Genomic DNA, 56,485 nt, shown 5'->3' with positions numbered 1-56,485 from the left:
AGGAGCAGGCGGGAACGAGTTCGGCCGGCTTGAAGACGATGGTGTTGCCGTAGCAGAGCGCAGGGGCGATCTTCCAGGCGGGGATGGCGATCGGGAAGTTCCAGGGGGTGATGATGCCGATGACACCGAGCGGGTCACGGGTGATTTCGACGCCGATATTCGGGCGCACCGACGGCATCGTCTCACCGGCAAGACGGAGCGCTTCGCCTGCGAAGAATTCGAAGATCTGCGAGGCGCGGATGGTTTCGCCGATGGCTTCCGGAAGCGTCTTGCCTTCTTCGCGGGCAAGCAGAGCGCCGAGCTCGTCCTTGCGGGCCATGATCTCGTCGCCGGCCTTCTTCAGGATGACGTGACGTTCCCAGATGCCGGAGCGCGACCAGGCCGGGAAGGCGGCCTTGGCGGCAGCGATGGCGTTCTTGGTGTCTTCAGCCGAACCGTCGGCATAAAGGCCGACGACTTCGTTGGTATCCGACGGATTGATGTTCTTCGTCGCATTGGTGCCGACCCACTCGCCGGCGATCAGGTTCTGATAAATGGTCATGGGCCTGGAAGCCTCCTCTACCTTTTACGAATTTTTTGCTCCGGCCGTCTGGCGGCCGGATGAAGTGAAATTAGAGCTGCTTGACGACGATTTCTTCTTCGGCGTCGATCTTCAGCGGATTGCGCAGCGCCAGGCCGAAGTCAGCGACTTCGATTTCGAAGACGTCGCCTTCCTCGGTCTTGATGCCATCGGCGAAGGATAGTGTCGCGGTGCCGAACATGTGGACATGGACGTCGCCGGGCACGCGGAACAGGCCGTACTTGAAGTGGTGGTATTCGAGGTTGGCGAAGGTGTGCGACATGTTCGCTTCACCGGACAGGAAGGGCTTTTCGAAGATCACTTTGCCACCGCGCTTGATGCGCGAGGTGCCGCGGATGTCCTCGGGGGCTGCGCCGATGCGGATTTCCGGGCCGAAGCTTGCGGGGCGCAGCTTGGAATGGGCGAGGTAGAGATAGTTGATCCGCTCGGTGACGTGATCGGAGAATTCGTTCGACAGCGCAAAGCCGATGCGGAACGGCGAACCGTCTTCGGCGATGACATAGATGCCGGCCATCTCGGGTTCTTCACCGCCGTCGAGCGCGAAGGAGGGGGAGACGAGGGGAGCGCCGGGAGCTGCCGCACCGTAGCCGTTGCCCTTGTAGAACCACTCGGGCTGGACGCCCTTTTCGCCGGCCTTTGGCTTGCCGTTCTCAAGACCCATCTTGAACATCTTCATCGAGTCCGTGAGGGTTTCCTCGGCGGCTTCGGTGGTCTTCTTGTGCATGCTGTCGCGGGTGGCGGCAGAGCCGAGATGGGTGAGGCCGGTGCCGGTCAGATGCAGGTGGGCTGCATCGGGATGGGTGATCGGCGGCAGGAAGCTGCCGTCCGCATATGCCTTTTCGAGATCGACGGCGTCGCCGTAGCCGTGCGCCTCGATGACCGAGACGAGGGACTTGCCCTTGTTTGCTGCTTCCATGGCGAGCGCATAGACGCTGCCTGCATTCTTCACGGCCTTCGCTGCACCGCCCGGCTCGCGCACGGCGACGATGATCTCTCCGTTCGAACCCTTGATCTGCGAAATAAGCACGGTCTTCATCCTCTTTGGGTAGCTGCGGATAATGCTCCGCCTCTCCGGCTCCAGAGGGAGCCGGAATTATTCGTTTTCATGACTGCGAATGCGAATGCATGGAGCTGGCGCCGAAGCGCTCAGCCCTTGTTCTTGTTATAGACGTCGAAGAAGACGGCGGCCAAAAGGACTGCGCCCTTGACCATCTGCTGGTAGTCGATGCCGAGGCCGATGATCGACATGCCGTTGTTCATGACGCCCATGATGAAGGCGCCGATGACCGCGCCGGTGATCTTGCCGACGCCGCCGGAAGCCGATGCACCGCCGATGAAGCAGGCGGCGATAACGTCCAGTTCGAAGCCGACACCGGCCTTCGGGGTTGCCGAGTTGAGGCGAAGCGCGACGATGATGCCGGCGAGACCTGCAAGCGCACCCATGTTGACGAAGGTGTAGAAGCTCAGGCGTTCGGTGTTGATGCCGGAGAGCTTCGTGGCCTTCTCGTTGCCGCCCATGGCGTAAACGCGGCGGCCGATGGTCGTGCGGCGGGTGACGAAGGTGTAGATCGCGATCAGCACCAGCATGACGACGAGCACGTTCGGCAGACCGCGATAGGTCGACAGCTGCCAGCCGAGCGCGAGGATCGCGAGCGTGATGATGGCGTTCTGGGCGATGAAGAAGCCGAAGGGCTCGACATCGATGCCGTGGCTTTCATTGACCTTGCGGCGGCGCCAGGCGAGGTAGAAGAGAACGGCCGGGATGATCAGCGTCAGGACGAGCGAGGTCGACTGGACCGGGATGCCGGCGATGTCGATCATGTCGCCCGGCAGGAAGCCGGTGCTGATGACCTGGAATTCCTTCGGGAAGGGGCCGATGTTCTTGCCGCCCAGAACCGTCAGCGTCAGGCCGCGGAAGACGAGCATGCCCGCAAGCGTCACGATGAAGGACGGGATGCGGTGATAGGCGATGAAGTAGCCCTGTGCCGCGCCGATCAGCGCGCCGACGAGGATACAGATCACGCCGGCCAGCCAGAAGTTCACCCCGAGCGACACTGTCAGGATCGCCGCTATCGCGCCGACAAGGGCGACGATCGAGCCGACCGAGAGGTCGATGTGGCCCGCCACGATGACCAGCAGCATGCCGAGGGCCATAATGACGATGAACGAGTTCTGGAGAACGAGGTTGGTCAGATTGACCGGGCGGAACAGGATGCCGCCGGTGTAGATCTGAAAGAACAGCATGATGGCGACGAGCGCGATCAGCATGCCGTATTCGCGGATGTTGCTACGGATGTAGTCAACAACGGAAACGACGTTGCTTTCCTCGGTTGTTGGGTTGACCGGAGTCATTGTTTCTTCTCCCCTGAGCGCATGATAGCGCGCATGATGGTTTCCTGGCTCGCTTCTCCCTTCGGCAGTTCCGCGACGATCCGTCCTTCGTTCATGACGTAGATGCGGTCGCACGTACCGAGAAGCTCGGGCATTTCCGATGAGATCATCAGAACGCCTTTGCCGTCGGCGGCAAGCTGGTTGATGATAGTATAGATTTCATATTTCGCACCCACGTCGATACCGCGGGTCGGCTCGTCCAGGATCAAAACATCGGGATCGGAGAACAGCCACTTGGAGAGGACAACCTTCTGCTGGTTGCCGCCCGAGAGATTGACCGTTTCCTGGAAGATGCCCGACGAGCGGATGCGCAGCTTCGACCGGTAATCGGTCGCGACCTTGCTCTCCTTGATGTCGTCGATGATCGTGTTGTTGGAGATGCCTGCGAGATTGGCAAGCGAGGTGTTGTGCAGGATGCTGTCGTTCAGCACCAGGCCGAGATGCTTGCGGTCCTCGGTAACGTAGGCGAGGCCGGCATCGATCGCCTTGCGGACGGTGCTGACATCGACAGATTTGCCGTGCATCAGCACGTCGCCGGTGATCTTGTGGCCGTAGGCCTTGCCGAAGACGCTCATGGCGAACTCGGTACGGCCGGCACCCATCAGGCCGGCGATGCCGACGACTTCGCCCTTGCGGACGGTGACGTTGATGTCGTGCAGCACCTGGCGGTCGCGGTGATGCTGGTGATAGGCGTTCCAGTTCTTCACTTCGAGAATGGTTTCGCCGATCGGCACCGAGCGCGGCGGATAGCGGTCTTCGAGATCGCGGCCCACCATGTTGCGGATGATGATGTCTTCGCTGATCTCGTCCGCGTGACAGTCGAGCGTCTTGACGGTCATGCCGTCGCGCAGGACCGTGATCTGGTCGGCGACCTTGCGGATTTCGTTCAGCTTGTGCGAAATGATGATCGAGGTGATGCCCTGATTGCGGAACTCGATCAGCAGATTGAGAAGCGCGTCGGAGTCGCTTTCGTTCAGCGATGCGGTCGGCTCATCGAGGATGAGCAGCTTGACGCTCTTCGACAGCGCCTTGGCGATTTCGACGAGCTGCTGCTTGCCGACGCCAATGTCGGTGACCAGCGTATCAGGGGATTCGCGCAGGCCCACCTTGGCGAGCAGCTGGCGCGTACGATTGAAGGTTTCCTGCCAGCTGATGACGCCGTTCTTGGCGTTCTCGTTGCCGAGGAAGATGTTTTCGCCGATCGAGAGCAGCGGCACCAGGGCCAGCTCCTGATGGATGATGACGATGCCGATCTCTTCGGAGTCCTTCAGGACCTTGAAGTTGCGGACGTCGCCTTCGTAGACGATCTCGCCATCGTAGCTTCCGGCCGGGTAAACGCCGGAGAGAACTTTCATGAGGGTCGACTTGCCGGCCCCGTTTTCGCCCACCAATGCGTGGATCTCACCCTGGCGAACCTTGAGGTTCACATTCTCGAGCGCTTTGACACCCGGGAACGTCTTGGTGATGTTCCGCATTTCGAGGATTGTATTGTCCATAGTCAAAAATCCAGCGCCGTGACCTGAAAACCGTCAGGCGATCATAGAATCGAAGACCGGAACCCGCAACAAAGCGGGTTCCGGCCGACTTCTGAAATTACTTCAGCTGGTCTTCTTTGTAGTAACCGCTGTCGATCAGGACGGTCTTGTAGTTGTCCTTGGTGACAGCTACCGGCTTCAGCAGGTAGGACGGAACGACCTTGACGCCGTTGTCGTAGGTCTTGGTGTCGTTAACTTCCGGCTCCTTGCCGGACATGACGGCATCAACCATGGCAACGGTGACCTTAGCGAGTTCGCGGGTATCCTTGAAGATCGAGGAATACTGCTCGCCAGCGATGATCGACTTGATCGACGGAACTTCCGAGTCCTGGCCGGAAACGACCGGGAGCGGCTGGTCCGGGGTGCCGTAGCCAACGCCCTTCAGCGACGAAATGATGCCGATGGAGAGACCGTCGTAAGGCGACAGAACAGCGTCGACCTTGGCGTCGGTGTAGTTAGCCGAGAGCAGGTTGTCCATGCGAGCCTGGGCCGTTGCCGGGTCCCAACGCAGCGTGCCGACCTTGTCCATGCCGGTCTGGCCGGACTTTACGACGAGCTTGCCAGAGTCGATGTAAGGCTGAAGAACCGACATTGCGCCGTCATAGAAGAAGAAGGCGTTGTTGTCGTCCGGCGAACCGCCGAAGAGTTCGATGTTGAACGGGCCCTTGCCGTCCTTGAGGCCGAGCTTGTCGACGATCGTGCCAGCCTGGAGAACGCCAACCTGGAAGTTGTCGAACGTTGCGTAGTAGTCAACGTTGCCGGAGTCGCGGATCAGGCGGTCATAAGCGATGACCTTGATGCCGGCGTCGTGAGCCTTCTGGAGAACGTCCGAGAGGGTCGTGCCGTCGATCGAAGCGATAACGAGAACCTTGGCACCCTTGGTGACCATGTTTTCGATCTGCGAAAGCTGGTTCGGAATGTCGTCGTCAGCGTACTGGAGGTCGGTCTGGTAGCCGGCGTCCGTGAGCTGCTTGACGATGTTGTTGCCGTCGTCGATCCAGCGAGCCGAGGACTTGGTCGGCATTGCGATGCCAACGAGACCCTTGTCGGCGGCCATTGCCGGTACAACGAACGAAGCGACGCCGAAGGCAGCCGCAGCCATCAATGAGATAATGGATTTCATTTCTCTCTCCCTTGTTAATAGATCGGCGGACGAAAAATCGCCCACCACGAAACTGTGGCAGGTTCCGTAGATTGGATAGTTACTTCAGATGGTGAGAAACGAAGTAGGTCTCCTCCACGATCTCACACGTGTTGAGTGCCAACCAGCACACGGCGGCAAACTCGTACGGAATCCTATAACTGTCAAATAGAATAAGTGGTAAAGTGCATAACAAATTTGGTATATCGTTAAAAAGTATTACTTTTGATGGAAGGCGGAGGGGAGGCCGCAACCATGACGATCATCTCCGAGCCTATTTCGATGGATTACGTCGATATCCACAGCGACAATTTTGCCGATGATGCCTTTCTTCGTGCGGGTTTGAAGCTGAATCACCTGCGCATGATTGTCGCAATCGAAGATAGCGGCCAGATTTCGGCCGCTGCCGAGACGCTCGCCATCTCGCAGCCCGCCGCATCGCGAATGCTGTCCGAAATGGAATCAATCGTGAAGACGCCGCTATACGAGCGCGTGGCACGCGGCGTGGTGCTGACGACCTTCGGGGAAGCACTCGCCAAACGTGCGCGAAAGATCCTTCTGGAGCTGCGCGAAGCCGGCCGCGAGATCGCCGAATTGAAGAGCGGGAAGGGCGGTTCGGTGTTCATCGGCGCGGTGACGGCGCCGGCCATGAGCCTCGTCGTTCCGGCGATCGACAAGGTGCGCAAGAGCTTCCCCGGCATCGAGGTCAACATCCAGGTAGAGACCAGCAACGTGCTGGCGCGCGAGCTGCTGGCCGCCCGGCACGACTTCATCATCAGCCGCATCCCCGACGATCTCAATCCGCGGCTTTTCGAAGTGCGGGAGATCGGCGTCGAGAAGGCCTGTCTCATCGTGCGCAGCGGCCACCCGCTACTCAAGGGCGGGCCGAGCAGCCTTTCCGATCTGCGCGACTACGACTGGGTGTTCCAGCCGCCGGGTACGCTGCTGCGCCGCACTGTCGAGGATATCTTCCTCGGCGCCGGTGTTCCGGTGCCCGGCAATATCGTCAACACCTCGTCGCTGCTTTTGACCTGCGCCATCATCTGCAAGACGGATGCGATCGCGCCTGTTGCCGTCGATGTGGCGCAATTCCTATCGAGCCAGAGCTCGGAGGCGTCGGATGTCCGCATGCTGCCGACCGAGTTTGAGATCAACGTCAAGCCCTACAGCCTGATCACCGCCCGAGAGCGGGCGATGCCGCCGAGCGCGCGGCTGCTCTACGATCTGATCTTGGAGGAGGCGCTCGCAGTTTCGACTTAGCCGCAAGCCCGGCGCCATCTTGGCGTTGGAGACTGCGCGCCTTCGAAACAGGAAGGCAGCATGCTGTTCGGACAATCGGTGTTCCAGTCGGTTCTGGAACGGCTGAAGGCGGAAGAGGGCGGGGATGACGACGAGGCGGGCGATCAGCCCGTGGTTCATCGCGTCCATGGTTTCTCGACCGGCCTTGCCTTCGACGTGATGGAAGGGGTGTCGGCCGCCGGGCAGAAGCCGGGGCAGGCCTATTTCGACAATCTGGAATTCGAGGCGCCGCCACCGGTGCCTGAAGCAGTTGCCGTCGAGCCTGAGCCAGAACCTGTACCGGAGCCAGAGCCGGAACCTGTCATGCCCGAACATCTGTCGCGGACGGCGCCGGCCGACATTGCGGCGGAGCTGGCGATCTCGGCGGCGGATACGGTGCAGTCGCTCGGCGAAAAGCGCCGCGCCTTTGCCAAGCTCAATCATCCCGACCGCGTAGCGCCGCAATTCCGCGACAACGCGACGCGGCGCATGACTTTGGCGAATCTATTGATTGATGAAGCGGTGCGGCGTCTCAGCCGCTGATCACTCCGGATCCTTGTCTTCTTCGGCAGGCTCAGTGACGGCCGGCTTTTCTTCGGCAGGTTGCTGCGGCTTGAAGGTCCAGAACAGCATATAGAAGGCGTAGACGCCTGCGGCACCCGACAGCACGCCCCAGAAGGGATCGCCGCCGAAAAATTCGAGCACTGCCCAGCCAAGGCAAACGGCAACGATAAGTGCGCGTACCCAGGCATTGCGGTAGGCGGGGTGGCTCGGGTCGATCAGCTGCATAAGTGCTCCGGTCATATTTCCATCACTTGTCTTTAGGATGGATTTCACAAATGTGAAAGAGTGGCGGGCTTGACGGCTCGCGCAGAAAATGGAATGAAAATTCCAGAAATATTGCAATTCGGTCCATTTGTTCCGAATCCTAGGGAGGTTCTCATGACTGTCAGATTTGGTCTTCTCGGCGCCGGCCGTATCGGCAAGGTTCACGCCAAGGCGGTGACCGGCGATGCCAACGCCAAGCTCGTTGCCGTTGCCGATGCATTCCCGCAGGCGGCCGATGCGATCGCGTCCGCCTATGGCTGCGAAGTGCGCACGATCGAGGCGATCGAGGCTGCCAAGGATATCGACGCCGTCGTCATCTGCACGCCGACCGACACCCATGCCGACCTGATCGAGCGCTTTGCGCGCGCCGGCAAGGCGATCTTCTGCGAGAAGCCCGTCGATCTCGATGTCGACCGCGTCCGCGCCTGCATCAAGGTCGTCAACGAAACCAATGCCAAGCTGATGGTCGGCTTCAACCGCCGCTTCGACCCGCATTTCATGGCCGTGCGCAAGGCGATCGACGACGGCCGCATCGGCGATGTCGAGATGGTGACGATCACCTCGCGCGATCCGGGCGCTCCGCCTGTCGATTACATCAAGCGTTCCGGCGGCATCTTCCGCGACATGACGATCCACGACTTCGACATGGCGCGCTTCCTGCTCGGCGAAGAGCCGGTCTCGGTCTTCGCAACGGCTGCCGTTCTCGTCGACAAGGCGATCGGCGAGGCCGGCGACTATGACAGCGTTTCGGTTCTGCTGCAGACCAAGTCCGGCAAGCAGGCGATGATCTCCAACTCGCGCCGCGCCACCTACGGCTACGACCAGCGCATCGAGGTGCATGGCTCGAAGGGGCTCGTCTCGGCTGAGAACCAGCGCCCGGTTTCGATCGAAGTCGCAAATGGCGACGGCTATACCCGCCCGCCGCTGCACGACTTCTTCATGACCCGCTACACGGAAGCCTATGCCAACGAGATCGCCAGCTTCATCGCTGCGATCGAGAAGGGCGTCAAGATCACCCCGTCGGGCGCCGATGGCCTCGCGGCGCTGGCGCTCGCCGACGCTGCCGTGCAGTCCGTCAAGGAAGGCAAGCTCATCAAGATCGGCTGACGGCCTTCTCCCGACCGAACGCTGACCATGAGATGGCCGGGCAATCGCCCGGCCATTTCGGTTTCGGGCATCAGCGAAACTTGAATTTAGCTTCAACGTTTCGCCTTTGACGCGGCCGGGCGGGGAGGCTATCAGCCAACGATATTTTCGCTCTTGCCCCGAGCCGCATCATGACCCTCGACCGCTTCGCTCCCGCCATCTTTGTGCTTCTCTGGTCGACCGGCTGGGTCGTGGCGAAATATGCGGCAATGCATTCAGAGCCGTTCACGTTTCTCGCCATCCGCTACACGTTCTCGGCGCTGGCCTTCCTGGCGCTCTGTCTGGCGCTGAAGGCGAAATGGCCAGACCGGGCGACGGTCTGGCGAGCTGTTTATTCCGGGTTCTTCCTGCACGGCTTCTATCTCGCCGCCATCTGGTGGGCGATTGCCAATGGCGTGCCTGCCGGTATCTCGGGCGTCATCGCCGCGATGCAGCCGCTGCTGACGGCGATGGCAGCGCCCCTGCTGATCGGCGAGCGGCTGCAGCCGGCACAGAAGCTCGGGCTGGCGCTGGGCTTCCTCGGGATCATCATTGCGGTGTCGCCGAAGCTTATCGAGCCGGCGACGGCCGATCTGATGCATGCGGCGGTGCCGCTGACGATCAACCTGATCGGCATGGCATCGGTGACCTACGGCACGATCTATCAGAAGAAGCACCTGCACAGCGGCGACCTGAAGACGATCGCGACGCTGCAATATCTCGGCGCGCTCGCCATCACTGTGCCGCTGGCGCTTGCCTTCGAAAGCCTGCATTTCGACGGCACCGTCGAGGCCTTCGCCGCACTCGCCTGGTCGGTGATCGGCCTGTCGATGGGCGGTATCGGGCTGCTGCTCTATTTGATCCGCCGCGGCCAGGTATCGCGGGCGGCATCACTGATCTATCTGATGCCGCCGACGGTGGCGGTCGAGGCCTTCATCGCCTTCGGCGAACCGCTGACGCTGCCGCTCATCCTCGGCGCCGTTGTTGTCGTGACGGGCGTCTATCTGACGAATCGCAAGAGTGTTCAGGCGATCGAGGCCTGATCACTCGGCTGCGGGCGCTGTGTGCGTCAGCTTGGCGATCTTGCGGACGTGGTTGACGGCCGCGGTGCCGCCTGCGGTCTTGGTGAAGAGATCGAGCTTTTCTTCGTCGTCTTCTCCAACAGGGGTCAGCGCCTGATCCATGTAAGTCTTCGAGGCCGGATCCCGGGCGATCTTGAAGGCGGCATAGCTCATCTTCACGATGACGCTTGCGAGCTTCATGTGCTTGCTGAAGGTTTCCCAGGCAAAGCGCGGCCAGAAGAGCAAGGGGTGAACCGGCTTCAGCCCCGGGCGCAGTTCCGACGGGTGCTTGAGCCGGAGCAGGCCGCTCTGCAGCGGATGGACGTTTTCGAGCGGCACGGTCGTCGCGAAGGAGACGAGAACCTTGACGAGGCTGGCGAGCGGAACGCCGGTCGCGACAGCGCGGCGCAGCAGCGTCTTCACATGCTCGGGCGAATAATAGAGCGACCAGGCCTCGCGATAGACACCTTCCCACTCCTCGCGGCTCATCTTCTCATGCGCGGTGCAGACATGCTCGACGTCGTAGACGTTGAGGTCCTTCTCCATCTCGACGCCCTTGCGCCAGAGGGTCTGGTGATCCTCGGAGCCCGGCAGCGGGGTGAGCACGAAGAACTCGATGACATCGAGCGGCAGCTCGTGCTGGATGATCTGGATGTCGCGGCGGATGCTCTCGGGCGTATCGGCGGGGAAGCCGAGGATGTAGCCGGCGAGCGTCATGATGCCCTGCGCCTTCCAGGCGAGCAGCATCTTGCGGTATTCGGTGATCTTGTTCTGGTTCTTCTTGGCGGCCGTCAGATTGTCCGGATTGACGTTTTCGAGGCCGATGAAGACACGGGTGACGCCGGCACGCTTCGATTTCTCGATGAAGTTCGGAATCTTGTGGCAGAGCGTATCGACCTGGATCATCAGGCCGAGCGGAATGCCGTCCTTTTCCCTGAGTTCGATCAGCCGGTCGAAGATCGCTTCCCAGTCGCGGTTACGGGCGAAGTTGTCGTCGGTGATGAAGAACTTGTGGATGCCCTGCGCCCAGTTCATCCGCAGCAGCTTCTCGATGTCATCGGCAGAACGGAAGCGCGACTTGCGGCCCTGGACGTTGATGATGGTGCAGAAGGAACACTGGTAGGGGCAGCCGCGGCCGGCATCGAAGCTGCTGGAGAGGCCGAGCGTATGCTGGATGTTTTCCTTGCGCAGGAAGGGTACCGGCGTGCCGCCGATGCCCGGCAGGTCGTTCATGAAATTGTACACGGGCTCGAGCTTGCCGTAGGCGGCGTCCTGCAGCACCTTGTCCAGCCGTCCCTCGGCTTCGCCGGCGAACATCGAGATGCCCATCTCGCGGCAGGCATCGAGCTCAACGGCCTTACCGTCGAGCATCGACAGGCAGCCCGACACATGGAAACCGCCCATCGACACCGGAATGTCTGCGGCGCGGAAGGGGCGGGCGATATCCAGCGCACGGGGATACTGGTTCGACTGGACGCCGATCAGGCCGACCATGCCGAAATTGCCGTGCCGGGCAAGCTGCGCCAGAAGCTCGGGAATGTTGACGCGGGTGTTGGTCTCGTCGATCACCTTGATGTCGATACCGACACCAGGGCCGAGCACTTCGCGTTCGGCGCAGTCGGCGGCGATACCATAGAGTGCTGCCAGCGAATTGGACGGGATCATCGCCCGCCACCAGCGGATCACGTAGCCATCGTCGTCGTAATGCGACGGCTTGATCAGAATCAGCTGGAAGCGCTTGGCGCTGGAATTTTGAGGCAATGGCACGGGCAGTCTCTCTTGATCAATGGGAGCTTGAAATGGAATGCACGTAATCGTCTCCAGCCGCCTCTCAGACGCTGGCTTTCAAACAAATCTGCTCTGATCGACGATAGACCCCGGCGTCTCGCAATGCAGATTGCAATTTCGTTCGCATATGGCTGCCGGGCCGCGGCTGTTCAAGGCCGCCGGTCCGGAAGTATTCCGTCTCCGTGGTTCTAAAACAAAAAGAGGCCGGATGATACCGGCCTCTTTCTGAATTCAGTGTTCAGACCCGTTTCAGGCCTGTTCGCGGCGCTGGCCGCCACCATTGCGGGGACCCTTGCGGCGCATGCCGCCGGAGCCGTCCTTGCGCTCGCCATGGGCCTGCTGGCCCTCGCCATGCTTGCGGCCGGGACGGCCGTTGCCGTTGCGGGCAGCGCCGGGGTGATGGCGATTGTGGTTTTCGCCACCGGCATGGTTCGGGCGCTGCGGCTTCTTGGCCGTGCGGAAATCCGAGGTCGATGCGAGATCGTTGTCGGGGCCTGCATCCGGGGTCGCTTCGCCACGGCGCTGGCCGCGGAAGTCCTCGTTGCGCTGCTTCTGGCGCTCGGGACGGGGACGGCGCTCGCGGCGCTCCTCGCCACCGGCGCGGACTTCGCCGCCTTCACCTTCGCGGCGCGGACGCTGCGGACGGTTGCCGCGGCCTTCGCCGCCGTTACGGTTTTCGCTGCGGCCTTCGCCGGAACGGCCCTCACCACCACCACGGCGCTCGCCGCCGCGATTGCGGTTGTTGCCATTGCCGTTGCCGTTTCCACGGCGCGGGGCAGCGCGCATGTCGGCCGGAGCTTCGCCGCTGGCAACTGCGATGCTGATGTTCATCAGCTTCTCGATGTCGCGGAGCAGGCGGGCTTCATCCGGCGCGCAGAAAGCGATCGCGATGCCGTCACGGCCGGCGCGGGCCGTGCGGCCGATGCGGTGGACATAGGCTTCGGCAACTTCCGGCAGGTCGTAGTTATAGACGTGGCTGACAGCCGGGATGTCGATGCCGCGGGCGGCAACGTCGGTGGCGATCAGCGTCTTGGTATCGCCGTCCTTGAAGGCCTTGAGGGCGCGCTCGCGCTGGCCCTGGCTCTTGTTGCCATGGATCGAGGCGACCGAGTAGCCGACGGAATCGAGATGCTTCATCAGCTTCTCGGCGCCGTGCTTGGTGCGCAGGAAGACGATGGCGCGGCCATCGGGGTTCTGCGTCAGCGACTTCTTCAGGAGATCGGTCTTGTCGTTCTTGCCGTTGACGAAGTGGACATACTGCTCGACCTTGTCGGCAGCCTTGCCCGGAGGCGTGACTTCGACGGTGACGGGATCGGTCAGGTAGTCGGCAGCGAGATCGGCGATCGACTTCGGCATGGTGGCCGAAAACAGCATGGTCTGGCGCTTCTTCGGCACCATCTTGGCGATCTTGCGCAGATCGTGGACGAAGCCGAGGTCGAGCATCTGGTCGGCTTCATCGAGCACCAGGTAGCGCACGGCGGTGAGGCCGATGGCGCGGCGGGCGACGAGGTCGAGCAGGCGGCCGGGCGTGGCAACGAGGATATCGGTGCCCTTTTCGAGCTGCAGCTGCTGCTTGTTGATCGATACGCCGCCGACGACGACGTTGATGCGCAGATGCGACTTGCGCAGGAAGTTCTTCAGGTTGACGGCGATCTGGTTCACCAGTTCGCGGGTCGGCGCCAGGATCAGCGTGCGGGTGGTGCGGTTATCCGGGCGGCGTTCTTCATGGATCAGCTTTTCGATGAGCGGCAGGCCGAAAGCGGCCGTCTTGCCGGTGCCGGTCTGCGCGAGGCCGATCAGGTCGCGGCCCTGGATGAGAAGCGGAATTGCCTTTTCCTGGATGGGGGTCGGCGTTTCGATGCCGAGCTGGAAAAGAGTGGCGACAACCGGCTTGGAGACACCAAGCGATTCAAAAGTGGTCAAGTCATAACCTTTTCAGGGCGCGCCAAAAGCAAACCACCGGAGCGCCCTATGCGGTCCGGTGTCGTTCTGGCGTCAAGAACCCCGCGTGAAGTGGGAACTTGTCTTGTTGGAAAAAGCTTTCCAGCGCTTCTGCCGCGTCTTGGGTGCGGTCTCTTCGAAATGCGCTTTGCCCCTTCTTCCTGCTCCTATTTGCTGGCAGGGGCACGCTCACGCGGCGGCCGGAAGGTGAAAGCTGGGCTGCATTTGGTCTAGTTCGCGCCGAAAGTCAAGGGGATGGGCCGCATGGCTGCCTTGCGCTTTGCCGGGAGCGACGGAGCAGGCGGCGATGTCAGCCGATTTTCGGGTCCCGCGACGGTGATCCGCGGAGCGTCGCCGGCTTCAATCAATTGGTGTGCTCCATGCCGTCCGGTCCTTGCCGCGTGTGGGGGCGGCGGCGCCTTCCGGCGTTCGGATGCGACATGTGGTTTTTCTAATATAGTTCGGAAGATTACCAATGTCTTAACGCATTGATTTACAAAAGTTTCATAGTCGAAAATTCTGTTGCTGCGCCGCAACATCGTGTCGCTTTCTGAAAAATGTTTGTCGCTTTACAACCTAATGGTTGCTTGCCGGATCGGTCGAACGCGGGCAGGGGGAGCGTATTCAAGACGTGTAATTGTTCATATTAGAATCAACTTTATGGAGATATTCGTGAGCGCCACCCCCGGCATCAGGTTTTTCGAAAAGCAGACTCTTCTCGCAGGCGTAAGCTTGGCCGCATTGCTGCTCGGCAGCTGTCTGGCATCCCCGGCTCTCGGGGCTGAGTATCTGGTCAGCAACGACACCGAACTGCGCAATGCGATCAACACGGCCAATGCCGATGGCGATGCGACGGCAACGATCAAGCTGACGGCGGGATTCTCATCGAGCGGTGCAGTGATGCCAGTGCCGCTCAAGCCGATCACCATCGATACTCAAGGGTTCGCTCTTGCCAATGTGCAATTCAACAATACCGGCGGGCAAAGCGTGACGATCGAAGGCTCGCTTGCGGGGGCGACCGCTCAGCGTGGTATCGTCATCAGCAGCGCCAGCACTTCGTCTCTGATAAACAATGGTTCGATAACGGGCGGACCTGACGGAGGGGCCACGTCGAGCACAGGCGCAAGTTTGAGCGCGACGACGTTTGTCAACAACGATACTGTGACCGGCGGATCCAATTCAGGCGCTGGAAGCGGAGGCTTCGGTGTTCAGGCACAGCGCGGCACCAACATAACCAACAACGGCGTAATCCAGGGGGGAAGCAGCGCTACGGGCAACGGCGCACTCGGCGTGTTCCTCGGAGGCCCCGCCGGTGCCCTTAGTACGCTCACCAACAACGGGTTGATCCGCGGCGGCGACGGCGTAAATGGAACCGTTTTCAGCGGGGAAGGCGTGCAGATCCGCACCAACGGGACGATCATCAACAACACCGGCGCGACGATCGAAGGCGGCAGCAATGCCTACGCCATCTCCGTGCAGATGGCCGATGCCACCATCGTCAACAGCGGGACGATCAGCGCCGGTAGTGGCATGGCGGATGCAATCGTCACGACGAACGCGACATCGAATTTCACGCTGGAGCTCCAAAAGGGGTTCGAGATCAATGGCAATGTCATCGGCAACGCGACTCTCAACGATACGCTGCGCCTCGGCGGCACAGGCAACGAGACCTTTCATATCGACGAGATCGGCGCCGCCGCGCAGTATCAGAATTTCGATACGTTCGAGAAAACCGGCACCAGCACGTGGCTGCTCGATGGCGTCGGCACGGCCACGACGGATTGGACCGTCTCCGACGGCACGCTGCTGATCGGCGACGACGCGACCGACAGCGTCACCGGCGACATCACCAACCTTGCGACGCTTGGCGGCAGCGGCACGATCTTCGGCAATGTGACGAATTCGGGGACCATCGTGGCCGGCAGCGGTTCCACGGGCGCGCTGACGATCTCGGGCGACTATACCGGCAATAACGGCGTGCTCGATATCCAGTCGGTGCTCGGCGGCGATACGTCGGCGACCAGCCAGCTCGTCGTCACAGGCAATACGGCGGGGACGACCACCGTGCGGGTGACGAATGCCGGAGGTGCTGGGGCGCAGACAGTCGAAGGCATCAAGATCATCGATGTCGGCGGCACGTCGGCCGGCACTTTCTCGCTGCAGGGCGACTATGTCTATAACGGCGATCAGGCCGTCGTCGGCGGCGCCTATGCCTACCGGCTCTATCAGAACGGCATCGCCACACCTGCCGATGGCGACTGGTATCTGCGCTCGGTGCTGATTGCGACATCGACGGCGCCGCTCTATCAGGCGGGCGTGCCGATCTACGAGGTCTATCCGCAGATGCTGCAGCAGCTGAACGCGATCGGCACGCTGCAGCAGCGCGTCGGCGACCGATACTGGGAGACCGGCGGCGATCCGGTGGCGGCAAGCGGCCCGGATGGCGTGTGGATGCGCACCGAGGGCATGTATGGCCGCGTCGATCCCGCTTCCAGCACCAGCGGCGCCACCTATGATTACGATCTCTGGAAGGCTGAAGGCGGCGTCGACGGCGAACTCTATCAGAGCGGCAAGGGCCTGCTGATCGGCGGGCTGACGGCGCATTTCGGCTCGGTCACCGGCGATGTCAGCTCGATCTACGGTGACGGCAAGATCGAGACGATGGGCCAGGGCGTCGGCGCGACGCTCACCTGGTATGGCGCGGATGGCTTCTATGCCGATGCGCAGGGGCAGTTCACCCTCTACGACACGACGCTGAAATCCGATCTCACCAATGCCGACCTGAAGGGCGGCAATAGTGGCTTCGGATCGACGCTCAGCATCGAGGCCGGGCGCCGCTTTGCCTCGGCCGGTTCGTGGTCGATCACGCCGCAGGCGCAGCTCATCTATTCGTCGGTCGATTTCGACGATTTCCATGATGCCTTCGGCGCTCCGGTTTCGCTCGATCGCGGCGACAGTCTGAACGGCCGTGCCGGTATTGCCTTCGATCGCGACGAGAGCTGGGAGAAAGCCGACGGCAAGACCGTTCATGCCAAGCTCTACGGCTCTGCAAACCTCTACTATGAATTCCTGCAAGGAACGGCGGTCGATGTCGCGGGCCTGCGCTTCAAGACGGAAAACGACCGGCTCTCGGCCGGTGTGACGCTCGGCGGTTCCTATAGCTGGAACGACGAGCGCACCGCCGTCTACGGCGAAGCGACCGCACGGTCCTCGCTCGAGAATGTCGGCAGCAGCTATGCGCTGAGCGGCACTGCCGGTATCCGCGTGAAGTGGTAAGCGATCAGAACGCCCGGTCCGCGCCGCGGGCCGGGCGCTTTGGCTAACCGTCTTCATCGTGACGGTAGGCAAGGCTGCCGTTTTGCCATATCGCAGGGTTCGAAGCGCACGGCGCTTCGGTTGCCCCTATGCGGATGGAGATGCCCGTGACCTTGCCTGTCAAAATTGCCGTCAGCGGCGCCCGGGGTCATATGGGCCGCGCCATTCTTTCCGCGCTTGCAGATGATCCTGCCTTCACCCACGTCTGCAGCATCGGCCGGACCGGCGGCGACGGGCTTGTCGATCGCTCCGTGGCCATCGAGACGGCGGACGTGATCCTCGATTTCTCTACGGCATCCGCGGCGGCCGAACTGGCCGAACTTTGCGCGGAGAGAAACGGACCGGCGCTGGTGATCGGTGCAACGGGCTTCGAGGCGGATGAGCTTGAACGGATCAACAGGGCGGCCAGCAAGGTCGCGATCGTCCGCTCCGGCAATTTCTCGATCGGCGTCAACATGCTGGTCGGCCTCGTCGCGCAGGTCGCGGGCACATTGCCCGCTGAAACCTGGGACATCGAAATCCTCGAGGCTCATCACCGCCGCAAGGTCGATGCGCCATCCGGCACGGCGCTGATGCTCGGCGAAGCCGCCGCCGATGGCCGCGGTGTGGCGCTCTCATCCGTCGAGCGGCGCAGCCGCGACGGCATGACCGGCGAGCGCCCGGCCGGTGAAATCGGCTTTTCGGTGATCCGCGGCGGCGGCATTGTCGGCGAGCACAGCGTCATGTTTGCGGCTGGAGAGGAAGTGCTGACGCTGTCGCATTCGGCGCTCGACCGCGGCATGTTTGCCCGCGGCGCACTGGCTGCCGCCCGCTGGGTCATGGGGCGGGCGCCGGGCGAATACGACATGCAGGATGTCCTGGGTTTGACGCGGAAATGAGGGGTCGAAGCACCGGAGGCTTGTGCTCCGGTGCTTCGGGTTCATGCCACCAGGCCCTTGGTGAGCTCCAGCGCCTGCCGCTCGAACAGCCGGCGGTAGATGCCGTTGTTGAGGCGGACGAGCGACGGGTGGTCGCCTTCCTCGACGATCCTGCCCTTGTCGAAGACCAGCAGGCGGTCGAGTGCCCTGACGGTTGACAGGCGATGCGCGATCACCAGTGTCGTGCGTCCCTCCATCAGGCGTTCCATCGCCTGCTGGATCTGCACTTCGCTCTCGCTGTCGAGGCTGGACGTCGCCTCGTCGAGGATCAGCACGGGCGCATCTGCAAGGAAGGCGCGGGCGATGGCGACGCGCTGGCGCTCGCCGCCCGACAGCTTGACGCCGCGCTCGCCCACCATCGTCTCATAGCCCTTGGGAAGGCTCATGATGAAGTGATGGGCGCTTGCCTGTCTCGCGGCGTCCTCGATCTCGCGTCTCGATGCCTCCGGCCGGCCATAGGCGATGTTCTCGGCCAGCGTCCGGTGGAACAGGATCGGTTCCTGCTGGACGATGGCGATCTGGCCGCGCAGGCTTGACTGCGTCACCTTGGCGATATCCTGCCCGTCGATCCGGATCGAACCGGAATTGACGTCATAGAGACGCTGGATCAGCTTGACGAAGGTCGTCTTGCCCGAGCCTGAATGACCGACCAGACCGACGCGTTCGCCGGGCTTGATGGCGACGGAAAAGTCGTCATAGAGCGGCGTCGGATGGGCGCCATACTGGAAGGTGACGCGATCGAAGATGATCTCGCCCTTGCCGATGGCGATCGCCTTGGCGCCCGGCCTGTCTTCGATGCCGAGCGGCGTCTTGTCGAGCAGCACCAGCTCTTCCATGTCGTTGACGGCGCGCTGCAGGTTGCGGATATCCTGCCCGACCGAGCGCAGATATCCCTGCAGCACGAAGAACATCGCCAGCACGAAGGTGATGTCGCCCGGCGTCGCCAGGCCCTTCTGCCACATGATGAGGCCGGTGCCGAGGATGCCTGCCTGCATCGAAACCATCATGAAGCCCTGGATCGTGCCGTTCAGCGTGCCGCGCCGCCAGGTCCGCCGCGTGCGGCTGTCCCATTTGGCGAGAACGTGGCTCAGGCGCTCTTCCTCGCGGTCTTCGGCGCCGAAGGCCTTGACCACCGAGTTGCAGCTGATCGCATCCGCAAGCGCGCCACCGAGCTTGGTATCCCAGGCATTGGCGAGCTTGGCCGCAGGCGAGACATAGCCCATCGAAAGCACGACGGTGACGCCGATATAGATCAGCGATCCCGCCGCCACGATGAGCCCCATGACCGGCCAGTAGCTGCCGAGCACGATGCTGGCGCCGGCAAGCATGACGACCGACGGCAGGAGCGCGACCAGCAACAGGTCGTTCAGCGCGTCGAGCGCCCACATGCCGCGGGTGATCTTGCGCACTGTCGAGCCGGCAAAGCTGTTGGCATGCCAGTCGGTGGAGAAGCGCTGGACCTTGTGGAAGCCGCTATTGGCGACATCGGCCATGATGCGCAGCGTCAGGCGGATGATGCCGTTGAAGATGAACCAGCGCAGCACGACGCTGGTGAGGCCGAGCGCCGCGACGACGACGAAGGCGCGGATTGCACCATCGGCCGCATTGCCGCCGGCGATCGCATCGACGATCCGGCCGGAGAAGACCGGGACCAGAACTTCGGCGAGCGTGCTGGCGATGACCAGCAGAATAATGCTGCCGACGAGGGCAGGGCGATGCGTCCATTGACGAAAAACAAAGCCGAGCACGTTGCGATAAGCATCGGCACGGAAGTCGAGCTTCTTGCGAGTCATTTTAACCAGTCCGGCGCCATATCGAGGGCAGCCGGCCCCAAAATCGAGAGTTAATAGACACAGCCGGAACGGGAGACGAAATAACCCCGGCAGATCGGTGGCGCTGTGAAAGACGTTAAAACCGCTTGCCGCGTGCCCTGGGCGAGCCGCGAATTGGAATGACCTAGTGTCGGATCATTCCGGACGGGAGGGTTTCGATGAATACTGATGTCATGCAACGCCTCCTCTGTTTGATCTGCAGCGATGGAGATTTTGTACCGGACAAATCCGGTCTTGCCAACCGGATCTTTTCTACTTTGCAGAGAATGATGCAGGGACGACACACCATCGATGCGCGAGTGCCGTGCTTTTGCTGTATGCGTCAGCCGCCGAGCGCGACTGCGATCAGCACGAGCACGAGGCCTAGACCGGTCATCGTCAGCCCGGCATAGAGCGGTCTGCCGCCGGAAAAACTTGCCCATGCATAGCCGGTGATGAAGAGCAGGGCGATCAGCACGAGGTTGCTGACGCGCAGCGCCAGTTCGGCGTCGGCGATCAGGAAGAAGGGGACCACGGCGGGGATGGCGGTTGCGAAAACCAGGATGCCGATCCCGGTGGCGGCGAGGATATCGTTTCTCGTCAGCAATGCCTTTCGCGGCTCGGCGCGGGCAGTCAGCGCCAGGAGCGAGCGGTAGAGGGCTTCGGCATCGGCGGTCTTTCCCGAGAACGGGGTGTCCTCGATCGGAAATTCCTCGGCAAGCACGGCAAGCGCCGTCGCCTCGCTGCGGGCGGCCTTGATATGCCGGAAGAGACGCAGGCGACGGCTCTTGTAGAAACTGGTGCCGAGCACGAACAGGACGGCATCGATGATCGCCCAGGCGGCGTTGCAGCCGAGCGTCGCGACGACGAGATCGCGCACCTCGATGCCTTCCTCATGCATGACGAGCCGGGAGCCGACGGTCCAGGTCAGTGCCATGATCAGTCCGAAGAGCACCTCGCCGAGCGCGTCGCCGGAATCGAGCGCGTCGAATATGGAGCGGATCGGCGACGTCATCGAATGGCCCTCCCATGCGGCAAGGCCGCAAGAGACGACTATGATCGAGGCGGGCCGCGGGCTCATTGAGCCGGATCAAGGCTGATTGCGGTTGCCGGTCCATTCCGGCAGGATGGAGCATCGACTGCGAAGGAGGAGATCACGTGATGATGATCGGCTCATGTCATTGCGGCAAGGCGCACTGGACGCTGGAAGGCGATCCGGGATCGATCACGGCCTGCAACTGCACGCTCTGCCGCCGGTACGGCACGCTTTGGGCCTATGATTATGAAGGCGAGCGGGTGGCGGTCAGCGGGCCGACGGCGTCCTATACGCGCTCGGGAAGGGACAAGTCGCCGCTGGAAATCCTGTTCTGCCCTGCCTGCGCCTGCGTTCTCGCCTGGCGCGGTCTGGTGCTGGAACCGGATGGGCGGCGGCGGATGGCCGTCAATGTCAGGCTTGCGCCGCCGGAGGCCGTGGAAGATCTGGCGATCGATCATTTCGACGGGCTGGTGACCTTCACCGATCTGCCGTCGACGGGGCGCTGCGTGCGCGATCTCTGGTTCTAGGGAAAAGACGGCGCCGCCGGGAGGAAGCGGCGCCGCAAGTCACTCAGCGTCTGCAGACTTCGGCGCGGAAGGGCTGGCCCCAGCGGTCATAGCGCCATTCCGTGTGGCAATAGCGGGGCGCGTAGTAGGCCGGATAGGCCGGGTAGGCCCGCGGCGGGTAGTAGGCATAGGGGCCGGGATAATAGGGGCGCGAGGCAATTGCGCCGCCGACCACGCCGCCAACGACGCCTCCGGCAACACCGCCCCAGAAGGCGTCGCCGCCGCGGGCATTGGCTGTTCCGGTGGTGGCGAAGGTGGCGCCGGCAAAGGTCAGCGCAATCAGGCCCGCCGCCATGGTCTTATGAAGAACGGACATGTCGAATTCCTTTCATGGACAAGGCTTGTCTTGAAGCCATGGCCAGAATCCGCCCCGATCGCGGCGCGTTGATGGTCGCACAAGCGCTTGCGGAATTAAATTTTCGTCATGATTGCCGGGGTTTCGCCGCATTCTTGCAAGGGCGAAAGGGCAAATGAACGCAAGGGGATGAGACCCGCCGCTGCCGTTCTGATTCAACTTTAACGCCGCTTTTGGCGCCTGCCGCTCGCGCTCTAAGATTTTATGGTTAAAAGCTTGTTAAGCGACTTGGCATTATGGTTGCAGACGTGAATATTTCATTCACAGCGGGAGTGGACGCTTTTTGACATCGGCAGGCAACCTTCTGGAACTGGCATGCAGCCGGATCGCGGATCTGGATACGCCAGCCTATGTGAAGAACAGCGAGCTTCGCTATGTCGCTGTGAACGCCGCCTATGCGCATTTTTTCGGTCTCGATATTTCCGATTTCATCGGCCGCCGCAGCCGCGAGGTTCTCGACCGGCCGGAAGAGGACGAACGCGAGGACAAGGAGCGCCGGGCGCTGGTCTTCGGCACCGAGGAAAGCGCAATCTGCTTCGACCGGGCGGCCACATGTCACGAGCGGGTGCAGATCGAAAGCTTCATGCCATCGGAAGAGCGGGCCTATGTGCTCGGCGTTTTCGAGAAGCGGGCGCAGCCGCGCCGTCCTGTCGCCTCCGGTCCCGATCAGGCGCTGCTAGCCGATTTCGAGCGGGTGCGTTCGGCGATCGAAAAGCTCGACCATCCCGTGGGCATCTTCGCCGATGACGGGCGGCCGCTCGCCGTCAATGCGGCCTACCGCGGCGGCTCCAGGCATGTCGCTGAGACCGGCTGGCACAAGAGCGTTGCCGAGCTCGATCTGCTGCGCACGATCATGGAAGATCTGCCGGTTGCTGCCTTCGCCCGCGACGAGCAGCACCGCCTCGTCTATGCCAACCAATATTACGAGACCTTCACCGGTCACGACCGCGCCAAGGTGCTGGGGCTGACCGAGCACGAAATGTTCGGCGAAGACGGCGGCGGCGCCATCTACGAAGAAAACTGCCTGGCGCTGAAGAACGGCTCGCTGACTGAGGTCGAGGGCAAGCTGCCGAGCACCGACGGCAAGTCCTATCCGATCCTGTCGCGCGTCAACCGCGTGCAGACGCCCGACGGCAAGCTCTATGTCGTCGGGTCCTTCTCCGATATTTCGCCGCTGAAAGAGCGCGAGGCGGAGCTCATCCAATCGCAGCAGCATGCCGAAGTGCTGCACCGGGATATCGAGAGCATTCTGCGCTCGCTGCCGGTCGGCGTGCTGATCCTCGATAACAAGCTCGATATTCTCTACGTCAACGACGAGTTCTACCTGATCAGCGATCTGCCGATCGAGGACCGTTTCGACGGGCGGCCGTTCATGGACGTGATCCGCCGCAATCACGCGCTCGGGCGCTACGGCTACACTCAGACGCCGGAAGAAATCCTGGAATCGCGGCGTCATCACTTCTCGACCGCCGACGATCCGGAGCCGGTGGAACTCAACTGGTCGGGCGGCAAGTCGATCATTTTCGACAGCCGCCGCATTTCCGACGACCGCATCCTGCTGACCTATTCCGATATCAGCGCCATCCGCCAGCGCGAGCAGGAAGTCCATGACGCCAAAGCGGCGATCGAGACGCTCGGCGAACTGATGCGCGATGCGACGCGGGCGATGCCGCAGGGGCTGGCGATCGTTCAGGACGGCATCATCCAGCTTTCCAACGATGCGCTCTCCGGCGTCTTGCAGATCCCGCCGGAATATCTGGCCGCCGGGCGCGGCTGGATCGATCTCTTCAATTTCTGCGCCGAGCGCGGCGACTTCAACGGTGCCGCGGCCGATACGCTGCATTACTGGCGCAGCAGCATCGCCACGCGCCAGCCGATCACCACCGTCTTTCATATTTCCGGCGAGCGCTGGGTCAATATGGACGCGACGATCAGCGAGCGCGGCCACTGGATCGCTCTCTTCACCGATGTCACCGAAATGAAGCAACGCGAGGGCGAGCTGGAACGGCTGCTGTCGCGCGCCGAGGCTGCCGACCGCGCTAAGTCCGAATTCCTCGCCAATATGAGCCACGAGATCCGCACGCCGATGAACGGCGTTCTCGGCATGGCCGAACTGATGGCGAAGACCGATCTCGATGCGCGCCAGAAGACCTTCATCGACATCATCGTCAAATCCGGCAATGCGCTGCTGACGATCATCAACGACATCCTTGATTTCTCGAAGATCGATGCCGGGCAGATGAAGCTGCGCAAGGCGGCCTTCGACATGGTCGAGGCGGTCGAGGACGTCGCGACGCTCTTGTCGTCGCCGGCAGCCGAGAAGGACCTGGAGCTGCTGGTGCGCGCCGATCCGAACCTGCCTGCGGCCGTGATCGGCGATGCGGGGCGTTTCCGGCAGATCGTCACCAATCTCGTCGGCAATGCCGTCAAGTTCACCGAGAAGGGCCATGTCTTCGTCGATATCGGGTTCCGCCAGGGATCGGATGGCGAGATCATGGTCGAGCTTCGGATCGAGGATACCGGCATCGGCATCCCGACCGACAAGCTGCAATCGGTGTTCGACAAGTTCTCGCAGGTCGATTCCTCCTCGACGCGGCGTCACGAGGGAACGGGCCTTGGACTGGCGATCACCGCCGGTCTCGTCGATCTCTTCGGCGGCTATATCCATGCGGAGAGTGAACCGGGGCGCGGAACCGTCTTCACCGTCAACCTGCCGTTCGCGGTGGCGGCGGCCAAGCTCGATCCGAAGCCGCTGCCGGTCAATGTGCGCGGCGCGCGCATCCTCGTCATCGACGATAACGAGGTGAACCGCAGCATTCTCAGCGAACAGCTGACGCTCTGGGGCTTCGACGGCGTGGCGGCCGAAAGCGGTGCGACCGGGATCGCCATTCTCGAAGCGGCGCATCAGGTGGGCGTCGAGGTCGATGCGCTGGTGCTCGACTATCACATGCCGCAGATGAACGGCGCCGAAGTGGCGCGCAAGCTGCGCGCCGACCGGCGTTTCGAAAACCTGCCGATCATCTTCCTGACCTCAATGGACATATCTGGCTCGGAGAAGGAATTTGCGGCGCTGAACGGCCAGGCGCATCTGATGAAGCCGGCGCGCGCCAACCTGCTGCGCGGCACGATCGTCGAGGTCGTCAGGGCCAAGCGCGTCAAGCAGGCGTCCGAAGCCGAGCTTGCGCGGCTGCAGGCCGAACTCGCCGCCAAGGCGCCGGAGCCGGAAGAGCCCGAGCCCGAAATCGAGACGCCGCGCCGCAAGGCCGATTTCATCGACGTGCTGGTGGCCGAGGATAACGAGGTCAACCAGATCGTCTTCACGCAGATCCTGCAGGGCACGGGCCTGAGCTTCCTCGTCGTCAACAACGGTCAGGAAGCGGTCAATGCCTGGGAAGCGCATTCGCCGCGGATCATCATGATGGATGTGTCGATGCCCGTGATGAACGGTCACGATGCGACACGGGCGATCCGCTCGCGCGAACGCGGGCAGGGGCATCGCGTGCCGATCATCGGCGTCACCGCGCATGCGCTGGAAAGCGACCGAGAGCTCTGCCTCGATGCAGGCATGGACGACTATATGTCGAAGCCGATCAGCCCCGAGCTGCTGGAAGAGAAGATCCAGCTGTGGCTCGGCAAGAGCGAGCCGCTGCCGGGCCGCTCCGGCCTATAATGAAAGGTCGTTCAGAAGGGTGCAGTTTTGCAGTCCCGCTGGAGTTTCAATGACGATTGTTGCAATTCAGAAGCAGATCTTTAGTGGGTTAAGCGAGGACGACTTCCCGGTCCTGAAAATCGTAGCCGATTCCCGACTTTCGAACGGTAAAGGTGAGGGGTTCCTTACGGATATTGCACCCAAGATTTTCTCGATCGAGATGCGCAGTGTAAATGCGGCGGGACATATCACCCATTTTGCACCCTATGGGTTTGCTTTTGCGGGCTCAACGTTGGCGGCTGCTCTCACTCACTCAACCGCACAGTTTTTGCTTAACAGCTTGTTCAGTAATGAAAATTACCTTCCGCCTTCTGTTGAGGATGTGTCTGCAGTATATCTGGATGTTGCTAAGAAGCACATCGAGCAGCTTAGCGCGCCATTCTCGGCTATGATTTACGGATACGACGTCGGAAGCAATGTTTTTCGTGCGTATGCGTTAAATTCGGCGACTAAGCCGAGTTTCGAGCTTCGGAAAACTGAGATTGATCTCGATGCGGCGTTTTTTCGAATAGGATCAGGATCCGAATACTTTGACACTATCTTCGCCGAGATGGGAGGCGGTGATGTCGATTGCAGTTCAGTCATCGAGCAGATGATTCGACGAAAGGTCCACAGATCAGTTGGTGGGTTCATTCAGATGGCAATAGTTGACAGAAGTGGTTTCCATCATGTTCCAGTTATCGAAAGTATCGATGATAGCGCGCTGAGTGCAGTCAAGTTTATGGGGGCCGATGTGGACACGATCTTTAGGCCGCGCGGTTTCAAGTTTGGTACAATGGCTATGACGCTGGGCGTGAAAGCTCTAGATAATGAGCGTTTGATACATACCAACCAATGACAATGGTCTGAAAATAAACTTTGCTTAAGCGCCAGGCTTGGTGCCGCAGAGCATTTCGCGCTTTCCCGCAAAGCCCTTGCGCCGCTCGACGGCAAAGCCTGCCGCAACGAGATTGCGCCGGACGAAGCCGGCGGCCGCATAGGTGGCGAAGCTGCCGCCGGGAACGGTCTTGTCGCAGACGAGACGCATCAGCTCTTCCGACCACATGTCGCCGTTGCGCGACGGGGCGAAGCCATCGAGATACCAGGCATCGAAGCGCGGCTCGGCGGCCCTGACGCCGTCGAGCGCCGCACCACAGACGACGCTGAGGCGGGTCTGCGGATCGAGATCGAGACTGACGATGCCTTGCGGGCTATCGGGCCAGGCGGCGATCAGGCCGTCGCGCTCGGCGTCGATCTCCGGCCAGTGCGAGAGGGCGCGGGCAATCTCGTCGCGCTGCATCGGATAGAGCTCGAAGGAGATGAAGTGCAGGTGCTGGCCATCCCTGCGGTGAAGCTTCCACTGGCGCCAAGTCTCGGCGAAGTTCAGGCCGGTGCCGAAGCCGAGCTCGCCGATCTGGAAGCTCTGCTTTTCCGCCCAGCGCTCCGGTAGGCCGTTGCCGGAAAGGAAGACGTGGCCGCATTCGAGGCGGCCGTCGGTCTGGCAATAAAAATGATCGCCAAAGGCCTGCGAATAGGGCATATCGCCGTCTCGCCATTCGAGCGGCTGGCTGTTGCTGCCAATCTGATCGGGATCGATATCTGTCATGCCACAAGCCGATAGTCCGGCTCTTCTCTCCGGTCAATCCGCCGATCTTCTGATCGTCGGCGGCGGCATCATGGGCCTGTGGGCGGCTGTATATGCCGAGCGGCTGGGCATCGATACGCTGCTGATCGATGCCGGACGGATCGGCGGGGGCGCCAGCGGCGGCCTGCTGGGCGCGCTGATGCCGCATATGCCGGACAAGTGGAATGCCAAGAAGCAGTTCCAGTTCGACGCGCTGCTCAGCCTCGAAACCGAGATCGCGGCACTGGAAGCCGCCACCGGCCTTTCCGCAGGCTACCGCCGCTCCGGCCGGATCATTCCGCTGCCGAAGCCGCATCTGAAGACGATCGCGCTCCGGCATTCGGCCGATGCCGAGGTCAACTGGAACCAGCAGGGCCGCGCGTTTCACTGGCACGTTTCCGATCAGCCCGCCGTCAGCGGCTGGATCGATCCGGCTGCAGGCGGCAGCGGCTTCGTGCATGACACGCTGGCGGCGCGTGTTGCGCCGCGAGCGCTGGTCGCGGCGCTCAAGGCATTTCTCGATCAGGCGCGGCATGTGCGGATTGCCGAGATGGCGGCGCTTGGCTCGTTGGACGCGGAGGCAGGTACTGCCGAGATCGACGGCACCCGAATGAGCGTCGGCCACTGCATCATCGCGGCCGGGCATGCATCCTTCCCGATCCTGCAGCGCTTCAATCCCAGTCTGCCGCAACCACTGGGACAGCCGGTGAAGGGGCAGGCGGCGCTGCTGAAAGCCGATATCGATCCGGCCTTTCCAGTGATCTTCCGCGACGGTCTCTATATCGTGGCGCATGAAGGCGGCCATGTCGCGATCGGCAGCACCAGCGAGAACAGCTTCGCCGATCCCTATGGTACCGATGACCAGCTGGACCCGTTGATTGCGGCGGCGCGCGAAATGGCGCCGGCGTTGGCCGATGCGCCCGTCGTCGAACGCTGGGCAGGGTTGCGGCCGAAGGCGATCGACCGCGATCCGATGGTAGGGTGCCATCCCGATCATCCCCGGCTCCATGCGCTGACGGGTGGTTTCAAGGTGAGTTTCGGGCTGGCGCACAGGCTGGCGGAGGCCGTCATTCGCGATATCGCCGGTCAGCCCGCAGGGTTTGACCTGCCGGATAGTTTCGCGCTTTCCAGCCATATCACGGCCGCTTCACGCTAAACGTGAATTAGTCCAGAGCTTATTTCGTTATTCTGTCATGCAAATCACCTATCTGCTAGCGCATCGACGGTGCCGGATTCGGCCGTGCACTGCACTCTCAGATGGAGGAAATCGCATGCGTTATGCCATTTGCTTCACGCCTTCGCCGAGCGATCCGCTCAGCCATGTGGCGGCCAATTGGCTTGGCCGTAACGTCTTTTCGGGCGAGATGCTGGAGCCGCCGGCCGTTCGCGGGCTTGGCATTCACGAGATCGCCTTCCACACGGCCGTGCCGCGCCGCTATGGATTTCATGGCGTGCTGAAGGCACCGTTCCACCTTTCCGCGGATGTTTCGGAAGCACAACTCTTGCGGGAGCTGATGCGGTTCTCCGGCACGATCCAGCCTTTCAGTGTGCCGCGTATCGAAGTGGCCCGGCTCGGCAATTATTACAGCCTGGTGCCGACGCTGCCCTGCGAGAACGTCCGCTATCTGGCGTCGTCGATCGTCCAGCATTTCGATCGCTTTCGCGCGCCTCTGTCGGAAGCCGATATCGAACGCAGCGATCCCGATGGTCTCTCGGCGGCGCAATTCGCCAATCTGCACCGCTGGGGCAACCCTTACGTGATGGACGAATTCCGGTTCCACATGCCGGTCACCGGTCCCGTCAATTGCGTCGACATGCCCCGCATCGAGCAGGCGCTGCGGTCGATCTTCGAGCCTGTGCTGAACGAGCCGATCCAGATTTCCAACATCGCGCTGATGATGGAAGAGGGGATGGGCGGGCCGTTCCGCGTGCACTCGCTGCACCCGATGGGCAAGGTCAGCGCCCGCAAGATCGCTTGATCACTTTTGTTCAAGAAGCCGGCGCGGATTGGTGCTATATCCGCGCGATGCAGAATATCTCGCAGGAACAGGCAACCGATGTCATGCCGCTTGCCGGCGCGGAGACGACGCGCTTCTGGCGCGACCGCCGTTTCGGCGGCATGGAATGCCTGAGCGCAACCTTCCTGACCCACGAATTCGCGCCGCATGCGCATGATACGTTCAGTATCGGCGCCATCGAGAGCGGCAGCCAGATCGCCACGATCCGCGGCACGCGCGAGGCATCCGGCCCCGGCGACCTCTATCTGATCAATCCCGGCGAGACGCATGACGGGGCGCCGACCGAGGGCGGATACCGCTACCGGATGATCTATCCTGACATGGCGCTGTTCCGGGAAGTCCTCGAAGATGTGACCGGCAAGAGCTTTCAGGGTACGCCCGCCTTCGGCAAGCAGATCCTGCACGACCCGAAGCTCGCCGCCGCCTTTCAGCAGGCGCATGAGATTCTCGAAATCGGCAGCGGGGCGCTGGAGAGCAGCCAGGCGATGTTCCAGGTGCTCGACGCGATGTTCCGCCAGCATGGCAGTTCGATCATCGTGCCCGTCGATACCAAGGAGCGGTCGGCGGTGCGCCAGGCCCGCGACTACCTGATGGAGAACTACGCGACCGATATAGGGCTCGAGGAACTGGCAGGCGTTGCCGGGCTCAGCCGCGCGCATCTGATCCGCGCCTTCCGCAAGGAATTTCACATCACGCCGCATGCGTTCCTGACCGATATCCGCGTGCGGATCGCGCGGCGCAAGCTGCAGGCGGGCGAGCAGCCGGCGGAGATCGCGCTCGAGTGCGGCTTTGCCGATCAGGCGCATTTCACCCGCCATTTCAAGGCGCGCACCGGGATAACGCCCGGCCAGTACCGCGCCCGATAATCACTTTCGTTCAAGACGCCGCTTCGGCGCGGCTCTATGACCTCCGCAGCAAGCGGAGTTTTTGAACGTGAACAAGAATGAATTCTGGGCGGAATTTTCCGGCGGCATGCGGGCGATCGCGCCGCTGATCGCCGCCGTGATCCCGATCGGGCTGGTCTTCGGCGCCGTTGCCGCCACCAAGGGGCTTTCGCCCGTCGAGACCGGGCTGATGAGCGCGCTGGTCTTTGCCGGCGGATCGCAATTCGTGGCGATGGATATCTGGACGCATCCGGCCTCCTGGGCGGGGCTGGGCTTCGCGGCATTGCTCGTTAATATCCGCCATGTGCTGATGGGCGCCTCGATCGGCACCAAGATGCAGGCCTTTCCGCCGCGCGCCCGCTATCTCTCCGTGCTGCTCCTTGCCGACGAGATCTGGGCGATGGCGGAGTTCCGGGCCGGTGTGGCGCGGCTGACGCCGGCCTGGTTTGCCGGGCTCGCGACGCCGTTCTATCTCGCCTGGGTGATCTCGGGACTGGCAGGCGCCACGCTTGGTGCGTTCCTTGGCGATCCCGTGACGCTCGGCCTCGACTTTGCCTTTCCCGCCGTCTTCATCGTGCTGGTCATGGGCTTCTGGAAGGGGCCGGAGACGGGTGCGGTGCTGCTCGCCAGCGGCGCGGCCGCCGTGCTCACCCAGCATTTCATTCCCGGTGTCTGGTATATCGCTGCGGGTGCTCTCGCCGGTTTGGTCACCGCTCTCTTCAGCGGCAAGCGCCGCATCGAGGTAACGCCATGACGCTCGATCTTTCCACACTGCTCGCGATCCTGGCGATGGCGGCGGCGACCATCCTGACGCGGGTCAGCGGTCTCATCCTCATTCGCCATGTCTCGCTCGAAGGCAGCAGGCGCAAGGCGATCGAATCCATTCCGCCGGCGGTTCTGATGGCGGTGGTGGCGCCGACCGCCTTTGCGACCGGCATTGCCGAGACCATCGCCTGCGCGGTGACGGCGCTCGCGGCGCTTCGGCTGCCGATGCTGGCGGCGGTGGCATCGGGCGTCGTCAGCGTCGCGATCCTCAGGGCGATCGGCCTCAGCTGAGCGATTTCGTGAGAGACTTTCGCGATTTCCATGAAAGTCTCTTGCACATTTCCGGCTCGACTTTCGCTCTCCGGGTGCTACCGTTTCGCCTGTCTTCGAGAAGGTGATTTGATGGCATTCGATACATATCCGCGCGATCTCGTCGGCTACGGCCGCAGCACACCCGATCCGAAATGGCCCGGCGGCGCCCATGTCGCCGTGCAATTCGTCATCAATTACGAAGAGGGCGGCGAGAGCTCGATCCTCGATGGCGACCCGGCCTCGGAGAACCTGCTTTCGGAGATCGTCGGCGCTGCCGCGTGGCCCGGCCAGCGCAATCTCAACATGGAATCGATCTACGAATATGGCTCGCGCGCCGGCTTCTGGCGGTTGTGGCGGCTGTTCACCGATCTGAAGATGCAGGCGACAGTCTATGGCGTGACGCTTGCCATGGCCCGCAATCCGGAAGCCGTTGCGGCGATGAAGGAGGCCGGCTGGGAAATCGCCAGCCACGGCTATCGCTGGCTGGAATACAAGGATTTCCCCGAGGATCTGGAGCGCAAGCACATTCTCGAAGCCGTGCGCCTGCATACCGAACTGACGGGCGAGCGGCCCTATGGCATGTACCAGGGCAAGCCATCCGACAACACGCTGCGGCTGGTGCAGGAAGAGGGCGGTTTCCTTTATTCGTCGGACTCTTACGCCGATGATCTGCCCTATTGGGTGAAGGGCGCGGACGGCAAGCCGTTCCTGATCATCCCCTATACGCTCGAAACCAACGACATGCGCTTTGCCACACCGCAGGGCTTCAATTCCGGCGACCAGTTCTTCGCCTATCTGAAGGACGCCTTCGACACGCTCTACGATGAAGGCAAGGAAGGCAGCCCGAAGATGATGTCCGTCGGCCTTCATTGCCGCCTCGTGGGCCGTCCCGGCCGTGCCGCGGCGCTGAAGCGTTTCATGGAATATGTGCTGGGTCACGAGAAGGTCTGGGTGCCGCAGCGTATCGAGATCGCCAGGCACTGGCATGAGCATCGCAAGCCGGAGACAATCTGATGAGCGGGCGGGAGGAATTTGTCACCCGCTTCGGCGGCGTCTTCGAGCATTCGCCGTTCATCGCCGAGCGCGCCTATGACGACGGCTTCATCCATGGCGAGCTGACGGCCGATCGCGTTCATACGCCGATGGTGGCGGTCTTTCGTGCCGCGAGCGAGGCGGAGCGTCTTGGCGTGCTGCGCGCTCACCCCGATCTGGCGGGACGTCTGGCGATATCAGGCGAACTCACCGAAGACAGCAAGCAGGAGCAGGCGGGGGCCGGGCTCGACCGGCTGAGCGCCGAAGAGCACAAGCGCTTCACTGAGCTCAACGACCGCTACACCGAAAAATTCGGCTTTCCCTTCATCATCGCGGTCAAGGGCTTGAACAAGGACGATATCCTCGCAGCCTTCGAGAAGCGGATCGGCAACAGCCGAGAGGAGGAATTTGCCACAGCCGCCGGTCAGGTCGAGAAGATCGCGCTTCTGCGGCTCACTGCCATGCTTCCGGCGCGCTGAGTGATGCGGAATTCTTTCCTCATCATTCCGCATCGCCTATAGTCTCAGTTGCAGGAGACGGTAGGATGAAGCCATCGGAAGTGCTGGAGAAGAACAGGCAGGCGATCCGCGACGCGACGAAGCGTTTCAACGCGGCCAACCCGCGTGTCTTCGGCTCGGTGGCCCGCGGCGAAGACCGGGCCGATAGTGACCTCGACATTCTCGTCGATGCGCTGCCGGGAACGACGCTGTTCGATCTCGGCGGGCTGCTGGAGGAGTTGCAGGATATGCTCGGGGTCAAGGTGGATTTGGTGACCCCCGGCGGGCTGCCCGACAAGATCAAGGCGCGCGTTCTCTCGGAAGCGTCCGCCATATGAGCAATGAGCGGCTTCTCGAGCATATCGATCGCATGCAGGCTGCAGCGCAGACGGCATTCGATCTGACCGAAGGGATGAGCGAGGCGCAGTTCCTCGGTGACATCAGAACACAGCTTGCCGTGACGATGTCGCTGGTGCTTGTCGGCGAGGCGGCGGCGCGGATATCGGCGATCGAGCCCGGATTTCCGCAAAGCCATCGCGAAATTCCGTGGACGCGGATCAAGGGCATGCGGAACCTGATCGTCCATGACTATTACAAGGCGGAACTGCCAGTGATCTGGCAGACCGCAAGAACGGCCTTGCCCGACCTCGTGACCCAACTTGAAAACATCCGCCACTGGCGGATCCAAGGCGAATGACAGATGCCTGAATTCCTCGATATCCACCCCCTCACCAAAGCCGCCTTCGCGCCCTTCGGCGATGTGATCGAAACCCATCCGGAAACGATGCGCTACATCAATGGCGGCACGACGGAGCGGTTCCACGCACTCGCCTCCGCGGAAGCTGCGGGCGAAGGTGCGCGGGTGATCATCAATCTTTTCCGCGGCCAGCCGCGTGCCTTTCCCTACGAGGTCGGGATGATGGAGCGACATCCTTTCGGCAGCCAGAGTTTCTCGCCGGTCTCCGGCCGGCCGTTTCTCGTCGTCGTTTCCGAGGATGAGGGCGGCAAGCCCGGGCGGCCGCGGGTGTTCCTGGCGCGGGGCGACCAGGGCGTCAATTACCGCCGCAATGTCTGGCATCATCCGCTGATGTCGCTTGGCGAGCCGTGCACCTTCCTCGTCGTCGACCGCGACGGGATCGAAAATAATCTGGAAGAATTCTTCTTCGACGAACCCTTCACCATCAGAGAGCCAGCCCTATGACCGGACTGACCACCCATGTCCTCGACACCGCTCTCGGCACGCCTGCCAAGGGGCTGCGGATCGATCTCTATTCGGTCGAGGGTGACATCCGCAAACATCTGAAGACCGTCGAGACCAATTCGGACGGGCGCGTCGATGGCGGGCCGATCCTGATCGGCGATGCCTTCAAGGTGGGCACCTACGAGCTGCTCTTCCATGCCGGGGATTACCTGCGCGCCGCAGGCACGGCGCTGCCCCACCCGGCCTTTCTCGATCTCGTGCCGATCCGCTTCGGCATTGCCGATACGACGGCGCATTATCATGTACCGCTGCTGATTTCGCCCTATGGCTATTCCACGTACCTGGGCAGCTGAGATGCGGTTTGCTGCGATCGCCGATATTCACGGCAATGCGCTGGCGCTGGAGGCGGTGCTTGCCGATATCGCCGCACAGGGGATCACCGACATCGTCAATCTCGGCGACTGCTTCAGCGGACCGCTGGAGGCGGGCAAGACCGCGGACCGGCTGCTCGCGCTGAACCTGCCGACTGTGCGCGGCAATCACGACCGCTACCTGACCGAGTTTTCACCCGAGCATATGCAGACGTCCGACGAGGCGGCGTACCATGACCTCGCCCCGCATCATCTCGACTGGCTGCGCACTCTGCCCGCCGAGCTCGTCTATCGCGGCGAGGCCTATCTCTGCCACGCGACGCCGGGAAACGACAATCTCTACTGGACCGAAACCGTCGCCGCCGATGGCCGCGTTTCCCTCAAGGCGCAGGCCGAGATCGAAGCGCTCGCCGAAGGGATCACGCAGCCGCTGATCCTCTGCGGCCACACGCATCTGCCACGGATCATCGCGCTCTCCAGCGGCCGCCTGCTCGTCAACCCTGGAAGCGTCGGCTGCCCGGCCTATGACGACGACCAACCCTATTTCCACAAGGTCGAGAACGGCCATCCGATGGCAAGCTACGCGATCCTCGAAAAGAGCGCTGATCGCTGGACCGCCCATTTCCGCACCGTGGCGTATGACCACATGGCGATGTCGGAGCTCGCAAAAACAAATGGCCGCCCGGAATGGGCGGCCGGATTGGCGAAGGGGCGGCTGTAGGCGATCAGGCGCCGGTATCTGGCGTCGTCTTCGGCTGTGAGGCCGGGGCAGGTGTTGCTGGCACGGCATCCGGCTTGGCGCCATCGAGATTGCCGAGCAGCGAGGAAATGGCGTTGTCGCCTTCGAAGCCCGCTTCCTTCATCAGCCTGTCGAGGATCGGTTTGTTGGCCTGATAGGACAGGAGCTGTCCGGCAAGGCCTTCGCCCATGCCGATGCCGGAACCGGCCGCTGCTCCATTGCCGCCACGGCCGAGCATTCCGCCCGTGTCGAAGATCCGGATATCCGAAATCTTCTCGATCGGCTTGACGGCTTCGGCGAGTGCAGACGGGATGGTGCGGATGCGTTCGCGGGTGATCTCGAATTCGATAATGGCGGCGCTCAGCTTGTTGCGGGCGTCGTTGAGCAGCGCCTCGCTCTCAGCCTCGGCCTTGCCGGTCTCGAGAATGCCCTTTGCCTTGATCACGGCGGCATCGGCTTCGGCGGTGGCGAGCGTCTTGATCGCCTCGGCCTGGTCGATGGCGGCCTGCTTTTCGGCCTCGGCGCCGACGGTCACGGCAGTCGCTTCCGTTTCTGCCTTCTTGCGGGCGTCGATGACGGCGATCTGTTTTTCGCGTTCGGCGATCTCGACGGCCTTGGCCGTTCCGACCTTTTCCTCGGCGGCGATCGCCAGCGCGCGGGCCGCTTCTGCGGCTGCCTTGGCTTCGGATTCCTCACGGCTTTTGTTGGCAACGGCGATGGCGCTCTCCTGGGCGACGATCTGGAGGTCGCGCTTCGCCTCGGTCTCGCGCTGCTGGACGGCGCGCGTCGCGTCGATATTGGCGCTTTCGCGGGCCTGCTTTGCGGAAGCTTCGCGCTCGGCGATCGCCTGCTGCGAGGCGATGCGCGCCTCTTCCTCGGCGCGCTTGGCGGCCTGTTCCTGCTGTGCGGTTTCGGCGCGTGTCGCCGCCGACTTGTTGGCGATGTCGCGTTCCTGGCTGAGTTCCGCCTCACGCTTGGTGCGCTCGATGGCGAGCGACTGCTGGCGCGCCTCGAGGTCCTTCTGGGCGATCGCGACTTCGGTGTCGCGGACGATCTCGTTGCGTTCCTTCTTGCGGCTTTCGGTGATACGCGTCAGCGCTGCAAGGCCCTGGGCGTCGAAGAAGTTGTTGGCGTTGAAATGCTTGATATCCGTCTGGTCGAGGCGGGTCAGCGAAACCGACTCCAGCTCGAGACCGTTCGACTGCAGGTCGGCGCCGACGGCTTCCTGAACCGCCTTAACGAAATCCATGCGCTGCTCCTGCAGCGCATCGAGGTTCATGGTTGCAGCGACCGAGCGCAGGCCGTCGACGAACTTCGCTTCGATGAGGATGCGCAGCTGCTCCGCGTCGTTGGTGCGGTTGCCGAGCGTCTGAGCGGCGAGCGCGATCGAGGAGCCATCCGGTTTGACGCGGACGTAGAATTCGGCGCCGATATCGACGCGCATACGGTCCTTGGTGATCAGTGCATCGCCTTCGCCTCGGCGCACTTCGAGGCGAAGGGTCTTCAGGTTGACGCGGGCGATCGAGTGGAAGATCGGCAGGACGACCGAGCCGCCATCGAGCACCACTTTCTGTCCGCCAAGGCCCGTTCGTACATAGGCTTCGTCGCGGCTGGAGCGGGTGTAGAGCGAGGCGAGCACGAAGCCGATGCCGAGAACAAGCACAATGCCTATCGCGGCAGGAAGTATGACGTCATAGATCATGAATTCTCTCCCAGGGATGAACTGGCCGTATCGAGAAGCTCGTCCGGCGCGAAAACTGCGATGAATATGTCGGCGGCGCGATCGACGAGCAGAACCCTGGCGCCGACGGCAAGCGGCGGCTGGTCCTTGGCGGCTCGAGCGCGCAGCGAATGCCAGTTGCCATGCGCGTCCTTCAGCCGGACACGGCCCGGCAGGCCCTGGTCCAGCGGCCCGATGGCAACCTCGGCCGTGCGGCCGACGAATTCCGAGAGATCGACGGCATAGGTTTCGTCGCGCGGCACGATGCGTGCCACGGCGCGGCTGGAGGCGCGCACCATCGGGGCGGCGAGAATGATTGCCGGAATGGAGGCCACCAGCGCCGGAAGCGGTGCCCAGAAGGCGTTGGCGACCGCCTGGATCACGAAGCCGGTCATGGCGAAGAAGCCGAGGACCATGAGGATCAGGATCAGGATCGGCACGCCGCCGACATTGAGCCACGAGAGGAGACCCGCAACGCCCTCATGGCCATCGGCATGCGGCGCATGCGGCTTGCCGATCATCTCGCTGATCGAGAAGCCGAGCAGCATGGCCAGGATTTCGATGGCCGTCAGGCCCACCAGCATGGCGGCGGCGATGGCGAAGGGCGTGCACTCGGGGGCGAAGAGCAAGCTCATGGGCTTATTGGCCGCCTGCCTTGAAACGCGCCAGTCTTGCCTCGATCGCCTGTTCGCGATGGAGGCGGTCCAGTTCGTCGAGTTCGGCGCTGCTGGCGACTTCGCCAGCTGGCACACCGGTTACCCGGGACACAGCCGCGGCCGCCTTCGCGGCGCTGACGCCGGGTTGCGGACGGGCGGAGCCGGAAGCTGCTTCTGCCGGTGCATGCTGCGCCACGCTGCGCTTGTAGTCGGAGAGACGGGCTTCGGCTTCCCGGCGGGTGGCGAGAACGGCCTGCAGCGCCTTCTGGCCTTCGTCGACATGCTCTTTCGCATCCGTCAGCGCCTTGTCGAGCGCCGCGATCTGGGCTTCGAGATCGATCTGCCGGGATACGCCGGCCTTGGCGAGATCGTCGCGTCCCGACGAGACGGCGAGGCGGATCTTGCCGTCGAGTGCGGCCATGTCGTCGGTGATCTCGGTGCGGCGGCTGGTGATGCGATATTCTTCGGCGCGTGCCTTGCCGAGATCGGTCCGCGCCTCGTCGGCCGCAGTGTCGATTTCGCGGATCGCCTGCTCGATGATCGCCAGCTTGTTGGAACCTTCGGCCTTGTCGATGGCGGCATTGGCGATGCCGGCAATCAGGCGGCCCATACGTGAAAGAACACCTTCATTCATGTTTTCCTCCATCCGTGGGGAATTCGGCGTGACGCCGATGTGAATTTCATACCGGTCGCCTGTGACGGCCAGATAGGCTGGAAAGATGTTGTCCCATCCCGGCGAGTAACCGGCGACATCGAAGGGCACGGCAACCCGGCCCCTGACCGTCGCAAGCGTCAGATCGGCAGGGCCTTTGATAGCAAACAGTTTTTCATCCAGAGGTAGTCGCGAAACGCCGTGCTCAAGGTGGCCCGATGCGAAGTCGCGCAAGCCCAGTGTCACGAGCCGTGCAGGCAGTCCGGTTTGCTCACGGACCGTTTCGTAGGCGAGATCATGCAGCACGACGAGATTGGCGCCGGGTTTTCCGGCGAGCAGATCGCCGAGGATACCGGCCATCTGCTCATAGGCTGCGATGGTTTCGTCGATCGCGGCGCGCGCATCAGGTCCCGGCGCCAGCCTGTAGCGCAGCATGGATTGCGGTGATGTTCTCGTCGCGGATACCATGCATCTAACGTAAAGCACCGCTTTGGTGCTTTCAAGGGTCGACTAAAAAAGAATCTTGAAGAATTAACAATGCACGGTTGCGGGCTCGTTTCTGATCCAGATTGGAACATCGATTGCCGCGACTGCAGACGCGCTATTCGCGGCCGGCAATGATCGACACATTAACATCCCGGATATCCCGCTTGCCGCAGAGCGCCATGGTCATGTCCATCTCCTTGCGGAGGATTTCGAGGGCGAGCGTCACGCCTTCCTTGCCCATGGCGCCGAGGCCGTAGAGGAAGGGGCGGCCGATATAGGTGCCTTTGGCGCCGAGGGCGACGGCCTTCAAGACGTTCTGGCCGGAGCGGATGCCGCCGTCGAGGTGGATTTCGATCTTATGGCCGACGGCGTCGGCGATGGCGGGGAGCATGCTGATCGAAGAGGGGGTGCCGTCGAGTTGGCGGCCGCCGTGGTTGGAGACGATGATGGCGTCGGCGCCGGTCTCGGCGGCGAGCTTCGCATCCTCGACATCGTTGATGCCCTTGATGATCAGCGGGCCGCCCCATTTCTCCTTGATCCAGGCGACATCGGACCAGGAAAGCCGTGGGTCGAACTGTTCGTGCGTCCAGATGGAGATCGAGGAGAGATCGGTGACGTTTTTGGCGTGGCCGATGATGTTGCCGAAGGTGCGGCGCTTGGTCTGCAGCATGTCCAGGCACCAGAGCGGCCGCGTCGCCATCTGCCAGATATGCTTCGGTGTGAATTTCGGCGGAGCCGAGAGGCCGTTGCGCAGGTCCTTGTGGCGCTGGCCGAGGATCTGCAGGTCGGCGGTCAGCACCAGAGCTGAGCATTTCGCCGCCTTGGCGCGGTTGATCAGATCGAGGACGAAGTCCTTGTCCTTCATCACATAGAGCTGGAACCAGAAGGGCTTGGTCGTCACCGAGGCGACATCCTCGATCGAGCAGATACTCATGGTCGAGAGCGTGAAGGGAACACCGAATTCTTCCGCCGCGCGCGCTGCCAGCATCTCGCCATCGGCATGCTGCATGCCGGTCATGCCTGTCGGTGCCAGCGCCACGGGCATCGATACCTTCTGGCCGATCATCTCGCTTTCTAGCGAGCGGTTGGTCATGTCGACCAGGACGCGCTGGCGGAGCTTGATCTTCGCGAAGTCGCTTTCGTTGGCCCGGTAGGTGCTTTCCGTCCAGGCGCCGGAGTCCGCATAATCGAAGAACATCTTCGGGACGCGGCGGCGGGCGAGCGTCTTCAGGTCGGCGATGGTGAGCGGCTTGGACATGAGATCGGCATCCTCCGGAAGGCTATCGAAGACGTATCACACTCGCGGCCCATCGCCAGCAGAATCATGTGCTTAAAGGGCGAGATCCGCTCTACGTGGCGGGTTGAGCATCGACCATTTCAGAAGCGCGTGGGGCAGAGCGGCTGGCCAGGCATCCGTCGGCTGCCGCTCAGCTACGCATCACCCAGCGGATCGCGCCGATCACCGCGAAGGCCATCAGTGGCCAGATCGCCCAGAACGTGCCGTGCCAGGAGAGCAGGTTGATGGCGATGAGGCCGAGGCCGATGACGGCGAGGCCGGCGAGCTGCGGGTCGATGCGGTTCTGCAGGCGGGCGATCGTCATGGCGGAGACGAAGGCGAGCACGAGGATCGGCCAGACGGCCCAAAGGTTGCCTTCCCAGGTGAGCGCGTTGATGAGGGCGAAAAAAGCTGCGGCAATCGCGAAGATACCGAGGAGTTTTCGGACTCGTGATGGCGAAGCCAACGGCCGCTGATCCGGGCGGGCGGGGGACGCAGCGGCCGCCGGCTGCGGGGCGGACTGCGCGATCGGCTGCGCATGCGGCGGATGCGTTTCACCGATGCGGATTGCGTAGCTCGGGATCGCTTCGGAGACGTTCTTGACGGTGAGCGGCCCCAGGAAATCGAAGGCGACCGGCACCTTGTTGCGCACCTGGTCGTAGACGGTGCTGGAGATGACGATGCCGCCTGCCGGGGCCGAGGCTTGCAGGCGGGCGGCGATGTTGACGCCGTCGCCGTAGATATCGGAGCCATCGGCGATGACGTCGCCGAGATTGATGCCGATGCGGAACAGCATCTGCGCGCTTGCCGGTTTGGCGTCGTTGAAGGCTGCGAGTTCGGTCTGGACGTCGACGGCGGCGCGCACTGCCTCGACGACGCTCGGGAATTCGGCGATCAGGCCGTCGCCCCAGGTGTTGACGACGCGGCCGCCATGGGCGGTGATCAGGCCGGACATGGCGTCGCGGTAGCGCTTCAGCGTCGCCAGCGTGCCTTCCTCGTCGAGGCCCATCAGACGCGTGTAGTCCTGCACATCGGCAGAGAAGATGGTCGTCAACTTGCGCTGCGTCTCGGTCATGCTTCCCCCGATTTTGCTGCGCTATGTCAGGGCGCCGCCTTCATCGCGTTGCCCGCGACATATGTCTCCACGATCGATCTGTCGTCGCCCATCGTCTGCAGCAGGAAGAGCTCTTCCGCCAAGGTTTTGACCACGTCCATCTTCAGCGCCATGGCCGGCGTCGCCGCGGCGTTGAGGACGACGATGTCGGCGTCGGTGCCGGTCTCCAGCGTGCCGATGCTGTCTGCCAGCGACAGGGCTTCGGCATTGCCCAATGTCATATGGTAATAGCTGTCCAGCGGATTCAAGCGCTCGCCGAGAAGTTGCTGGATCTTGTAGGCCTCGTCCATCGTGCGCAGCATCGAATAGCTGGAGCCGCCGCCGATATCGGTGGCGACGCCGATGCGCACCGGCTTCTCGCGGCGCGACAGCGCCTTCAGCGGGAAGAGGCCGGATCCCAAGAAGAGGTTCGATGTCGGGCAGTGGACGGCGATCGATCCGGCTTCGCTCATCGCATCGGCTTCGCGGTCGGAGAGATGGATGCAGTGACCGAACAGTGTCTTCTTTCCCAGCAGCCCGTAGCGGGCGTAGATATCGGTGTAGTCGACCGCTTCCGGGTAGAGCTCGCAGGTATAGCGGATCTCGTCGTGGTTTTCGGAAAGATGCGTCTGAATATGCAGGTCCGGGAATTCGCGGGCGAGCGTTGCTGCCGCTTCCATCTGGGCGGGCGTCGAGGTAATGGCGAAGCGCGGGGTGATGGCGACGTGGTTGCGGCCCTTGCCATGCCATTCGGCGATGACGGCGCGGGTCTCGTCATAGCCCATCTCGGGCGTATCGAGCAGGCCCTGCGGCGCGTTGCGGTCCATCATCACCTTGCCGCCGATCATGCACATGCCGCGCTTCATGGCTTCGGCGAAATAGGCGTCGGCTGAGGTCTTGTGCACCGAGCAATAGGCGACGGCCGTCGTCGTGCCGTGGCGGATCTAGCTCGTCGTAGAAATGCGTGGCGATCTTCTGCGCATGCGCGGTTTCGACGAAGCGGCATTCCTCGGGGAAAGTGTAGGTATTCAGCCACTCGAGCAGGTTGGCGGCATAGGAGGCGATCACCTGCATCTGCGGGAAATGCAGATGGGTGTCGATGAACCCAGGCATGATCAAGTGCGGGCGATGGTCGATCTCTTCCGTGCCTTCGGGCGCATTCGCCTTCACGTCGGCATAGCTGCCGCTGGCCGCGATTTTGCCGCCGTCGAGCAGCAGGGCGCCGTCGGTCTCGTAGAGATAGCTGTCCGTATCCGTCAGGCTTTGCGGGGCGCGCTTGAACGAGAACAGGCGCCCGCGCAGAAGTTTCACTGTCATTGCTGTTTGCCTTCGACTGCGCTTTCATACCAGGCGACGAGCAGCTTGCGCTCGTCGGGCGTGATGTCGGTCACGTTGCCCGGGGGCATCGCATGGCTGCGTCCCGCCTGTATATAGATTTCGCGGGCGTGGGCGGCAATTTCCGCATCGTTTTCGAGGATGACGTTCTTCGGCGGGCGCGCCAGGCCCTCATAGACGGGCTCTGCCGCATGGCACATCGAACAGCGCGTGCCGACCAGCTGCTTGACGGCGGGGAAATGCGCGTCGCCGGCAAATTGCTGGAAGGCGGGGGCGACGGCCGCCGCATCGGCATCCTTCTCCCCGGTCAGCACCTTCGGTACGGTCGACAGCCACATGATCAGGATGAAGAGGATCACGGTGGCGATCCAGGTCCAGGTCGGACGGCCCTTGCGGGCATGCGTGGTGTTGAACCAGTGGCGGATGGTGACGCCCATCAGGAAGACGAGGGCGGCGATCACCCAGTTGAAGGCGGTGCCGAAGGCGAGTGGATAGTGGTTCGACAGCATGAAGAAGATGACGGGCAGCGTCAGGTAGTTGTTGTGCAGCGAGCGCTGCTTGGCGATCTGCCCGTATTTCGGATCCGGCGTGCGCCCGGCGATCAGGTCGGCGACGACGATCTTCTGGTTGGGGATGATGATCATGAAGACGTTGGCCGACATGATCGTCGCGGTGAAGGCGCCGAGATGCAGGAAGGCGGCGCGGCCGGTGAAGACCTGCGTATAGCCCCAGGCCATGAACACCAGCACGGCATAGAGCACGACCATCAGGCCCCAGGTGTTCCTGCCGAGCGGCGACTTGCAGAGCAGGTCATAGACCAGCCAGCCGCCGGCAAGCGAGGCCAGCGAAATCAGGATCGCCGTCGAGGGGCCGATATCGAGCACATGGCGGTCGATGAGGAAGAGATCGGCGCCCCCGTAATAGACGATGCAGAGCATCAGGAAGCCGGAGAGCCAGGTGAAATAGCTCTCGTATTTGAACCAGGTCAGGTGCTCCGGCATCTGGGCGGGCGCCACCAGATATTTCTGGATGTGATAGAAGCCGCCGCCATGGACCTGCCATTCCTCGCCATAGGCGCCGACGGGCAGATGCGGCCGCTTCACGAGGCCGAGATCGAGCGCGATGAAATAGAAGGACGAGCCGATCCAGGCAATCGCGGTGACGACGTGGAACCAGCGCGCCGCAAAGGCCAGCCATACCCACGCTATGGCATATTCGTACATTCGGTTCCCCTGTCTTCTCGACTCGTCACATTGCAGAATGTTGGTGCATGAGGGAAGGGGGAAGTTCGCTTCCCATCGGGCGGCGAATGGCCGATAGTTCGGGGGGTGGAAACCGTGACTATTACGGGCTCGCTTTGCCGACCTTGTTCACGAGTTCAATAACGTTTGGGAAATCGGGAGTGTCGGAAGATTGGCCTGGAGCCGGTCTGTAGAGCGCCTCAAGCATTAGGTTTCTTTCGCCATCCTTTAAGGTGTGGTCGCTGGCCATACGATAGAATGTGTCCATATGTGCCTGCCGCATTGTCGCGTCGTCGGCGAGGGCCAGTGATCGACCATTGAACCGGACAGCCAGCCGGATAATCCAGATGTAAAGAGCGATCGGGAAGATGATTACGAGCGCCCGGTTGATAGTGAGGACGAGCAGCTCGGCGGCGGTCAAAGTGGCGTCGGCTTGAGATTGCGCTGACCCAGATAGTACGGCACTATTTGTCTGCAAAATAGACTGTCGCAACGCTTCTGAAATGTCGTTGAACCAAACAAAAGCGATGACACAAGGAGCAGCCAACAATAGGGCTACTGCCACGGCAGACCATTGAAAAGCACGATAACCAGCTTTTGCCCGGGCTTCCCAGAGTTGCCGTGTTACCTCAATTTGATACCGCGCCTCGATAGCCTTGACGAAGGTCTTGTAGTTCTCGTCAGTGTCTTCGAGCTTATTCGATATCTCTATCGACTTTTGTTCTGCTCTTGCCACTGCCGCCCCCGCTTGCTCGGCGCTGAGTTTCATCGATTCGACAGATCTTGCAGCGTCTGAAACATGCAATCCCACAATAGCTCTCGCGGAAGCATCCTGTTCCTGATGTTTCAGAATGTCGTCTGTGACCTTCTGCAGCCGGTCTTGAGCGTTAGAGAATATCTCTTGAAAGCGGCTTCTAAATTCTGCCAGTTCCGCAACCCGCTCGTTCTCGGGCGGGCCGACTTCTTCGATGGCCGAATAAGCAAGGTATTTGGCAATCGCACGGTCCAGAAGTGAGGTAAGCTCTGTTCCCAATATTGGTTTGATTGGGCAGTCCCATTCGCAAATTACGGCAGCAAACGCGAGAATGGCGTAGTGTTTGGCTTTGCCTTCGGCTGCCTGTCGAAAGCGATCTTCAATACTTTTGTCGACGAATGCTTGAGTGTCGGCGGGGCTGCGGAGGCGGCTAGCCTGTTGTCTCGCCCAGCTTAAGATCTTGCCAAGGTTCGTACCTGAGATTCCGGCTTGGGGCTGGCTGAGACTACGATGTATGAAGTCTACGAGCTCGAATCCGACTGCCTCAAGTGGAATTGCGCGGTCGTCGCTGCTTTTCAATGTCGGAATGAAATGTGCCCGAAGAAGTCGAAATTCGCTGTAATCCATATCCAATTCTGCCCCGATAGGTTCACTTGGTAGTTGTATTCGTAATCAAACGGAAATCGCAAGACTTTGTGCCGGAAACCAGATGTGCGGAGATTTGGGACATTACTGCCGTCTTGAAATGTGACGGCTTCGTTACACCTTAATTCGAGGGCTGCCGTGATGCGGTGAACGCGCGTTGCGGCGGGGCATGCATCGATGGAGATGTGCCCATGCGAAGCATATTGGCATGCGTAATGATTGCCTTTGCCTCCGGTGCTCTGGCGCATGATGCGCCTTCCGGATGGTCTTATGATCCATTCTGTTGCAATGGCGACAGCCAGACCGGCGATTGCCAGATGATCCCGTCAAAGAGCGTCACGGTGACGCCGAACGGTTACCGGGTGACGCTGGTGCCGGGCGACCACCGGCTCGTCACACGCTACCACGTTTTCCTGCTGCCGCTGACCAAGGCGATGCATTCCGGCGACGGCGATTATCACCTCTGCCTGTTTCCGAACGAGGATACGCCGCGCTGCTTCTATGCGCCCGAAATGGGCTATTGAGCCGGCAGCTTGCTGCCGTGCATCTCGGTCATGATCCAGTTCCGGAAGGCCTTGATCTTCGGGACGTTGCGGCGGTTTTCCGGGTAGGCCAGCCAATAGCCGCGGCCATCGCTGCATTGCAGCTCGAAGGGGCGGATCAGCTTGCCGCTGGCAAGCTCGTCCGGGTAGAAATCCGGCGTCAGGATGGCGACACCCTGGCCGGCGACGGCGGCTGAGGCTTCATAGGCCTGGGCGCCGTAGAAGCTCGTTGCCCGTGTCTTCAGGTTCGATGTCGGAACGCCCGCCGCTTCCAGCCACTGGTGCCACCAGGGGTCGGTGGTGTCGAAGATCCTGAGCTTCAGGAGATCGGCCGGTTCGTGGACGCCGCCGATGGTTTCGGCGAGGGCCGGGCTCAGCATCGGCGTGAAATAGACATCCATCAGCTTCTCGGCGCGCAGGCCCGGCCATTCGCCGGTGCCCGAGCGGATGCCGATGTCGAAGGCCTCGCGGCCGAGATCGACCAGCGTATCGGAGGTGTTGATGCGCACCGCGACATTCGGATGGTCGAGCTGGAAGAGGCCGACGCGGCGCGCCAGCCATTGCGAGGCGAAGGTGGCGAGACAGGTGATCTGCAGTGTCACTTCGGTTTCGCCGCGCGCTTCAGCCATCGCGAGCTGCAGCATCTCGAAGGCCTCGGTGACCTGCGGCGCCAGCCTTTCGGCTGTCTCCGTCAGGCTGATCTGCCGCGGGCGGCGCAGGAACAGCGGCTCGCCGACATTCTCTTCCAGCAGCTTCACCTGATAGCTGACGGCCGTCTGCGTCATGCCGAGCTCCTCGCCGGCCTTGGTGAAGCTGCCGTGCCGGGCAACGGCCTCGAAGACGCGCAGCGCATTCAGCGGGAACTGTTTCGACAGCTTCATGGATAAGCTCTCTTTATGCATGGAGATGATCGTTCGATTGGAATTGCAGCATTTTCAGGCGCAGACTGCAAGTCATACCATCAACTGAATGAAGGTGACTGTCATGAAGGACTCAACGATCGAACGCAGTGAGCTGCACAATGAGCTGCCGGCGCGCGCACTTGTCTCCCGTTTCCGGGCATGGGTCTACCGCACGTTCGTGTATTCCTCGCGGCTCGACGTCGACACCATGCCCGACCGGGTGAGGCGCGATCTCGGGTTCCTGGATGGCCGGGAACCGCGCGACTATTTCGAGCGCTGGCCATAAGCTGCCAGCGCCGCCAGAATCTCGGCGGCGGTCATGGCGGCGATCACCTCCGGGCGCTTGTCGCGCACGGCAGAGCCGCCGATCGGCAGGGTGAGACGGGCGAGCGACGCCTTCTCCCCGCCCTCGCGCGAAAGCCAGCTTGAGAAGGTGGCGCGCTTGGTCGCCGAGCCGATCATGCCGGTATAGGCAAGGTCGGTTCTCGCCAGCGCTTCGCGGGCGATCAGGAAATCGAGGGAATGGTCGTGGGTCAGGATGGCGATCGCGGAGCCCGAGGGGATTTCCGCGATCAGGGCTTCCGGCATCGCCGTCAGTTTCGTTGCGGTTTCCGCAGGCAGGTTTGCCAGTTCTTCCTGGCGGGTCTCGATGACGGTGACCGCAAGCGGCAGCGGGGCGAGGGCCACGGCGAGGGCGCGGCCGACATGGCCGGCGCCGAAGAGATAGACGGCGGGGCGGTGTTCGGCTTCGCCGATATGCCTTGCTTCAAGTTCGTTCAGAACGTCATCCGTCACCTTGCGGAAACGTAATTGCGTGCGGCCGCCGCAGCATTGGCCGATCTCGGGGCCGAGTGGGATGTCCATCGTCTCGGTGCCGGCATTTTCCAGCAGGTTGCGGGCGTTTTCGATCGCCAGATATTCGAACTGGCCGCCGCCGATCGTGCCCCAGATGGTGGTGGGTGAGACCAGCATGAAGGTGCCGGTTTCGCGCGGGGTGGAGCCCTGGGTGCCGGTGATTTCGATGAGGATGGTGGCGGGGTGGGTGGTGAGGAAGGTGTGGAAGTCGGTCATTGGTTGACCGATAGGTTTGTGGGCGGGGTCCCCCCCTCTGTCCTGCCGGACTGCCGGGGGCGAGCCACTCGTCTCGCCCCGCTCTTCGAGCCCCCCACAAGGGGGGAGAATGGCAAGAAGCACGGGTTTCCCCAAACAATGGATGTCAGAGTATTGCTGTGGCGCGAGCGGATGCGCCCAGCCGATCTCCCCCCTTGTGGGGGAGATGCCCGGCAGGGCAGAGGGGGGTAGGCCACGAACGCAGAGCCCCCACTCATCCTCACACCAGCTTCATCCGCTCGACTGCCATCAACACCCGCTCCGGCGTCGCAGGCGCATCGAGCCTTGGGCAGACCTTGTAATCCGCCACACTCGCAACCGCCATCGACAGTGCTTCAAGCACCGAGATCGCCAGCATGAACGGCGGTTCGCCGACAGCTTTCGAGCGGCCTATCGTGGCTTCCTTGTTTTCCGACCATTCGGCCAGCTTGACGTTGAAGACCTTCGGGCGGTCGGAGGCGAGCGGGATCTTGTAGGTGGAGGGGGCGTGGGTGCGCAGCCGCCCCTTGTCGTCCCACCAGAGCTCTTCCGTCGTCAGCCAGCCCATGCCCTGCACGAAGGCGCCCTCGACCTGTCCGATATCGATCGCCGGATTCAGCGAGCGGCCGACATCGTGGAGGATATCGGTGCGGTCGATGAGGTACTCGCCGGTCAGCGTATCGATCGTCACCTCGGTGCAGGAAGCGCCATAGGCGAAATAGTAGAAGGGCGTGCCGCGGCCGGCGGCGCGGTCCCAGTGGATTTTCGGGGTCTTGTAGAAACCGGCGGCCGAAAGCTGGACGCGGGCGAAATAGGCCTGCTTGACGAAATCCGAGAAGGGGATCTCGGTCTCGCCGACGCGCACGCGGTTCGGCAGGAAGATGACCTCGGCGGGATCGACGCTCCATTTTTCGGCGGCAAAGGCGACGAGGCGTTCCTTGAGCTGCCGGGCGGCGTCATAGGCAGCCATGCCGTTGAGGTCGGAGCCGGAGGAGGCGGCCGTCGCCGAGGTGTTCGGCACCTTGCCCGTCGTCGTCGCGGTGATCTTCACGCGGTCGATATCGACCTGAAAACTGTCGGCCAGAACCTGCGCCACCTTGGTATAGAGGCCCTGGCCCATCTCGGTGCCGCCATGGTTCAGGTGGATCGAGCCGTCCTGATAGATATGGACGAGGGCGCCCGCCTGGTTGAAGGCGGTCATGGTGAAGGAGATGCCGAATTTCACCGGCGTCAGCGCGATGCCCTTGCGGATGTAGCGGCTGTCGCGGTTGAAGCTGATGATGGCGTTGCGGCGGGCCTGATAGTCGGCACTCTCCTCGAGTTCGCCGACGATGCGCTCGAGAATGCTGTCTTCGACTTCCTGATGATAGGGCGTCAGCGTCCGGCCGGAGCCGGGCTGGCCGTAGAAGTTCAGCTTGCGGATTTCGAGCGGATCCTTGCCGGTGGCATAGGCGATCTCCTCGATGAAGCGCTCGGCGCCGAGCATGCCCTGCGGCCCGCCGAAACCGCGGAAGGCGGTGTTGGAGACGGTGTGGGTCTTCAGCGGCTTCGATTGCAGATGCACATGCGGATAGAAATAGCTGGAATCGGCATGGAAGAGGGCGCGGTCGGTGACCGGGCCGGAGAGATCGGAGGAGAAGCCGCAACGCGCCGCATAGGTGGCATCGACGGCATGGATGCGGCCTTCGTCGTCGAAGCCAAGTTCGTAATCGACGAGGAAATCGTGGCGCTTGCCTGTGGCCGTCATGTCCTCGTCGCGGTCGGGGCGGAATTTGACGGCGCGCTTCAGCTTCTTGGCGGCGATGGCGGCGAGTGCGGCAAACTGGTTGCCCTGCGTCTCCTTGCCGCCGAAGCCGCCGCCCATGCGGCGCACGTTCACGGTGACGGCGTTGGAGGGGATGTTGAGCACATGGCCGACGATGTGCTGGATCTCGCTCGGATGCTGCGTCGAGGACCAGACGGTGACCTCGTCGTCCTCGCCGGGGATCGCCATGGCGATATGGCCTTCTAGATAGAAATGCTCCTGGCCGCCGATGCGCATCTGGCCGCGCAGCCGGTGCGGGGCATTGTCCATCTCGGTCTTCGCCTCGCCGCGCTTTAGCGTCATCGGCGTGATGACGAGAGGGCTGCCATTCTCCAGCGCGCCGTCGATGTCGCTCCAGTGCGGCAGGTCGCGATATTCGATCTTCGCCTTGCGGGCGGCATGGCGGGCGGCCTCGCGGGTTTCGGCGATGACGGCGAAGATCGGCTGGCCGTGGAACTCTACCTTTGTTTCGGCAAGCAGCGGCTCGTCATGGCTGCCGTTCGAAGAGACGTCGTTGACGCCAGGCACGTCCTTGCCGGTGAAGACGAGGATCACGCCGGGGTGGCGGCGGACTTCGGAGAGGTCCATGCTGAGAATATCGGCATGCGCCCGGTCCGAGGTGCCGAGCGCCCCGTGCAGCAGGCCCGCAGGTTCGGGAATATCGTCGATATAATCGGCGCTTCCGGTGACATGCTTATGCGCTGAATCATGTTTCAGCGAGCCGTGCATCGGGCCAGAGATCATGGCTTTCGGGTTTTCGAAGGTGGATTTATCCATGGGGGTGCTCCACGGCGCAGGTTGGTGCGCGTGGCCCCCTCATCCGGCTGCCGCCACCTTCTCCCCGAGGGGAGAAGGGACTATGCCGCCCCCTCGCGTTCTCCCTTTTCCCCAGCGGGGAGAAGGTGCCCGAAGGGCGGATGAGGGGGCTGTTTGCGCAGACGCTTACTATCTTCATCACGCCACCCCCTCGAACCGCTTGAGTTCCACCGGCGTCCCAACCGTCTCCAGATAAAACCGCGTCAGCAGGTTCCGCGCCGTCAGCTGGCGATACTCCGCCGTGGCGCGCCAGTCGGAAAGCGGCTGGAAGTCGGCGTCGAAGGTGCCGCGGGCGGCGTCGATGGTGGCTTCGGTCCAGGGCTTGCCGAGCAGGTCTGACTCCACGGTGCGGGCGCGCTTGGGGATGCCGGCCATGCCGCCGAAGGCGATGCGGATATCGTGGACGTCGCCGGTATCATCGAGCGTCAGGTAGAAGGCGCCGAGAACGGCGGTGATGTCCTCGTCGCGGCGCTTGGTGATCTTGTAGACGGCGAAATGCGTGCCCTCGGCCGGGTAAGGCACGAAGACGCTTTCGACGAATTCGCCGGCTTTGCGGTCCTGCCTGCCATAGGCGATGAAATAGTCTTCGAGCCGCAGCATGCGCGTGCCTGCGGCCGAGCGCAGCTTGACGGTGGCGCCGAGCGCGATCAGCGGCGGCGGGCTGTCGCCGATCGGCGAGCCGTTGGCGATATTGCCGCCGATCGTGCCCATGTTGCGCACCTGCTCGCCGCCGATGCGGTTGATCAGGCCGGCGAGCGCCGGCACCTTCTTGGCCAGCACTTCGAAGGCCTTGGTGTAGGTGACGCCGGCGCCGAAGGTCACGCCGCCCTCGGTCACCTTGATCGCCTGTAGTTCGCTGAGGTGATTGATGAAGACGACCGGGGTGAGCGCGCGCATCTGCTTCGTCACCCAGAGACCGACATCGGTGGAACCGGCGACGATGGTCGCGGTGGGTTCTTCGGCGAGAATGCGGGCCAGCCCCTCGACGGAGCCCGGGATGACCAGCTTGCCTGCGTCAGAGGTAATGGTGATCGTCTCGCGCGGCTGCAGCGCCCAGAGGCGGGCGACGATATCGGAGCGGGTCTTTTCGAGGGGATCAAAGAGCGTGCTCGGCCGCGCCCTGGCGATCGCTTCCGCCGCCTTGACGATCGGCTCGTAGCCCGTGCACCGACAGAGGTTGCCCTGCAGCGCCTTTTCGATCTGCGGGCGGCCGGGCTTTTCGCTGGAAAGCCAGAGACCGTAGAGGGACATCACGAATCCAGGCGTGCAGAAGCCGCATTGCGAGCCGTGGAAATCGACCATCGCCTGCTGCACCGGATGCAGTGTGCCATCCTTGGCGGCCAGATGCTCGACGGTCACGACATGGGTGCCGTTCAGCGAGCCCATGAAGCGGATGCAGGCATTGACGGATTCATAGGCGAGCTTGCCGTCGACGAGACGGCCGATCAGCACCGTGCAGGCGCCGCAATCGCCTTCGGCGCATCCTTCCTTCGTGCCGGTCAGCCGGCGCCTCAAACGCAGAAAATCGAGAAGCGTTTCGGTCGGCCGGACATCTCTGAGCGTGATGTCCTCGCCATTGAGGATGAAGCGGATGGCGTCGTTCATGATGTTCCTTATTCTTGTTTTTCTAAATGGTTATGCCGCAGTCCAGCCCCCGTCAATCGAGATATGCGTGCCGGTCACTTGGCGGGCATCGTCGCTTGCGAGGTAGAGCGCCAGCGCGCCGATCTCCTCGGCCTTGACGAATTCATGCGTCGGCTGCGCCTTCAGGATCACCTCGGTCTTCACCTGCTCCTCGGTCATGCCGCGGGCCTTGGCCGTATCTGGAATCTGCTTCTCGACCAGCGGCGTCAGCACGTAGCCGGGGCAGATGGCGTTGACGGTCACGCCCGACTCAGCGAGCTCGAGTGCGGCCGTTTTCGTCAGTCCTAATATACCATGTTTCGCCGCCACGTAGGCGGATTTGAACGGCGAGGCGACGAGGCCGTGGGCAGAGGCGATATTGATGATGCGGCCATGCTTCTTCGCCTTCATGTGCGGAATGGCCGATCGCATCGTGTGGAAGGAGCTCGAGAGATTGATGGCGATGATCTGGTCCCACTTCTCGACGGGGAAGTCCTCGATCTTCTCGACATGCTGGATACCGGCATTGTTGACGAGGACGTCGATCGTTCCGAAGGTTTTCGCCGCTGTCTCGATGAGGTCGGCGATCTCGGCGGGCTTGGTCATGTCGGCCGGATGGTAGAGGGCGCGTCCCTTTGAAAGTGATTCAAGCCGCTCGGTGATCGCCTTGATTTCCTCGGCTTTTCCGAAGCCGTTGATGACGACGTTGTCGCCCTTGCCGGCAAAGGCGGTGGCGATCGCCAGGCCGATGCCGCTGGTGGAGCCGGTGACGACGACGGTTCTTTTCATAAGCGCTTCTCCTTGGTCCGGGTTGGACCAAGGTTATGCGCAAAGCCTTGCGGCTGACAATCGCCGAATGGCGTTCTCAGCTTCCGGCGAGAAGCGCCGTGGTGAAGGCGGCGGAAAAATCCGGGCGCGCGGTCAGCACCTTGCCATCGGCATCCTTCAGAATGCCGGCGTCGAACAGGTAATCGCCGATCGCTTTCATCTTTGCCGGGTCGATGGCGCCGGCCTTGCCGGGGGCGGTGCGTAGATAGCCGTCGGAGGCTAGCGTTTTCAGCGATGCCTTGACGAGGTCCGGATTGGTGAGCGCGCCGTCCGTTCCCTTGATCAGGATATCGGCTGCTTCATCCGGATGATCGGCTGCGAATTCATAGCCGCGGCGCGTCGCCTGCATGAAGGCGCGGGCGAGATCGGGCTTTTCCGAGAGATAGGCGCTGCTGGTGCCGAGGATGGCCGTGTGCTCATCGGGCACGCCGTAATCGGCATAGACGAAGGCGCGCTGGGCCTTCCCTTCAAGCTCGGCCTGGACGCCTTCCCAGGTATAGACCTCAAGCGTGAAATCGACGGCGCCATTGTCGAGCGCCTGATAGGCGGAAGTGCCGAGCGTCACGGTCTCGAACTCGCCCTTGCCGCCGGCGTTCCTGATCATCGAGCCGAGCAGGGCATTTTCCCAGGCGCTGCCGAAGCCGCCATAGGTCTTGCCGTCGAGATCCTTCGGGGTCTTGATGTCGGTACGATCAGCCTTGAAGACGACGCGGCCGGTTTCCTTCTGGACGATCGCGAAAGTGCCGACGAGATCGGCGCCGGCGGCGCGCTGCGTCATCAGGCCGATCGAGCCGAGCACGCCGAAATCGGCAACGCGGCTGGCGACGAGGGTTGCGGCAGAGGTGTCGGTATAGGGGAGAATGTCGACCTCGATGCCGGCGTCGCGGTAGAAATTCTTCTCGCGGGCGACGTAGAGGCCAATGTGATTGGTGTTCGGCGTCCAGTCGAGGGCGACCGAGACCTTGGGGCTTGCGGCGCGGACGGCCAGCGGTGCCGCAGTGAGGGCGAGAATGCCTGCAAGCGCCGTGCGGCGGGTGATGATCGGCATGGTCATGGTTCGGCGTCTCCTTCGAAGAGCGTTGTGAGAATGCGGTTTTCGATTGCGATGACCTCGGCCTGATGCCTGCCGGGTTCCGTTCGCGGCCGGGGCAGGCCGACCTCGATTTCGAGGGTGACCCGGGCAGGGCGGGGCGAGAAGACGTAGATTCGGTCGGAGAGCAGCACGGCTTCGCGCACGTCATGGGTGATCAGGACTACCGACAGGCCGCGGCGGGCCGAGAGCGCTTCGAGGAAACGCTGCATCTTCAGCCGCGTCAGCGCATCGAGGGCGCCGAAGGGTTCGTCGAGCAGCAGGATGGGACGCTGCTGGACCACCGTCCGCAGCAGCGCGGCCCGCTGGCGCATGCCGCCGGAGAGTTCATGCGGCCAGCTGGTTTCGAAGCCGGTGAGGCCGAATTCGGCAAGCAGCGGCTCGATCTGGCACCTAGCCTCGCGGCGGGGCATGCCTGAGATTTCGAGACCGAGTGCGGCGTTGTCGATCAGCCGCCGCCAGGGCATCAGTGCGTCGCGCTGCGGCATGAAGGCGAAGGGGCGCCCGGCGGCGTCGAGCGGCTGGCCGTTCATGCGAATGCTGCCGCCGGATTTGGTGGCGCTGCCGGTCAGCAGCCGGAAGAGCGTCGATTTGCCTGCGCCGGAAGGGCCGAGGACGGAGATGAATTCGCCCTGCTTCAGGTGCAGCGAGATGCCGGCGAGCACATCGATATTGCCGAGGCGGCAGCTGAGGTTTTCGATATCGAGAAGGGGTGCACTGCTCATTCCGGGTCATCCCCGTTTGCCCGGTGCCAGGGCATGGCGAGGCGTTCGGCGAGCACGGCGAGTGAGAACAGCAAGAGCGTCAGCAGCGCGCTGACGAGGACTGCGGCAAGCACGAGATCTGCGCGGAAATTGTTCTTGGCGTTGAGGATATAGATGCCGAGCCCGCGGGCGGCACCGGCATATTCCGCGAAGATGGCGCCGACGACGGCATAGGTGATCGATATCCTGAGACCGGCGAAGAAATAGGGCAGCGATGACGGCAGGCGGGCGGCGCAGAAGCGCTTCCAGCGCGAGGCGCCCATGGTGGTCAGCAATTCCTCGATCTCCGGCTCTGTCGCCTCATAGCCGCGTGTGAGGGCCACGAGCATCGGAAAGAAGGTGACGAGGGCGACCAGCAGGATCTTCGGCATCAGGCCAAAGCCGAACCAGAGGACGATCAAGGGTGCGATGGCGACAAGCGGCAGCGTCTGGCTGATGACGAAGACAGGCATCAGCGCCGAGCGCAGGCGCGGCACGAAATCGATCAGCACCGAAAACACGAAGGCGATGAGGAGGGAGGCGGCGAAACCCGCCAGCGTCGCCTGCAATGTCGGCCAGCTATTCGCCAGCAGCGCGGCTCGTTCGGTAAAGGCCTGGGCGAGGACACGCGAGGGTGCGGGCAGCGTCGCGGGCGGGAGGCCGGCGATGCGCACATAGCTTTCCCAGGCGGCGAGCACGGCGCCGACGGACAGGATGGCGGGAAGGAAACGGGCGGCAAGGCCCGGCAACCGGACAGATCTCGGCATCGGCAGGATCCTGACGTGACGCTGGGATCAGACGGCGGAGGGGCTGTTGGCCGATACGGTCAGGTCGATCGTCACATGGCCGTTCGGCGGCCCGAAGCGCACGAAGGCTTCGTGGATCGTCGCGAAGACCGCACCGGCATCGCCCTTGACGCGGGTGCAGAAATTCTTCGAGCGGTCGAAGACGCCGGAGTTCTTAAGGAAGTCGATGCAGCCGTAGATCTCTTCCATGTGATCGCCGGTGCCCATGACATAGAGCGAGAACTGCGCGGCGGCATGGCGGCCGGTGACCGGCGCGGATGCGACCGCTTCGAGAGCCGACGCCTTGCGCTCGGCAAGCGGCAGGACCGGGCCGGTAAGGGCTTCGGTGTGGCACATGGGATCATCGGGCTCGCCGGGGCAGCCGCGGGAGATGGTGGCGCGCAGCACCGCGTGGATGGCGTCTGCCGAGCCCGCGACATAGAGATCGCGCATCGCGGCGAAGACGATATCGGGCGTGCCGACGATCAGCGTCGAGATGTCGTCGGTCTCGATTCTGAGCTTTTCGCGATAGGGATCAAGTGCCGGAAGGGCAGATAGGATGACGTCGACGAAACGGTCGGTCATCGGGTAAAGGGAAATTTGTGCGCCAGAAAACATCGCTCGCCTCGCTCCGCTGGTATTATCCAGATCAGCTAAAGAGTTTGAGGCCATGCCAGCCGCATCTCAGCCCCGGCTATACGGAGCACCCCTGTCGTTGGCGCCTTTTAAACATGCGCCGCGCGGCTTGTAAAGCGGCGATCTGACGAGGGGTAAAATTGCGCTCGGCTTTCTTTTCCCTTTCGTTTCTGCCTCTTAAATGATCTATCTGAAAGCATCAGAGCTTCATGGGAGGGGGCAGGGATGAGCGGATATGTTCTGGCGATCGATCAGGGCACGACATCGACGCGAGCGATCGTGTTCGATGGCGAGATGAAGATCGCAGGCGTGGGCCAGAAGGAGTTCACGCAGATCTATCCGCGCTCGGGATGGGTGGAACACGACCCGGAGGAAATCTGGGATTCCGTCGTCTCGACGATCCACATGGCGCTGCGCGAAGCCAAGGTGAAGGCGACCGACATTGCGGCGCTCGGGATCACCAACCAGCGCGAGACGGTCGTCGTCTGGGAACGGGAGACCGGTAAGCCGATCCAGAATGCCATCGTCTGGCAGGACCGGCGCACCGCGAGCTACTGCGAAAACCTGAAGCGCCAGGACCTCGAGAAGACCTTCACCAAGAAGACCGGCCTGATCCTCGACCCGTATTTTTCCGGCACCAAGCTCTCCTGGATGCTCGCCAATGTGAAGGGTGCGCGCGCCCGCGCCGCCAAGGGCGAGCTCTGCTTCGGCACGATCGACACGTTCCTGATCTGGCGGCTGACCGGCGGCAGGAGTTTCGTCACCGACGCGACCAATGCCTCGCGCACGCTGATGTACAACATCGCCGAGAACGAATGGGACAAGGACCTGCTTGAGATCTTGCGCGTCCCCGCCGCGATGTTGCCGGAGGTGAAGGACTGCTCGGCCGATTTCGGCATTGTCGAGAAGTCGATCCTCGGCGCCGAGATCCCGATCCTCGGCGTTGCCGGCGACCAGCAGGCGGCGACGA

At 62.4% G+C, this 56,485-nt stretch carries 52 protein-coding genes, 1 pseudogene and 1 riboswitch (2 of these 54 running past the window's edge); of the genes and pseudogenes, 24 read left to right on the top strand and 29 right to left on the bottom strand.

From position 1 onward, the window contains the following. From ABIE40_RS13970 to chvE, 5 genes are all read right to left on the bottom strand, one after another. A protein-coding gene (locus ABIE40_RS13970) for an aldehyde dehydrogenase family protein (RefSeq protein ID WP_199627439.1) crosses the window boundary here: on the bottom strand, positions 1-541 show its 5' end (the start). It extends 893 nt beyond the left edge of the window; only the first 541 of its 1,434 coding nucleotides appear in the window; it begins with the start codon at positions 539-541; its stop codon lies beyond the left edge, outside the window. 70 nt (positions 542-611) lie between these two features. Beyond that, positions 612-1,607 carry an AraD1 family protein gene (gene araD1, locus ABIE40_RS13965; RefSeq protein WP_199627437.1) on the bottom strand — a complete coding sequence of 332 codons (996 nt, stop codon included), beginning with the start codon at positions 1,605-1,607 and terminating at the stop codon, positions 612-614. A 119-nt stretch (positions 1,608-1,726) separates the two neighbouring features. Then, a complete protein-coding gene (gene mmsB, locus ABIE40_RS13960) occupies positions 1,727-2,932 on the bottom strand; it encodes a multiple monosaccharide ABC transporter permease (RefSeq protein WP_112719490.1) in 1,206 nt (401 codons plus the stop codon). After that, positions 2,929-4,467: a multiple monosaccharide ABC transporter ATP-binding protein gene (gene mmsA, locus ABIE40_RS13955; RefSeq protein WP_199627429.1), complete on the bottom strand. Its 1,539-nt coding sequence runs from the start codon at positions 4,465-4,467 to the stop codon at positions 2,929-2,931. Before mmsA ends, mmsB begins: the two co-directional genes overlap by 4 nt. Positions 4,468-4,564: 97 nt before the next feature. Then, positions 4,565-5,629, bottom strand: a complete 1,065-nt coding sequence (gene chvE / locus ABIE40_RS13950; protein WP_112515571.1) for a multiple monosaccharide ABC transporter substrate-binding protein — start codon at positions 5,627-5,629, stop codon at positions 4,565-4,567. A 273-nt stretch (positions 5,630-5,902) separates the two neighbouring features. Between chvE and ABIE40_RS13945 the strand changes: the two genes are divergently transcribed. Both ABIE40_RS13945 and ABIE40_RS13940 read left to right on the top strand, forming a co-directional pair. Further along, positions 5,903-6,907 carry a LysR family transcriptional regulator gene (locus tag ABIE40_RS13945; RefSeq protein ID WP_199627427.1) on the top strand — a complete coding sequence of 335 codons (1,005 nt, stop codon included), beginning with the start codon at positions 5,903-5,905 and terminating at the stop codon, positions 6,905-6,907. Positions 6,908-6,967: 60 nt separating this feature from the next. Next, positions 6,968-7,468, top strand: coding sequence for a hypothetical protein (locus ABIE40_RS13940; RefSeq protein WP_199627425.1), 501 nt, complete (start codon positions 6,968-6,970; stop codon positions 7,466-7,468). Here the strand turns inward: ABIE40_RS13940 and ABIE40_RS13935 are convergent, their stop codons facing one another. Next, positions 7,469-7,714 carry a hypothetical protein gene (locus ABIE40_RS13935; RefSeq protein ID WP_112719486.1) on the bottom strand — a complete coding sequence of 82 codons (246 nt, stop codon included), beginning with the start codon at positions 7,712-7,714 and terminating at the stop codon, positions 7,469-7,471. A 153-nt stretch (positions 7,715-7,867) separates the two neighbouring features. On the opposite strand from ABIE40_RS13935, the gene iolG reads away from it, so the two are divergent. Both iolG and ABIE40_RS13925 read left to right on the top strand, forming a co-directional pair. Further along, a complete protein-coding gene (gene iolG, locus ABIE40_RS13930; protein WP_199627423.1) occupies positions 7,868-8,860 on the top strand; it encodes an inositol 2-dehydrogenase in 993 nt (330 codons plus the stop codon). A 170-nt stretch (positions 8,861-9,030) separates the two neighbouring features. Further along, complete coding sequence (locus ABIE40_RS13925) at positions 9,031-9,921, top strand: DMT family transporter (RefSeq protein WP_199627421.1); 891 nt, start codon at positions 9,031-9,033, stop codon at positions 9,919-9,921. Here ABIE40_RS13925 and ABIE40_RS13920 read toward each other — a convergent pair whose 3' ends face one another. Beyond that, a complete protein-coding gene (locus ABIE40_RS13920; protein WP_199627414.1) occupies positions 9,922-11,706 on the bottom strand; it encodes a B12-binding domain-containing radical SAM protein in 1,785 nt (594 codons plus the stop codon). A 270-nt stretch (positions 11,707-11,976) separates the two neighbouring features. Further along, positions 11,977-13,650 carry a DEAD/DEAH box helicase gene (locus ABIE40_RS13915; protein WP_199627412.1) on the bottom strand — a complete coding sequence of 558 codons (1,674 nt, stop codon included), beginning with the start codon at positions 13,648-13,650 and terminating at the stop codon, positions 11,977-11,979. Between the two features lie 690 nt (positions 13,651-14,340). Here ABIE40_RS13915 and ABIE40_RS13910 point away from each other — a divergent pair. Together ABIE40_RS13910 and dapB are read left to right on the top strand one after the other, a co-directional pair. Further along, complete coding sequence (locus tag ABIE40_RS13910) at positions 14,341-16,944, top strand: autotransporter family protein (protein WP_199627410.1); 2,604 nt, start codon at positions 14,341-14,343, stop codon at positions 16,942-16,944. A gap of 146 nt (positions 16,945-17,090) precedes the next feature. Beyond that, positions 17,091-17,861, top strand: coding sequence for a 4-hydroxy-tetrahydrodipicolinate reductase (gene dapB, locus ABIE40_RS13905; RefSeq protein ID WP_354541030.1), 771 nt, complete (start codon positions 17,091-17,093; stop codon positions 17,859-17,861). Between the two features lie 41 nt (positions 17,862-17,902). On the opposite strand, the gene ABIE40_RS13900 is transcribed toward dapB, so the two are convergent. Next, positions 17,903-19,693, bottom strand: coding sequence for an ABC transporter ATP-binding protein (locus tag ABIE40_RS13900; RefSeq protein ID WP_199627406.1), 1,791 nt, complete (start codon positions 19,691-19,693; stop codon positions 17,903-17,905). Positions 19,694-20,054: 361 nt separating this feature from the next. Beyond that, positions 20,055-20,726: a VIT1/CCC1 transporter family protein gene (locus ABIE40_RS13895; protein WP_199627404.1), complete on the bottom strand. Its 672-nt coding sequence runs from the start codon at positions 20,724-20,726 to the stop codon at positions 20,055-20,057. Between the two features lie 146 nt (positions 20,727-20,872). On the opposite strand from ABIE40_RS13895, the gene ABIE40_RS13890 reads away from it, so the two are divergent. After that, complete coding sequence (locus ABIE40_RS13890; protein ID WP_199627402.1) at positions 20,873-21,274, top strand: GFA family protein; 402 nt, start codon at positions 20,873-20,875, stop codon at positions 21,272-21,274. Positions 21,275-21,317: 43 nt separating this feature from the next. Here ABIE40_RS13890 and ABIE40_RS13885 read toward each other — a convergent pair whose 3' ends face one another. Next, the gene (locus ABIE40_RS13885) at positions 21,318-21,629 is read right to left on the bottom strand and encodes a hypothetical protein (protein ID WP_130277718.1); all 312 of its coding nucleotides are present in this window, start codon (positions 21,627-21,629) and stop codon (positions 21,318-21,320) included. Between the two features lie 322 nt (positions 21,630-21,951). Between ABIE40_RS13885 and ABIE40_RS13880 the strand changes: the two genes are divergently transcribed. Further along, a complete protein-coding gene (locus ABIE40_RS13880) occupies positions 21,952-25,338 on the top strand; it encodes a response regulator (protein ID WP_199627400.1) in 3,387 nt (1,128 codons plus the stop codon). Between the two features lie 49 nt (positions 25,339-25,387). Next, positions 25,388-26,215: a hypothetical protein gene (locus tag ABIE40_RS13875; protein ID WP_199627398.1), complete on the top strand. Its 828-nt coding sequence runs from the start codon at positions 25,388-25,390 to the stop codon at positions 26,213-26,215. 24 nt (positions 26,216-26,239) lie between these two features. Here the strand turns inward: ABIE40_RS13875 and mnmC2 are convergent, their stop codons facing one another. Then, positions 26,240-26,962 carry a tRNA (5-methylaminomethyl-2-thiouridine)(34)-methyltransferase MnmC2 gene (mnmC2, locus tag ABIE40_RS13870; RefSeq protein ID WP_199627396.1) on the bottom strand — a complete coding sequence of 241 codons (723 nt, stop codon included), beginning with the start codon at positions 26,960-26,962 and terminating at the stop codon, positions 26,240-26,242. Here mnmC2 and ABIE40_RS13865 point away from each other — a divergent pair. The 12 genes from ABIE40_RS13865 to ABIE40_RS13810 all read left to right on the top strand — a co-directional run bounded on the left by ABIE40_RS13865 (position 26,961) and on the right by ABIE40_RS13810 (position 34,781). Next, positions 26,961-28,136: an NAD(P)/FAD-dependent oxidoreductase gene (locus ABIE40_RS13865; protein ID WP_199627394.1), complete on the top strand. Its 1,176-nt coding sequence runs from the start codon at positions 26,961-26,963 to the stop codon at positions 28,134-28,136. The genes mnmC2 and ABIE40_RS13865 overlap by 2 nt on opposite strands. A 115-nt stretch (positions 28,137-28,251) precedes the next feature. Continuing rightward, positions 28,252-28,959, top strand: coding sequence for a DUF1045 domain-containing protein (locus ABIE40_RS13860; protein WP_199627392.1), 708 nt, complete (start codon positions 28,252-28,254; stop codon positions 28,957-28,959). Between the two features lie 47 nt (positions 28,960-29,006). Continuing rightward, the gene (locus ABIE40_RS13855) at positions 29,007-29,864 is read left to right on the top strand and encodes an AraC family transcriptional regulator (protein WP_199627390.1); all 858 of its coding nucleotides are present in this window, start codon (positions 29,007-29,009) and stop codon (positions 29,862-29,864) included. 106 nt (positions 29,865-29,970) lie between these two features. Continuing rightward, complete coding sequence (locus ABIE40_RS13850; protein ID WP_199627781.1) at positions 29,971-30,636, top strand: AzlC family ABC transporter permease; 666 nt, start codon at positions 29,971-29,973, stop codon at positions 30,634-30,636. Further along, positions 30,633-30,938 (top strand): AzlD family protein, encoded by a 306-nt coding sequence (locus tag ABIE40_RS13845; protein WP_199627388.1) that lies wholly within the window; start codon positions 30,633-30,635, stop codon positions 30,936-30,938. The genes ABIE40_RS13850 and ABIE40_RS13845 overlap by 4 nt, the downstream gene beginning before the upstream one ends. Positions 30,939-31,049: 111 nt before the next feature. Further along, a complete protein-coding gene (gene puuE, locus ABIE40_RS13840; protein WP_199627386.1) occupies positions 31,050-31,973 on the top strand; it encodes an allantoinase PuuE in 924 nt (307 codons plus the stop codon). Continuing rightward, the gene (uraD, locus tag ABIE40_RS13835; RefSeq protein ID WP_199627375.1) at positions 31,973-32,470 is read left to right on the top strand and encodes a 2-oxo-4-hydroxy-4-carboxy-5-ureidoimidazoline decarboxylase; all 498 of its coding nucleotides are present in this window, start codon (positions 31,973-31,975) and stop codon (positions 32,468-32,470) included. Before puuE ends, uraD begins: the two co-directional genes overlap by 1 nt. Positions 32,471-32,535: 65 nt before the next feature. Continuing rightward, the gene (locus ABIE40_RS13830; protein WP_112719466.1) at positions 32,536-32,826 is read left to right on the top strand and encodes a nucleotidyltransferase family protein; all 291 of its coding nucleotides are present in this window, start codon (positions 32,536-32,538) and stop codon (positions 32,824-32,826) included. After that, on the top strand, positions 32,823-33,185 hold the full coding sequence (locus ABIE40_RS13825) for a HepT-like ribonuclease domain-containing protein (RefSeq protein ID WP_199627373.1): 363 nt from the start codon (positions 32,823-32,825) through the stop codon (positions 33,183-33,185). Before ABIE40_RS13830 ends, ABIE40_RS13825 begins: the two co-directional genes overlap by 4 nt. A gap of 3 nt (positions 33,186-33,188) precedes the next feature. Further along, entirely contained in the window at positions 33,189-33,689 is a 501-nt protein-coding gene (locus tag ABIE40_RS13820; RefSeq protein ID WP_199627371.1) for an ureidoglycolate lyase, read from the top strand. Continuing rightward, complete coding sequence (uraH, locus tag ABIE40_RS13815; protein WP_199627369.1) at positions 33,686-34,042, top strand: hydroxyisourate hydrolase; 357 nt, start codon at positions 33,686-33,688, stop codon at positions 34,040-34,042. The genes ABIE40_RS13820 and uraH overlap by 4 nt, the downstream gene beginning before the upstream one ends. 1 nt (position 34,043) lies before the next feature. Further along, positions 34,044-34,781: a metallophosphoesterase family protein gene (locus ABIE40_RS13810; RefSeq protein WP_199627780.1), complete on the top strand. Its 738-nt coding sequence runs from the start codon at positions 34,044-34,046 to the stop codon at positions 34,779-34,781. A gap of 4 nt (positions 34,782-34,785) precedes the next feature. Here the strand turns inward: ABIE40_RS13810 and ABIE40_RS13805 are convergent, their stop codons facing one another. The 8 genes and pseudogenes from ABIE40_RS13805 to ABIE40_RS13770 form a co-directional block, all read right to left on the bottom strand. Further along, the gene (locus ABIE40_RS13805) at positions 34,786-36,501 is read right to left on the bottom strand and encodes a flotillin family protein (protein ID WP_130277731.1); all 1,716 of its coding nucleotides are present in this window, start codon (positions 36,499-36,501) and stop codon (positions 34,786-34,788) included. Next, complete coding sequence (locus tag ABIE40_RS13800; RefSeq protein WP_199627359.1) at positions 36,498-37,154, bottom strand: OB-fold-containig protein; 657 nt, start codon at positions 37,152-37,154, stop codon at positions 36,498-36,500. The genes ABIE40_RS13805 and ABIE40_RS13800 overlap by 4 nt, the downstream gene beginning before the upstream one ends. 4 nt (positions 37,155-37,158) lie before the next feature. Beyond that, entirely contained in the window at positions 37,159-38,295 is a 1,137-nt protein-coding gene (locus tag ABIE40_RS13795; RefSeq protein ID WP_199627357.1) for a PspA/IM30 family protein, read from the bottom strand. Positions 38,296-38,428: 133 nt separating this feature from the next. Beyond that, positions 38,429-39,571: an alpha-hydroxy acid oxidase gene (locus tag ABIE40_RS13790; protein WP_199627355.1), complete on the bottom strand. Its 1,143-nt coding sequence runs from the start codon at positions 39,569-39,571 to the stop codon at positions 38,429-38,431. 169 nt (positions 39,572-39,740) lie between these two features. Beyond that, the gene (locus ABIE40_RS13785) at positions 39,741-40,664 is read right to left on the bottom strand and encodes an adenylate/guanylate cyclase domain-containing protein (protein ID WP_199627353.1); all 924 of its coding nucleotides are present in this window, start codon (positions 40,662-40,664) and stop codon (positions 39,741-39,743) included. Positions 40,665-40,690: 26 nt separating this feature from the next. Continuing rightward, a pseudogene (gene guaD / locus ABIE40_RS13780) lies at positions 40,691-41,999 on the bottom strand (guanine deaminase). After that, entirely contained in the window at positions 41,996-43,240 is a 1,245-nt protein-coding gene (gene puuD, locus ABIE40_RS13775) for a urate hydroxylase PuuD (protein ID WP_199627349.1), read from the bottom strand. The pseudogene guaD and the gene puuD overlap by 4 nt, the downstream one beginning before the upstream one ends. A 121-nt stretch (positions 43,241-43,361) precedes the next feature. Then, positions 43,362-44,639, bottom strand: coding sequence for a DUF6161 domain-containing protein (locus ABIE40_RS13770; RefSeq protein WP_199627346.1), 1,278 nt, complete (start codon positions 44,637-44,639; stop codon positions 43,362-43,364). Positions 44,640-44,848: 209 nt separating this feature from the next. Between ABIE40_RS13770 and ABIE40_RS13765 the strand changes: the two genes are divergently transcribed. Continuing rightward, positions 44,849-45,181, top strand: coding sequence for a hypothetical protein (locus ABIE40_RS13765; RefSeq protein ID WP_112719453.1), 333 nt, complete (start codon positions 44,849-44,851; stop codon positions 45,179-45,181). Here the strand turns inward: ABIE40_RS13765 and ABIE40_RS13760 are convergent. Then, the gene (locus ABIE40_RS13760) at positions 45,175-46,080 is read right to left on the bottom strand and encodes a LysR substrate-binding domain-containing protein (RefSeq protein WP_148194727.1); all 906 of its coding nucleotides are present in this window, start codon (positions 46,078-46,080) and stop codon (positions 45,175-45,177) included. The genes ABIE40_RS13765 and ABIE40_RS13760 overlap by 7 nt on opposite strands. A gap of 103 nt (positions 46,081-46,183) precedes the next feature. On the opposite strand from ABIE40_RS13760, the gene ABIE40_RS13755 reads away from it, so the two are divergent. Beyond that, on the top strand, positions 46,184-46,387 hold the full coding sequence (locus tag ABIE40_RS13755; protein ID WP_246777461.1) for a hypothetical protein: 204 nt from the start codon (positions 46,184-46,186) through the stop codon (positions 46,385-46,387). Here the strand turns inward: ABIE40_RS13755 and xdhC are convergent. The 8 genes from xdhC to ABIE40_RS13715 all read right to left on the bottom strand — a co-directional run bounded on the left by xdhC (position 46,366) and on the right by ABIE40_RS13715 (position 55,497). Then, a complete protein-coding gene (gene xdhC, locus ABIE40_RS13750) occupies positions 46,366-47,172 on the bottom strand; it encodes a xanthine dehydrogenase accessory protein XdhC (RefSeq protein WP_199627344.1) in 807 nt (268 codons plus the stop codon). The two genes, ABIE40_RS13755 and xdhC, sit on opposite strands and share 22 nt — an antisense overlap. A 259-nt stretch (positions 47,173-47,431) precedes the next feature. Further along, positions 47,432-49,771, bottom strand: a complete 2,340-nt coding sequence (gene xdhB / locus ABIE40_RS13745) for a xanthine dehydrogenase molybdopterin binding subunit (RefSeq protein WP_199627342.1) — start codon at positions 49,769-49,771, stop codon at positions 47,432-47,434. A gap of 177 nt (positions 49,772-49,948) precedes the next feature. Next, positions 49,949-51,415, bottom strand: a complete 1,467-nt coding sequence (xdhA, locus tag ABIE40_RS13740) for a xanthine dehydrogenase small subunit (protein ID WP_199627340.1) — start codon at positions 51,413-51,415, stop codon at positions 49,949-49,951. Positions 51,416-51,445: 30 nt separating this feature from the next. Then, on the bottom strand, positions 51,446-52,222 hold the full coding sequence (locus ABIE40_RS13735) for a 3-hydroxybutyrate dehydrogenase (RefSeq protein WP_199627333.1): 777 nt from the start codon (positions 52,220-52,222) through the stop codon (positions 51,446-51,448). 76 nt (positions 52,223-52,298) lie between these two features. After that, a complete protein-coding gene (locus tag ABIE40_RS13730; RefSeq protein ID WP_199627779.1) occupies positions 52,299-53,309 on the bottom strand; it encodes an ABC transporter substrate-binding protein in 1,011 nt (336 codons plus the stop codon). Between the two features lie 2 nt (positions 53,310-53,311). Further along, the gene (locus ABIE40_RS13725; RefSeq protein WP_199627331.1) at positions 53,312-54,076 is read right to left on the bottom strand and encodes an ABC transporter ATP-binding protein; all 765 of its coding nucleotides are present in this window, start codon (positions 54,074-54,076) and stop codon (positions 53,312-53,314) included. Beyond that, on the bottom strand, positions 54,073-54,861 hold the full coding sequence (locus ABIE40_RS13720) for an ABC transporter permease (RefSeq protein WP_199627329.1): 789 nt from the start codon (positions 54,859-54,861) through the stop codon (positions 54,073-54,075). Before ABIE40_RS13720 ends, ABIE40_RS13725 begins: the two co-directional genes overlap by 4 nt. A 27-nt stretch (positions 54,862-54,888) precedes the next feature. After that, positions 54,889-55,497: a YkoF family thiamine/hydroxymethylpyrimidine-binding protein gene (locus ABIE40_RS13715; RefSeq protein ID WP_199627327.1), complete on the bottom strand. Its 609-nt coding sequence runs from the start codon at positions 55,495-55,497 to the stop codon at positions 54,889-54,891. Beyond that, positions 55,489-55,600: riboswitch (TPP riboswitch) on the bottom strand. Its footprint overlaps the gene before it by 9 nt. Before the next feature lie 140 nt (positions 55,601-55,740). On the opposite strand from ABIE40_RS13715, the gene glpK reads away from it, so the two are divergent. After that, positions 55,741-56,485: the 5' end (the start) of a glycerol kinase GlpK gene (glpK, locus tag ABIE40_RS13710; protein WP_199627325.1), read on the top strand. The gene runs 749 nt beyond the window's last position; 745 of the gene's 1,494 nt are visible here — the first part of the coding sequence; its start codon is at positions 55,741-55,743; its stop codon lies beyond the right edge, outside the window.

It is taken from the genome of Rhizobium sp. OAE497 (genome assembly GCF_040546565.1).
GTDB lineage: Bacteria > Pseudomonadota > Alphaproteobacteria > Rhizobiales > Rhizobiaceae > Rhizobium.
This window is presented reverse-complemented; position numbering and strand designations above follow the sequence as displayed.

What these genes read in the sequence shown, in the direction of transcription:
- mmsB (WP_112719490.1), bottom strand. Translation starts at nt 2,932, where the DNA reads ATGACTCCGGTCAACCCAACAACCGAGGAAAGCAACGTCGTTTCCGTT.
- mmsA (WP_199627429.1), bottom strand. Translation starts at nt 4,467, where the DNA reads ATGGACAATACAATCCTCGAAATGCGGAACATCACCAAGACGTTCCCG.
- chvE (WP_112515571.1), bottom strand. Translation starts at nt 5,629, where the DNA reads ATGAAATCCATTATCTCATTGATGGCTGCGGCTGCCTTCGGCGTCGCT.
- ABIE40_RS13945 (WP_199627427.1), top strand. Translation starts at nt 5,903, where the DNA reads ATGACGATCATCTCCGAGCCTATTTCGATGGATTACGTCGATATCCAC.
- ABIE40_RS13940 (WP_199627425.1), top strand. Translation starts at nt 6,968, where the DNA reads ATGCTGTTCGGACAATCGGTGTTCCAGTCGGTTCTGGAACGGCTGAAG.
- ABIE40_RS13935 (WP_112719486.1), bottom strand. Translation starts at nt 7,714, where the DNA reads ATGCAGCTGATCGACCCGAGCCACCCCGCCTACCGCAATGCCTGGGTA.
- iolG (WP_199627423.1), top strand. Translation starts at nt 7,868, where the DNA reads ATGACTGTCAGATTTGGTCTTCTCGGCGCCGGCCGTATCGGCAAGGTT.
- ABIE40_RS13925 (WP_199627421.1), top strand. Translation starts at nt 9,031, where the DNA reads ATGACCCTCGACCGCTTCGCTCCCGCCATCTTTGTGCTTCTCTGGTCG.
- ABIE40_RS13900 (WP_199627406.1), bottom strand. Translation starts at nt 19,693, where the DNA reads ATGACTCGCAAGAAGCTCGACTTCCGTGCCGATGCTTATCGCAACGTG.
- ABIE40_RS13895 (WP_199627404.1), bottom strand. Translation starts at nt 20,726, where the DNA reads ATGACGTCGCCGATCCGCTCCATATTCGACGCGCTCGATTCCGGCGAC.
- ABIE40_RS13890 (WP_199627402.1), top strand. Translation starts at nt 20,873, where the DNA reads ATGATGATCGGCTCATGTCATTGCGGCAAGGCGCACTGGACGCTGGAA.
- ABIE40_RS13885 (WP_130277718.1), bottom strand. Translation starts at nt 21,629, where the DNA reads ATGTCCGTTCTTCATAAGACCATGGCGGCGGGCCTGATTGCGCTGACC.
- ABIE40_RS13875 (WP_199627398.1), top strand. Translation starts at nt 25,388, where the DNA reads ATGACGATTGTTGCAATTCAGAAGCAGATCTTTAGTGGGTTAAGCGAG.
- ABIE40_RS13865 (WP_199627394.1), top strand. Translation starts at nt 26,961, where the DNA reads ATGCCACAAGCCGATAGTCCGGCTCTTCTCTCCGGTCAATCCGCCGAT.
- mnmC2 (WP_199627396.1), bottom strand. Translation starts at nt 26,962, where the DNA reads ATGACAGATATCGATCCCGATCAGATTGGCAGCAACAGCCAGCCGCTC.
- ABIE40_RS13860 (WP_199627392.1), top strand. Translation starts at nt 28,252, where the DNA reads ATGCGTTATGCCATTTGCTTCACGCCTTCGCCGAGCGATCCGCTCAGC.
- ABIE40_RS13855 (WP_199627390.1), top strand. Translation starts at nt 29,007, where the DNA reads ATGCAGAATATCTCGCAGGAACAGGCAACCGATGTCATGCCGCTTGCC.
- ABIE40_RS13850 (WP_199627781.1), top strand. Translation starts at nt 29,971, where the DNA reads ATGCGGGCGATCGCGCCGCTGATCGCCGCCGTGATCCCGATCGGGCTG.
- ABIE40_RS13845 (WP_199627388.1), top strand. Translation starts at nt 30,633, where the DNA reads ATGACGCTCGATCTTTCCACACTGCTCGCGATCCTGGCGATGGCGGCG.
- puuE (WP_199627386.1), top strand. Translation starts at nt 31,050, where the DNA reads ATGGCATTCGATACATATCCGCGCGATCTCGTCGGCTACGGCCGCAGC.
- uraD (WP_199627375.1), top strand. Translation starts at nt 31,973, where the DNA reads ATGAGCGGGCGGGAGGAATTTGTCACCCGCTTCGGCGGCGTCTTCGAG.
- ABIE40_RS13830 (WP_112719466.1), top strand. Translation starts at nt 32,536, where the DNA reads ATGAAGCCATCGGAAGTGCTGGAGAAGAACAGGCAGGCGATCCGCGAC.
- ABIE40_RS13825 (WP_199627373.1), top strand. Translation starts at nt 32,823, where the DNA reads ATGAGCAATGAGCGGCTTCTCGAGCATATCGATCGCATGCAGGCTGCA.
- ABIE40_RS13820 (WP_199627371.1), top strand. Translation starts at nt 33,189, where the DNA reads ATGCCTGAATTCCTCGATATCCACCCCCTCACCAAAGCCGCCTTCGCG.
- uraH (WP_199627369.1), top strand. Translation starts at nt 33,686, where the DNA reads ATGACCGGACTGACCACCCATGTCCTCGACACCGCTCTCGGCACGCCT.
- ABIE40_RS13810 (WP_199627780.1), top strand. Translation starts at nt 34,044, where the DNA reads ATGCGGTTTGCTGCGATCGCCGATATTCACGGCAATGCGCTGGCGCTG.
- ABIE40_RS13805 (WP_130277731.1), bottom strand. Translation starts at nt 36,501, where the DNA reads ATGATCTATGACGTCATACTTCCTGCCGCGATAGGCATTGTGCTTGTT.
- ABIE40_RS13800 (WP_199627359.1), bottom strand. Translation starts at nt 37,154, where the DNA reads ATGAGCTTGCTCTTCGCCCCCGAGTGCACGCCCTTCGCCATCGCCGCC.
- ABIE40_RS13795 (WP_199627357.1), bottom strand. Translation starts at nt 38,295, where the DNA reads ATGGTATCCGCGACGAGAACATCACCGCAATCCATGCTGCGCTACAGG.
- ABIE40_RS13790 (WP_199627355.1), bottom strand. Translation starts at nt 39,571, where the DNA reads ATGTCCAAGCCGCTCACCATCGCCGACCTGAAGACGCTCGCCCGCCGC.
- ABIE40_RS13785 (WP_199627353.1), bottom strand. Translation starts at nt 40,664, where the DNA reads ATGACCGAGACGCAGCGCAAGTTGACGACCATCTTCTCTGCCGATGTG.
- puuD (WP_199627349.1), bottom strand. Translation starts at nt 43,240, where the DNA reads ATGTACGAATATGCCATAGCGTGGGTATGGCTGGCCTTTGCGGCGCGC.
- ABIE40_RS13770 (WP_199627346.1), bottom strand. Translation starts at nt 44,639, where the DNA reads ATGGATTACAGCGAATTTCGACTTCTTCGGGCACATTTCATTCCGACA.
- ABIE40_RS13765 (WP_112719453.1), top strand. Translation starts at nt 44,849, where the DNA reads ATGCGAAGCATATTGGCATGCGTAATGATTGCCTTTGCCTCCGGTGCT.
- ABIE40_RS13760 (WP_148194727.1), bottom strand. Translation starts at nt 46,080, where the DNA reads ATGAAGCTGTCGAAACAGTTCCCGCTGAATGCGCTGCGCGTCTTCGAG.
- ABIE40_RS13755 (WP_246777461.1), top strand. Translation starts at nt 46,184, where the DNA reads ATGAAGGACTCAACGATCGAACGCAGTGAGCTGCACAATGAGCTGCCG.
- xdhC (WP_199627344.1), bottom strand. Translation starts at nt 47,172, where the DNA reads ATGACCGACTTCCACACCTTCCTCACCACCCACCCCGCCACCATCCTC.
- xdhB (WP_199627342.1), bottom strand. Translation starts at nt 49,771, where the DNA reads ATGGATAAATCCACCTTCGAAAACCCGAAAGCCATGATCTCTGGCCCG.
- xdhA (WP_199627340.1), bottom strand. Translation starts at nt 51,415, where the DNA reads ATGAACGACGCCATCCGCTTCATCCTCAATGGCGAGGACATCACGCTC.
- ABIE40_RS13735 (WP_199627333.1), bottom strand. Translation starts at nt 52,222, where the DNA reads ATGAAAAGAACCGTCGTCGTCACCGGCTCCACCAGCGGCATCGGCCTG.
- ABIE40_RS13730 (WP_199627779.1), bottom strand. Translation starts at nt 53,309, where the DNA reads ATGCCGATCATCACCCGCCGCACGGCGCTTGCAGGCATTCTCGCCCTC.
- ABIE40_RS13725 (WP_199627331.1), bottom strand. Translation starts at nt 54,076, where the DNA reads ATGAGCAGTGCACCCCTTCTCGATATCGAAAACCTCAGCTGCCGCCTC.
- ABIE40_RS13720 (WP_199627329.1), bottom strand. Translation starts at nt 54,861, where the DNA reads ATGCCGAGATCTGTCCGGTTGCCGGGCCTTGCCGCCCGTTTCCTTCCC.
- ABIE40_RS13715 (WP_199627327.1), bottom strand. Translation starts at nt 55,497, where the DNA reads ATGTTTTCTGGCGCACAAATTTCCCTTTACCCGATGACCGACCGTTTC.